Below are 56,952 nucleotides of genomic sequence, written 5' to 3' on the forward strand. Positions count from 1 at the left end.
GATGATCTACGTGATTGTCGATGCTCAGGACTGCGGCTTCGAGATCGAGCCGTCCGAAGCGCGCGATCTTTCGGACGTTGGCGAAAAAATCAAGCGAGCGGCGGCCGAGCAACTACCATCCGTCCACCCCGAGAATCCAGAGATACACACAATCAACCAGACGCTTTTTGCCGGTCCGCTCGCGGTAGTCGACGGGATCAAGACATCCAGGAATGGGGTCATCGTCTCACCAGGCAGACTGGACCGCTCGCCATGCGGGACCGGCACCTGCGCGCGATTGGCGTTGCTGCACGCGCGTGGTGAAATCGCTGCCGGCGAACAATTCATCCATGAGTCGATCATAGGCACGAAATTCGTCGGCGAGATATTCGAGACGTCCAAGGTCGGAGGTCTCGACGCCGTGTCTGTCGCCATCACCGGACGGGCCTGGATCACCGGCTTCCATCAGTTCGTGCTCGACCCGAGCGATCCGTTTCCGAGGGGCTACACACTTTCCGATACCTGGCCCGGAGCCTGACCAATATCCATCATTGTCATTTGCAGGAGTTCAAGATGAACGTGCACGCAGACTTCCACGCCCAAGCCGAAAGGCTGAAATTCGAAACGCGGGCCTTTATCGACGGCGCCTATGTGGCGGCAAAATCGGGGGAGACGTTCGAAACCGTCAATCCTGCCACCGGCAAGCTCCTTGCTAATGTCGCCGCCGGCGGCGCTGCGGACGTCGACCTTGCGGTCAGTGCCGCACGCCGCAGTTTCGAGGCCGGCAGTTGGTCGGGCATGCCGCCGCGGGAGCGCAAGAAAGTCTTGCTGCGCTTTGCCGATCTGATCGAGAAGCACAGCGCCGAACTCGCGCTCATCGAAACGCTCGATTGCGGCAAGCCGATCAACGATTCCCTCAGTGTCGACCTGCCAGACTCCGTCGAGACGCTGCGCTGGCATGCGGAGGCGACGGACAAGATCTACGATCAGATGTCGCCGGCCCCGCGCGACGTCGTGTCGATGATCGTGCGCGAGCCGATCGGCGTCGTCGGGGGCGTCATTCCCTGGAACTTCCCTCTGTTCGTCGCGATGTGGAAGTTGGCGCCCGCCCTGGCGGGAGGAAATTCCCTCGTGCTGAAGCCGGCCGAACAGACGTCTTTGTCGCTGATCAGGCTGGCAGCGCTGGCATCCGAGGCAGGCATTCCGGACGGCGTCTTCAATGTCGTCCCGGGTCTGGGGCCGACTGCCGGCCAGGCTATCGGCCTGCACCGGGATATCGACTGCGTGAGCTTCACGGGCTCTGGCGAGGTCGGTCGGCTCTTCCTGAAATATTCCGCCGATTCCAACATGAAGAGGATCATCCTCGAGTGCGGCGGCAAGAGCCCGGCAATCGTCATGAGCGACGTCAAGAACTTCGCCCCGATCGTCGAAAATGTCGCGACGGGCATTCTGTTTTGCCAGGGCGAGAACTGCTCTGCCGGCTCCCGCCTCATCGTCCACGAGAGCATCAAGGACCGTCTCCTTGATGAGCTGAAGCCGGTGTTCGAATCCTGGACGGTCGGCGATCCGCTCGAGCGCTCGACGCGCATCGGCGCGATGATCGAGGAGGATCATCTCGCCAAGGTCTTGTCCTACATCGAGACCGGACGCAGTGAAGGCGCCAAAGTAGCATTGGGCGGAAATCGCGTGCTGGCCGAAACAGGTGGTAGCTTCGTTGAGCCGACGATCTTTGACGGCGTCTCCAACACCATGAAGATTGCCCGTGAAGAGATCTTCGGGCCTGTCCTGTCGGTGATCTCGTTCAAGGACGAGGCCGAAGCTGTTCGCATCGCGAACGACACCAACTACGGCCTTGCTGCGTCCCTCTACACCGACGATCTCAACACGGCGCATCGCGTCGCCAAGTCGATCCGCGCCGGTACGGTTTCCGTGAACTGCTATTCGGAAGGTGACTTCGCCGTGCCCTTCGGTGGCTACAAGGAATCCGGCTTCGGCGGCAAGGACAAGGGCCTTGCTGCGCACGACCAATACACTGAGACCAAGGCCGTCTGGATCCAGCTGCGTTGACGGCACGCGGTGGCCCGGCCCCTCTTGGCCGGCCACCAGCCCTTCGCGGATCGGTGCGTCCATGGGCTTGCAGGCGCCCTGTTGGTTTTGAGGGAAGTCAATGACATCCGTTGCAGTGCTTAGGGAAGAACGGCTGAGCGCCCAGCGTTTGACCGCGTCCGGCAGACCGCGGCGAACCGCTAATCCGTTTTCCGGCATCGGCCCTATCACCGATCTCGCCCTTGACGAGATCGGCGCGCGCCTGCTTCGTCTCGAGTTCGACGGCGGGCTCCATTTCGGCTTCCCGAAGACGACCCAGATGGCGTTCGGGCTAGGCGGTGGCCACAGGACCTTCCAGCAGGGCGCCTTCTGATGGCCAGGCAAGCCTCACTCCGCAAGCTCAGTGTTGCCTCCCAACGGGACGGGGACCTGCTGCCCACCTTTGAGTTTTTCCGCAAACTAGCGGATGCGGCTGCTGCGGAGATTATGCCGACGTTTCGCAACAGGTTGGCCGTCGAAGCCGAGGTCAAACCCGGCCTGCAACACGATCCGGTCACGGAGGCCGACCGCAATGCTGAAAGGGCCATCCGCGACATCATTTCGGGCGAGTATCCGATGCACGCGATATTGGGCGAGGCGTTCAGCCCGTCGGGATCCGGGCCTCTCAAATGGGTGATCGACCCGATCAACGGGATGAAACCCTACCTGTGCGGGCTTCCGGTCTGGGGAACCCTGATAGGCTTCACCGTCGATGGCCGCTCCGTATTGGGAATGATGAACCAGCCCCATACCGGGGAGTGCTTCTGGTCCGATGGCACGAAATCGATCTGTCATTCAGCCCATGGCGAGACCGTCTTGAGGACGAGCGGCACCCAACGTCTTTCCGATGTGATATGCCACACGAATTCTCCAGAACCGTTCGCTCGCCGTCCGGGTCGAGGGTTTGCCCGGCTGGCGTCGTCGGTCAAATTCACCCGCTACGGCGGCGAATGCTACGCGTTCGCCATGCTCGCCGCCGGTCAGATCGACCTTTGCGTCGAGCTCGCCCTGACGGCCTATGACGTCGTTGCGCTTATTCCGCTCATCGAGGCCGCCGGTGGTGTCGTCACTCGCTTCGACGGCGGTCGCCCGGAGCGGGGCGGCAACGTTCTGGCCTCGGCAAACGCCATCCTGCATGAGGCTGCGCTGCGGATGCTCAACGACATCTGAACCCCTGCCGAGACATCTTGAATGGACAGCAAGAACGAGATCGAGCGAAAGGACGAGGATAACGCTGCCGAACGACGAGCCCGTTTCTGGGGCTGGTTTTGGATGGCGGTCGCGACAGCGGCCATGTACCTTCTGGTCTGGGTAACCCGTTGAAGAGAAGAGTCGCCGCCCACCGTTGACGCCTCAATCCAATCACGCATTCGCGCTTTGCGTGTGTCAAAGGGCGCGTAATTGCTTCCATGTCTCGGCCTCGATGGCGATGCCGCGCTCGGCCGCCAATTTGCGGGCGGCGAGCCTGCGTTCACCTGGAAGGCGCGTCTGCCCGGCTTCGGCTATCGCCTCGACCAATTCCTCGATCCGCCCTGTGAACATTCCCAGGCTACCATTTCCTTTCGTCGGGTCGATCAGGATAATCGTTTGACCGGTATGAGCGGAGTCCGCCCCCGGATAGGCCGACGAATTGACTTGATGGGAGAAGTTGCTGCCAGTCAGCGCACCGCCAAGGATGTCGATCATCATGGCGATGGAGGAACCCTTGTGTCCGCCGAAAGGCAGCAGCGCGCGCCCGTCAAGTATGGCCTGCGGGCTGCTGGTTGGCAGCCCCGAGGCGTCGAGGCCTATCCCTTCGGGAAGGACCTTGTTTTCACGCGCTGCAGCCTTCACTTCGCCATGAGCCATCGCTGCCGTCGCTTGGTCGAACAGGAGAACCTGTCCATCGGCGCGCGGTACGGCGAAGGCCATCGGATTGGTTCCGTAGAGCCGCTTGTGACCGCCATGAGGGACGACATAAGTGACGCTGTTGACGACACTGAGGGCGATCAGTCCCGCCTCCGCGAATGGCTCGACATCCAGCCAGAGCGGACCGTTATGATGGGCATTGCCGATGGCGAGCACACAGGCGCCGGCCGACCGCGTCTTGTCGATGGCTTGTGGCATGGCCGCCTCCAGCGCCGGTCTGGCATAGCCATTGCCGGCGTCGGCGCGAAGGAAGGCGGCTCCAGCGTCTTGGATTTGTGGAATGGCGCGGCCGTCGACGAAGCCGCTCTTCAGATTGCTCACATAGCCCGCCATCCGGAACAAGCCATGGCTTCGCGAGCCGTCGCGTTCGGCGCTCGCGCAGTTCGCCGCCAGCACTCGGGCGACGCTGTCGGACGTTCCGTTGCGCACGAAGATAGTTTCCAGCATGCCGATGAGCTCGGGCAGGCTGCAATAGATGGCTGGCTCATGCGACAACGATGGGGCCATGACAAATCACGCATTTCAACAAAGCAACGCGCCTCCCTGCGTGACTCGCCTATCGGGGCCGCCAACGGCTGCATAGCAATGCCCGTTGGCGGCAGAGTGCCTTGCGTAGGCTGGGGGCGGGCCTGTGCTTCAGCACTCAACGCCATGGCACGTGCTATTCGTTGACGTAACGCCGCGCACAGCCATGGCCTAGTGAAATCAAGACTTCATGCTCGATCGTTCCGCAAGCCTTCGCCAGATCGTGATCACGAACATGGGGGCCGAGGATTTCGACCGGACTGCCTGGTACTAGCGCCCAGTCGGGGACCCCCGATACGTCGACGGTCAGCAGATCCATGGAAACGCGTCCGACAACCTGGGCGGCAAAACCCGCAACGGACACGGGTGCGCGGCTTGAGCCGGCCCGGGAATAGCCGTTCGCGTATCCGATCGCGACCGTCGCGATCTTGGCTTGCTCGGTCAGGCGGTAGGTCGAGCTGTAGCCGACAGGGGCACCGCGCTTCATCGTCTTGACCTGAATGATCGGCGCGACGACGCGAGCTGGCTGCAACATGGGATTTGGGCGCCCTGTCAGCGGGTTTATCCCGAATGTCGCCTTGCCGGGCCGGACCATGTCGAACGCGTGGTCCGCGCCCAGATAGGTGCCAGCCGAATTGGCCAGCGACATTTTCGCGATGGGAAGCCCGCTCACCGCGCTCAGGAAAGCCCCGCGCTGGAATTCGCACCTGTCGAAATCGAGGTCGTCGGCTGCCGAAAGGTGCGACATGTAGAGGATAGGCGGGATACGCGACAGCAGCGGCAAGTTCTGGCGAAGCCACGCGACATCATCGGCCAGCAGTCCGAGCCGGTTCATTCCCGTGTCGAAATGGATAATCGAGGCAAGAGGACGCTCCACCCCGACGGCAACCTTTTCCCATTCCTCGATCTGATTGCGACTGTTGAGGACGGGTACCAGGTTGGCGCCGACGAATGCCCCTCTTTCCTCGGGCAGGAAGCCGCCGAGCACGCAAATCTCTGCTTCTTGAAGAGCAGCTCGGAGCGCCACGCCGTCATTGGCCGTTGCCACGAAAAACGTCCTGGCGCCTGCTTGCCTCAGTGCCAGCGCGCTCGGGATCATGCCATGGCCGTAGGCGTCGCCCTTCACGACGGCAGCGCAATCGGCTCCGCCCGCCATGGCGCTCAGTCGCCTGTAATTTTCCCGCACTGCCTCTAGGTCGACGATCATCTCAGCCTGATTGATCAGACCCTGAATTCCGCCTTGAAAGGACGAGGGATGACTTCCGATCGTATCGAGATGCACTCACGCCTCCAGGTTTGTTCTAGTAAACGTTTACACGTCTCAAAGGCTACCGCGCCAAATTTGGTTGGTGCGTACCGCAGCTCGTGCGTTTGCCAAGGCGTGCCACCGGTCTTGCGTCTACTAAGGGCAATCGCGTTCGACGGGGCACGTCACCGGATCGAAGCGCGCTTGGATTTAGTTCAGCAGGATCGACAGATAATGCTCCGCCGCCTTGGACTGCGCCTGGGCGATCATGCCGCACTGAACACATTGGTCGGCAAGTATCGCCATCGCCGTCGGGCTAAGCTCTGCAAACATAAAAAGCGCGAGAAGAGCGGTGCAAAACTTCGCTAGCTGCAGGAACACATTGCGCGTTTGATTGTGATGGTGCATGGCGCGCCCTTGAGGTTTTTCCACTAAATGCCTCTCGATCATGAGCCGACCGGTGCCGACAATGTCGCTTGGACAGTGTAAACGTTTACAAATTCGTGTCAATGAGTCTGGGACGATATAGGGTCGGCTCGATCAAACATGCCTTTGCCTTAGAGGCGACAGCCACTTGCTCAAGAACCGCCAGCGATGGAGAGGAATTTCCACAATTCAGAAGCGACTGGCGACGCGGACGAAAGCCGTTCCGGTAAGCAGGAACAACACGGCCAGCAACAAGTAGATATTGGACAAGGCGGTTGCCTCGGCGAGGATCCCGAAGCTGGGCGCTGTGGCCAGGGCAACTATGTAGCCCGTCGCGAAGACCACCACTATGTTTGATGCGTCGCCGCGTCGCCCCGCCATGCTCAACAGTGTGGGAAAAATATTCGATACGCCGATGCCCAACAGGACAAACCCGAACAGCGCCACAGGCACGATCTTGGCGAAGGCGACAATCGAGAGACCGACGATCACCAAGCCTGTCGAGATTGCAAGAAGTTGTTTCTCGCCCACGACCGTTCTGACGCGATCGCCAGCCAGCCGACAGATTGCCATGGAACTGGCGAACGCCGCATAGCCTAGTCCCGAGAAGCTGAAATCAAGCGCAAAATGGCCAGTGAGGTAGAGGGGGCTCCAGTCACGGACCGCTGCGTCTGTCGACATGCACACGCCGGCAAGCAGGCCCGCGACAACCAGCAGCCACATTGGGCTGATTGGCCGAGCGCCCGTAGCGCCCTCACTTGGCCTTGCGGCAAGAAGCTTGCTCTGGTTTGCCACGAAGAGAAGCGAGAGTAATAGCGCAGCTATCAGCGCGCCCATCGAACTCCCCGCAAATTTGACAAGCAGGCCTCCCGAGGCAGCACCTGTAAGCCCGCCAAGGCTCCACATGGCGTGGAACGTGGACATTAGGGCTTTTTGGGATAAGCGCTCTGCCTCGACCGCCTGCGCGTTCATGGCGACATCCATGAAATTGCCGGCAAGCCCCAGCATCAGCAGCACCAAGGGGAACAAGGTTGGGACATTCGTGAACGAGGCCAGCACGACTGTCGCCAAGAGAAGGGGCGCCGACACTCGAACCACTTGTTTGCTGCCGAAACGCGTGATGAGAGACCGGCTCGCCAGCATGGCGAAGAGTGAGCCCACGACAATCATGAACAGCGACCAGCCGAATTGACTGTCTGGTATCGAGAGACGCGCCTTGATTGTCGGCACAAGGGAGGACCAGGTGCCGAAGATGCAGCCATGCAGGAAGAAGATGGAGAAAATAGCCGTGCGGCTCTTGCGGTGGTCTATTGAGGGCCAGGCAGGTTGATCTGCGAAGCGCTTCGGAATTTCTAACACGGTTTGGTTCTCCAGTGACGCCTCGCGCCTCGGTCAATGCGACCCGACGGGATGCCGGGCTCGGCCAACGCGTTCCGACTGCCCGCCTCGTCTACGAAGGTGGACTTTGGATACACGCTGAGAACGCCTGCATGCATCATGTGCTGGTCCGCTCAGCGCACCTATATTTACATCGGGGTGGCCACATCACGATTTCGCAGCTAGAGCTTTGCATGCGCGATCTGAAGCGCGGGAAACGTCAGTCCGAGAATTTAGGCTCGAGGGATGTCGCGAGACATCGTGCCGCCTTCAACGGCAATGCGAGCATGGCGAAATGCACCTCCACCCAGATCGGTCCGTAATGGAAATAGTTGGTTTCGCGCGTTTCTGATGCGCCCCGAAATGATCTGACTTCTTCGTTAGGGCGAACCCTCCGATCAATCTCGCCATGACTCTGACTCATAGACGCTTTCCCGGACTGCCGTTGCTCAAGCCGGTCATTTCGGCAATCTAGGCACCTCACAGAGTATCGGAGCATTCAGGAAGTATGCGCGAAGCTGATTTGAACTTCGATTTCATCGTCGTAGGCGGCGGGTCGGCGGGGTGCGTGCTGGCCAGCAGATTGAGTGCCGACCCAGCCAACCGGGTTCTACTGCTCGAGGCAGGCAACAGCGGTCGCGATCCGAGCTACGATCTGCCGTTCATCGCGGGCAAGCTGTTCGAGTTCGAACGCAACAACTGGGCTTTCCGGAGTCAGCCGCAGAAAAATCTGAATGGCAGAAGCATGTACTTTCCCCGCGGCAAGATGCTGGGTGGATCGTTCATCTTCAACGGCGCCCAGTACATTCGAGGCAACAGATCGGATTTCGATCATTGGCGTCAGCTCGGCAACGCCGGTTGGTCCTACGACGACGTGCTGCCCTATTTCACGAAGAGCGAGAGTTACGAGGGCGGCGAGAGTGCCTACCACAATGACTGCGGCGGCCTGCCGGTGGGCAAGCCACCGACCGTCTCGCCGTTGACGGCCCCCTATCTGGAGGCCTGCAGGCAGGCGGGATATCGCCTCAACGACGATTTCAACGGGCCCGAGCAGGAAGGCTTTGGTATTTATGATTTCAACATCCGCGGCGGGCGCCGTGTCACCACGGCCAAGGCGTTCCTGCGGCCGGCGATGAAGCGGCCCAATCTGCGGGTCATTGTCAACGCGCTTGTCTCCCGAATTGTCATCGACGAGGCGCGCGCCTCGGGCGTCGAGTTCTTCGAGAACGGCGGGATCCGGCGAGCGTCCGCCACGCGCGAGATTGTCCTGTCGGCTGGTTCGTTCAACTCGCCGAAATTGCTGATGCTGTCGGGCCTCGGCGACGCGGAGGATCTGCAATCGCACGGGATAGCTGTGGTCAACGACCTCAGGGGCGTCGGCAAGAATCTCCAGGATCATGTCAATGCATCGGTCGCCTATGAGGCCACACAACCGGTTTCACTTGCCAGGACATTGCGCTGGCACACGCTAACGGCAGAAATGATCAATGCGCTGGTTTTCCGCCGCGGACAGATCACGCGCAGCCCGTTGGAAGCCGGCGGGTTTTTCAACATCAAGAAGGATGCCGTGGCGCCGGAATGCCAAGCGGTGTTCATCCCCTATTACCCCGGACAGGGGTTGAAGGTGTGGATGCCTTGGGCGGACCGGATGGCCGGACATTCTTTCGTGGTGCATGTCTGGCCCAACAGGCCGGAGAGCCGAGGGATGCTGACGCTTAAGTCGTCAGATCCCCGGGAGGCTCCCATCTTCGATCCGCACTTTCTCACGTCGGAAAACGATCTTGCGCTCACCCGCGATGCGATACGCGCCACCCGCAGGATCCTTCAGCAGGAAGCCTTGGCGCCCTACCGTGGCACGGAACTGGCGCCCGGCGCGGATATCCGTTCGGATGAAGAGCTCGACAGCTATATTCGCACAACGTGCGGCATCGGCCATCACACATGCGGCACGGCCAAGATGGGGCACGACGCGATGGCGGTCGTCGATGATCAGTTGAAGGTCCATGGCGTCGACGGCCTCAGGGTGGCCGATGCCTCGATCATGCCGACAATGGTGAGCGGCAACACCAATGCCGCCACGATCATGATTGCGGAGAAAGCGGCCTCGATGCTATTGCGCGGAAATTAGCGCTCCTGCCTGACTTCGTCGGCAATGGTCCGATCCGGCCTTTCATTTCCCGCCTTTGGCGCCGAGATGGGAGGCTTTCGGCTTTCCCCAGGAAGCCCGCAAGCCGCACATCAACCTCGACGCATATCGCTTGCCCATGAGTTGAAGTCATGGAGAAATGCGTGCAGCCCTATTGGCGGCCGCCATTACTCTCAATAGCGTCATAGCCACCATGAGCAGAGTTCATGGAAAGACAGTGCAAGAGGAGCAGCCAAGCTCGCACATTCGTACCTGTCGGGTTTGGCGGCACAGCCGATCAGCTCCACGCAACTTCAGGGGAGATTGGAACACATGAAACTATCGCTTAAGGGGCTGCTGCTTTCAGGCGTCGCGGCGCTTGCCAGCAGCGGCGCGCTCGCCAAGGACCTCAGTGGCCCCATCTACTTGCTGGTCAACAACGTCACGACTTCGCGCATTGCACAGTTCGATATACCAAACATCACGAAAGCCCTGGAAAAGCAGGCGCCCGGTAGCAAGCTGGTCGTGCTGAATGCGAACGACGACATGCAGCAGCAGGTCTCGCAGACAGACGCCGCGCTGGCCAGCGGCGCTGCCGGCATCGTCCTGATCGCCGTCGATCCCCTGCGTTCGGCCAGCATTCTTGCCAAGGCGGCAGGTGATGGCGTCCCGGTTGTGACCTATGCACACGATCCAGGCGAGGGCCCGGTCGCCTATCACGTATCCGTGCCGTTCGCTGATATCGGCGAGGCGCAGGCCAAGTACCTGGTCGAACATCTGCCGCAACACAGGCCGGTGCGCCTGGCATACATGCTCGGCGATCCGAAGTTCGCCTTCTACACCGAGCAGATGAAAGGTTTCGACCGTTACATCGCTCCGCTTGTGGCGGACGGCACCATCCAGATTGTCTGCCGGGCCGACGCGCTGCTTTACCTCGCGGCCAACGCGCAGAAGAACATGGAGCAATGCCTGACCCAAACCAACAACGAGGTCGACGGAGCCGTGGTGATGAACGACGACACCGGCGGCGGCGTGATCGCCGCCCTGACCGGCCAAGGTCTGGTTGGCAAAGTCGAGCTGTTCGGAGGCTACGATGCCACACTCGAAGGCGTCCAGCGTGTTCTGGCCGGATGGCAGGCGGCCGACATGTCGCCACCCTATGCGGGGATGGCGGACGCCGCCGTGACGTTGGTTCTGGCTGCTGCCCGTGGCGAGCAGCCGCCTTCCGGTTTGGTCAATGGCACCTGGGACAACAAGTTCGTCAAGGGTGGTGTTCCGGCTCACCTGGCCCCAAACGTTTTTATCACCGCCGACAACGTTCAGAAAACCGTGGTCGATGCCGGGCTTTACACCAAGCAGCAGCTCTGCACCGGCATTGCGGCCAAGTCCGATTTCTGCACCAAATAGAGCGTCAGGCGCTGCCGTCCCACGCGGTAGCGCCTTGTCGGCTTGTCTTGAAGGCATGCGATGACCAGATCAGATCCACCCATTCTCGAAATCCGCAATGTTTCAAAACACTTCGGCGCCATATCCGCGCTGACAGATGTGTCATTCAGTGTTTGGCCAGGCGAAGTCGTTGCACTGGTGGGCGACAATGGCGCCGGCAAATCGACGCTGGTCAAGATCATCTCCGGCATCCAGTCTCCCAGCGAGGGCGAGATTTTCTGTGCCGGCCTCGGCGTCGCGCTGCGATCGCCGCACGACGCGGGCCATGCCGGCATCCAGACCGTCTACCAGGACCTGGCGCTGTGCGATAATCTCGACACCGTTCAGAACCTCTTCCTCGGGCGTGAGCTGCACAATCCTTGGTACCTCGGCCGGCGTCTCCAGCGCGGCGCAATGGAAGCGCGAGCTAGAGAGATTCTGGCCAGCCTCGACGTCAAGATCCGCGACGTCAGCAACCCCATAAGTTCGCTCTCCGGCGGTCAGCGCCAGTCGGTCGCCATCTGCCGCTCCATCCTCAGTGACCCCAGGATCGTCTTGCTCGATGAGCCGACAGCGGCATTGGGCGTCGCCCAGCGCAAGCAGGTTCTGGCGTTGATCGACCGGTTGCGAGGGCAGGGGCGCGCCGTCGTGGTGGTGTCTCACGACCTAGGCGACGTCCAGCAGGTCGCCGACCGTGTTGTCGTGCTTCGGCTTGGCAGGAAAGTCGCCGAAGTCTCTCGTGGTGGCTACACCCGCGAGGATCTTATCGGAGCGATAACCGGCGTGATGGACGCCGCCACTCTCGCATCCACCCGCGATTTCAGGGGGGATCTCCATGTCTAGCGCTGCCGATAGTCCTATCGTCGCCAGTCCCAAGACAAGTGTGCGGCACGTCATGAACACGCAGTACATCCTCGAAGCGCTCGCTGGAAAATGGCGCATGGTGCCGGTGCTCATCGTGCTTGCCGTCATCTGGGCCTACTTCTACTCGGCCAATCCGCTGTTCCTGAGCCCACGCAATCTCTCGAACCTGTCGCTGCAGATCGTCGTCACCGGCACGCTGGCTCTCGGTCTGATGTTCGTGCTGGTGATCGGAGAAATCGATCTGTCGGTCGCGGCCGTTGGTGCGGTTTCGGCCGCGATCGCCGCGGGTCTGGCGGTGAACTCGGGTGTGGATGCGACGCTCGCCATCGCCCTCGGTCTGCTGACAGGAGGTCTGATCGGAGGCGTTCAAGGTGTAATCGTCACGATCTTTCGAGCGCCGGCATTCATCGTGACATTGGGCGTGTCCATGGTCCTGCAGGGCGTGTTGCTCGATTTGCTGCCGCCAGGTTCGAATCTGATCTCGCTGGTCGGCCAGCCGATGGGCACGATCTTCTCCCTCTACATGCCGCCGCTGGCGAGCTATGCCATCCTAGTCGGCGTTGTTGTCATCTTCGCCATTCTGTGCCTCCAGACCCACGTGACACGGGTCTCGCGTTCGATTGTCTCCAACCTGGGAACCAGCGTCATCGTACGGGTCGTCCTGCTTGCGGTCGTTGGCGCGGCAACCGTGCGGGTGTTCGACGCCTATCGGGGCGTGCCGGTCATGGTCGCATTCCTGCTCTGCATGCTGGGCGTCTTCGCCTATATCACGACGCAGACGCGTTTCGGCCTCCATCTATTCGCCGTCGGCGCCAATGCAGAGGCCGTCCGCCGCTCGGGCATCTCGGTGAACAGGCTCAAGATCACCGCGTTTGTGCTGACGGGCATGTTCGCGGCACTTGCGGGCATGATGGCGGCAGGCCGCGTCCTCGGCGTGTCACCGGACTCGGCGGATACCACCTTGCTGCTTGAAGCGATTGCCGCTGCCGTGATCGGTGGCGTCAGCCTGTTTGGCGGACGCGGATCCGTCTGGGCAGCTCTCACCGGTGCGCTGGTGATGGGCAGTGTTTCGAATGGCATGCTGCTTATCAATGCAACGACCCAGACGCGGCTCGAGGTGCAGGGCGCTATTCTGGTGCTGGCGGTTGTTCTCGATGCACTGTTGAGTCGGCGCGCGACGCGCCGATAAAGCATCCGGGCGGAAAATCGTGAAACGGGTTCCGCCCGGAATTGCGTCAAGACAACGAGACGACGTTTTGGCCAGCGAAGAAATGGACCTTCGCTGACTGGCTCACTTCACGAAAATGCGCGCCGTCTGTTCTACGGTGCGTTTTGCCTCGGCGCGCAACCATGAACGCATTTTCTGAACGGCGACTTTGCTGCGTTTGGTGCGCGGATAAATCAGGAAGTAGCTCCACGGCGAGCGGACCGGCACGTCGTGCAGCGGCACAAATCGGCCCGACGTCAATTCCTCCAGCACCATGAACGGCGGCATCAGGATTGTGCCCAGGCCTGCCAGAGCTGCCTCGATTCCCATCTGATATTGCTCGAAGACAGGGCCGGCGGTCGGGTTGGGGTGTGACATGCCGATCTCTCGAAACCATTCCCGCCAGGCCGTCGGGCGGTGCGAATGCTGGATCAGCCGCATACCCAAGAGCGCGCTCGGATCTGCCTTGCCGCCAACGATGAGGTCGGGGCGGCACACGGGAATGAGAACCTCGTCCATCAGGAATTCGGACTGCGAGTCCGGCCAAGCGTCGGTGCCATAATGGATGGCGGCGTCGACATCGCTGGCTTCGAACGAAAACTGGCCGATGCTTGCCGTGACGGTCAGCTCGATAGTGGGATTGGCGTTTAGAAACCTGCCGATGCGCGGGGCGAGCCACCGACTTCCAAGGCTGGGCAAGGTGGCGATATGCAGCCGCTCCGAACCACTCTGGAAAGTGCTGAGCCTCAATGTGGCAGCGCCCAGATTGGACAGGATCTCGGTGGCCTCGGTGAGATAGAGGGCACCGGGCTCCGTAAGCACCAGGCCATGGCCGGTGCGTTCGAAGAGCAGGGCGCCCGTCGCATCTTCGATCGACCGGACGGCGCGACTGACGCCACTTTGCGTGATCTCTAGTTCATCGGCGGCCCGGGAGAAGTTGCGATATTGCGCCGACAGCACGAAGGCGCGAAGCGCGGCTATCGTCGGCAGGTTGCTTTCCCGCTCGACGGCGTCGCGATGGGCCGGTTTGCGTCCGCCGGCGCTGCTCTCGGGCACGACATCATCTCCATGACTTTGTGTCATGAAGATACAACTGCCGACTCCTTGTCAATCGCGCCCGCACTTCGCAAAACTGCGGCCAAGAGAATGCGGAAAAGGCCTTTGCTGACAGTCGATCGAGGTGGGCCGGCTTTGAATTCCATCGTTATAGAACAATCCCCGGCGGCGCCCCTACGATGACTAGCAGTCATGACATACCGATTGTCGACGCCCATCACCACATTTGGGATCTGGCCAATCATCGCTACCCCTGGCTCGATCCCGACATGCCTTCGATCGTTGGGGACACGACGGCCATACGTCAAAGCTATGATCCGGTCGCGTATCGATCGGACACCAGCGCATTCAATGTCGTTGCGACAGTCCATCTGGATGGCGGGTTTGATCCGTCGAACCCGGTCGGTGAAACGCGCATGGTTCATGCCGCGTTCGAAAAGCACGGTTTTCCCAACGCGATTGTCGGGAGCGTACGGCTCGATGCAACCGACCTGGCCGACACAATTGACGGTCATCTCAAGGCCTCGCACCTGTTTCGCGGCATCCGCCACATCGTAGCCTGGCACGAAATCCCGCGGCTGAGTTATGCCGATCGGCCTGACTTTTTGACAGATGCGTCATGGGTGGCGGGGTATCGCAGCCTCGCGGCGCACGAACTGTCGTGCGACATGCAGATCTATCCGTCACAGATGGCTGATGCGGCTGAACTTGCCGCGTCCACGCCCGACATCCCGATGATCCTCAATCAGGCGGGCATGCCAGACGGTCTGGTCACCGGCGATTTCGAGCCTTGGCGGCGTGGCATTCGCCTGATGGCGCAAAGCCCGAATGTCGCGCTCAAGATCTCCGGCTTCGGCATGCTGCGCCCCGACTGGACCCTGGCCGATGTGCGCCCGCTGATCGAAGAGGCCATCGAGGTGTTCGGCACCGATCGGGTGATGTTCGGCTCGAACTTCCCCGTGGACAAGCTGTTCGGTGATTTTGCCCGAAGCTTCGATGTCTTCCTCGCAGCGACCCACGCGCTTTCGCACGCCGACCGCATCAAGGTCTTTGCCGCCAATGCGGTCCGCATCTACCGGATCGGTTCCGTCTCTCATCATTCGAAGTCATAGGATTGCCATGCCGTCGCTGCTCTTGAAAAACTGCGCCATTCTCGACGTTGATGCCGGCGCGTTGCTTGGCGAGCGCGATGTTCTGATCTCGGACGGCCGCATCGCCGAGATTGGCGACAACCCGATCAAAGCAAGCCACGATCGGGAGATCGACCTGCGCGGCAAGGTGCTGATGCCGGGGCTGTGCGATGCCCATGTCCACGCAATCGTGCCGATCAACAGCTTCGCGCAACTGACGCGCTGGTCACCCTTCTACACGGCGATCCGGGCCATGCCGATCCTCGAGGGCATGCTGCAGCGCGGCTTCACCACCGTGCGCGACGCCGGCGGCGCGGATTTCGGCATCGCCCGCGCGGTTGCCGAGAAACTGATCCCCGGACCGCGTATCCTCTACAGCGGCAAGGCGCTATCCCAGACCGGCGGTCACGGCGACATGAGAGGCCCCGGCGAAACCGAATTCGACAGCCATTATTATGTTCCCAGCCTTGGCCGGATAGTCGACGGTGTCAGCGAGATCCGCAAGGCAGCGCGCGACGAGATCCGCCGTGGCGCCCACCAGATCAAGCTGATGGTGGGCGGCGGTATTGCGTCCTACACCGACCCGGTGACGTTTGCGCAATTTTCGGGAGAGGAGATTCGTGCCGCCGTCGAGGAGGCGGAAAACGCTGAGCGCTACGTGATGGCGCATGCCTATACCGATCGCTGCATCCATCATGCCGTGTCGAATGGCGTCCGGTCGGTGGAACACGGCAACTTCCTTGAGGACGAGACCGCCAAGCTGATGGTCGAGCGTGACGCCTTCCTGGTCCCGACGCTTTCGGCCTACATCACCATGTGGGAAGAAGGGCTCGAAATCGGCATGCCGGCCGAACTGCACGCCAAGATCAAATACGTCCTGGACGTCGGCTCCAGGTCGCTCGAAATTGCTCAGCGACGCGGGGTGAAGATGGTTTATGGCACCGATCTGATCGGTCCGTTGCATCGGCACCAGTCGCTGGAATTCTCGATCCGCAGCGAGGTCCTGCCTGCCATAGATGTCATCCGCTCGGCAACCAGCACCGCGGCCGAACTGTTCAACATGACCGCCGAGATCGGTCGTGTTGCTGTCGGACTACGAGCCGACCTGCTGGTGGTCGACGGCAACCCCCTCGACGATCTGTCACTGCTGCAGGATCGGGCCAAGCTCAGGATGATCCTGAAGGACGGCGACATCCATAAGCACGATTTGTGAGATCGTAGGCCTGGCTCGCCTGATTAGAGCAACGCCATGCCGAGCAAGACTGGGGAACCCACGATAATCTTCCGGCACAGCCTCCGCTGTGCAGTGGAGATGACCCAAGATGCGCGTGGCAAGGATGAAAGACATCCCGCCAAAAACCTGAATTCGAAGCTGCTACTCGGAAAGACAAGCTTACAAAGTCAGCGAGCCGTCATCTCTGGAACCGGTAGCGTAGCCGTCCTCGATTTTGGCGGTCAACAGAGGCAATTCGTGGCCGAGGAAATCGAGAAAGGCGCGGACGGCCGGCACAAGGCCGCGCCTTGAGGGGAATATGGCGTGTAGCTGATGCGCCGGCAAAGCATGGTCGGGCAGCAGCCGGACCAGCCGGCCCTTGCGGACGGCATCTCCGCAGAGGTTACGTGGCAATTGAGCGATGCCCATTCCCGCAAGAGCTGCCTGGCCCAGCATATGGATATCATCGGTGGCGAGCGCCGGGACATATTCGATGTCGGTTGCCCGGCCGTCCGGCGTGGTAAGGTGCCATAGATTCCGTTCGCCTCTCACGCCAGCCGGACCCAGTCCTTTTTGCAGGTGCATGGACTTGGGCGCGTCGAAGGGCCCGTGGGATGAGACGTATTCAGGACCCGCCACGAGCCACTGCTCGCTGATCCCCAACCGCCTGATCATCAACTGGGAATCCTCGATGGCCGAGCGGACTCGCAATGCGACGTCGCAGCCTTCTCCGATAGGATCGACCCGGCGGTTTGTCAGATCGAGTTCCAGCCTCACGGCCGGGTGATCCCGCATGAATTTCCATAATACGGGCGCGACGAAAACGTGAGCGAGTCCCACCGGGCAACTTACCCGCAGGCGGCCCGCCGGCGCCTCACCCGCTTGCTCGGCGATCTCGAAAGCCATGCGGGCGGCATCGATCATTTCATTGCAGTGCTTGAGGAATTCCCGCCCCACGGAAGTGAGATTGACTGAGCGGGTCGATCGCTGCAGCAGCCGAACGCCGAGACGGGCCTCCAGGGCTGCTATGCGTCGGCTGACGCGCGACTTGGGAATGCCGAGCGCAAGCGCCGCCGACGAAAAGCTGCCGTGACGCGCGATGGCTGCAAACATGGTCAGTTCGTTGAGGTCATCCACGGTAAGCTCCGGCTCTCGATTGTCTCGTCAGTAGAACAATCTGTGCCATTTAGCTTACTGGCGCAACACCGGTGCGCCGGCATAGCTATGGCTCAACACTTCAACGGAGCCAAATGCCATGCAAATTCTTCATCTCGACTCAAGCATCCAGGGCGCGGCGTCCGCTTCCCGGACGCTGACGAAAGCTGTGGTAGCGAACCTGCTCGATCAACATCCCGGCGCGGCGGTGACCTATCACGATCTGGTGGAAGAGGCGGTCCCCCATCTCGATGGACCGATCGGGGCAGGTTTTCGCCCGCTCGCCTTCAACGCTTCGGATGAGACGACACGCCGTGAACACGCCAGGTCTGACGTGCTTGTCGGAGAATTGATGGCAAGCGATGTGATTGTCGTCGGGGCTCCTATGTACAATTTCTCCGTGGCCAGCCAACTCAAGGCGTGGCTCGATCGCGTCATCCAGCCCGGCAAGACCTTCCGCTATACCGAAAATGGCCCGATCGGCCTTGCCGGCGGCAAGAAGGTGGTGATCGTTTCGACGCGCGGAGGTTCTTATCTTTCCGGCCCGCTGACCTCCATGGATTTCCAGGAGAGCTACCTCAGAACGGCTTTTGGCTTCATGGGCATCAAGGACCTCGATTTCATCCGGGCGGAGAACATGTCGCGCGGCGACGATGCCCGCGCCAACTCCATGAACAGTGCTCTTCAGGCCGTTTCCCCGCTGGTTGCCAGCATGGCAGCTTGATTTCGCGGGCCTGCAGCGCCCGCTTTCAGGGCTGACGCCCGTGCCGCGCCTCGGTTGGCTTCCGACGGGCAACGTCCGAACTTTCATTCGACACAACCAACTTATCGAAACCCTAACTGGCGGGCGAAGCAACGCCGCCAGAAAACGCGGAGCTATGTCCATGTTCATTCTCGACAGACGAAATCTTCTGGCGCTCGGTTCGGCCGGCGCGGCAACGGCAATGGCAAGTAGACTTTCTCGTGCCGCTGCCGCCGATACCAAGGTGTTCACAGCCGATGAAGCCGGCGTGATGGTCGATAGCACGGTGATTGTCGGCGAGAAATCCGCCGTCGTCATCGACGCCCAGTTTACGGTCGCCAATGCCAAAGCGCTCGCCGACGTCATCCAGGCTACGGGGAGGAAAGTCGAGACCATCCTGGTCACCCACTACCATCCAGACCATTTGCTCGGCCTGTCAGTGCTGCTGGAGCGTTTCCCGGAAGCGAAGCCCCTGACCCATCCGAAGGTCCTTGAGATGATCAACAAGGCGTCCGCTCCGACACTCAAGGTGTTGAGCGAACATGCGCCGCAGGGCGTCTTCACCGACAAGCTCATCGTGCCCGACGTCTTGACCCGCGACCATCTGCTGCTGGAGGGCGAGCGCATCGACATTCTGGACCCGATGCATGGCGACACGGAGTTCGTAACGCCGGTTCACATACCTTCCCTGAACACCCTCATTGCAGCGGATGTCGGGTACACCGATACGCATCTCTGGTTGGAGGAAAACATAACTCCCGACCAGATCGGCAAGTGGCGCGAGAGCACCACGAAGCTGGAGGCGATCGGCGCAAAAACGGTCATTCCTGGACATAGAAAGCCGGAAAGCCGTTCGGACAATTCCATATTCGCCTATACGAGAGCCTATCTCGACAGCTGGGAAAAGGCCTTGCTGACGAGCAAATCGACCGATGAACTGAAGGCGGTGCTTGTCAAAGAGCATCCCGATGCAGGGTTCGCCTTTGCGCTTGAGCGTTCGGTCGCTGCGATCTACGGAAAATAGCGTGTCTCAAACCTGCACCGAGCGGCCAGTCCTGGCCGCTTCGCGTGCGGCCACGGCAAATTTCAAGGATTTCAAGCCGTCGCGACCCGTCACCGTTGGCGACCCATTGCCAGCCATCGCTGCGTTGAAGTCGCTGACGACTTTGTCGTAGGCGTTGACATGGTCGATCTGCTCTTCGACCTGTTCGCCATTCCTGCGCACGAACACGCGTCCACCACCACGCTGGAGCAGAACGTCGTCCGCAAACACCGAAGCCTTCGTGCCAAAAAGCTCAACCGTCGTTCTAGCGTGATCGATGGCAAAGCTCTCGGTGATCTGAACAATCGTCCCGGTCTTCATTCGGGCGACGATCGCAACCGTGTCCTCGACTTCCTTCGACGTTATTCCATTGTTGGCGGTCATCGCGACGACCTCCTGCGCTTCCGTACCCAGGATGTAGTGCAAAAGGTCTGCGTCATGCACGGTAAGGTCGAAGAACACGCCGGCTCCGGCGGTCACGGAATCGGTTCTCCAGCCGCGATTGGCGACCGGAAGCAGCACACCGAACGTCATGCGGGCCGCGACCAGCGTACCCAATTCCCCATTCTTCACCAGATCGCGGAGCCTGATATGGGTCGCCATGTTCCGCAGGTGGTGGTTGATGCCCAAAACGCGATTGTGCGTTTCGGCGGCCGCAATCATGGCTTCGGCCTCGGCGACTGTCATTGCCATCGGCTTTTCCCCGAGCACATGTTTGCCAGCCAGGATTGCCGCAATCGCATCGGGGGCATGCTTTTCATTGGTGTTGCTTATGTAGACGGCATCGACATCCGAGCGAAGCAGCGCTTCGATGGTATCGTAGACCTGAGGAATGCCGTTTCGCTCGGCGTAGGCGTGTCCACGGGCCGTGTCGGAGGAGAAGACGGCGGCGACCTCGCTGTTCGGATCGCCGTTGATAGCTGGTATCAGCCATTCCTCGGCAATCCGGCTGGCGCCGATCAATCCCCATTTGTAAATTTTGCTCATCGATTTCTTCCTACTGGAACTCATGGTCATAGAGGGAGGATCTTATCCAAGCTGACACCGGGAGGGCGTTCTCCGGACTGCAGAATGGAGAGAAAACTCCGGTCGCGGTCAGCTGATCCGGCTACCGGTTTGCTTGTCGAAGGCGATCAGCTTCGTTGTGTTCAGGCGTAGTCGGGTCGGGCCAAGTCCAATGATCGAACCTGCACGCAGCCGCGCCGTCAGCTCGGCGCCGGCGAATTTGAAGATGATGACGTCGTCTGAACCAGTGGGCTCGATCAACTCGATGACGACGTCGATATCGAGATCGTTCTCACCTGCGCTTCCCGAGACGTTGGAGAAATTCTCGGGGCGGATGCCAAAGGTGCAGGCAGGGGCCGCTGTCGAAAGATGCGTGACCAACGCTGCAGGCAGGGGGATCACATCCGGCGCGTCGCCAAACCTTGCCGTCAGGCTGCTACCGGTCTTGACCACGCTGCCATCGATCAGGTTTATGCGCGGCGCGCCGATAAAGGTGGCGACGAATGTGTTGGCCGGCCTGTCATAGACCTCGTTAGGCGTCCCGACCTGCTGCAGCGCGCCTTTGTCCAGAATTGCAATGCGCGTTGCCAGCGTCATCGCTTCGATCTGGTCGTGGGTGACGTAGACGGTGGTCTTGCCCATCCGCTGATGAAGCTTCTTCAATTCCGTGCGCATCTCCACCCGCAGCAGCGCGTCGAGATTGGAAAGAGGTTCATCGAACAGGAAGATGCTGGGTTCGCGGACAAGGGCGCGCCCGATGGCAACGCGCTGACGTTGTCCGCCCGACAACTGCGACGGTTTGCGGTCCAGCAGGTGCTCGATTTGCAAAAGCTTGGCGACACCCTGCACGGCATCCGCACGTTTCGCGCTGGAGACTTTCCGCATTTCCAGCGGGAACGAGATGTTCTGGCGCACAGTCATTGATGGATAGAGCGCATAGGACTGAAACACCATTGCGATGTCGCGGTGCTGGCATGGCAAATCGTTGATCACCCTACCATTCAGTTTGATCTCGCCCGAGGTCACTCCATGAAGGCCTGCTATCGCATGCAGCAATGTGGACTTGCCACAGCCGGAAGGGCCAAGCAGGACGAGAAACTCGCCGGAATCTATTTCCAGGTTGATGTTCTTCAGCACCGCGAGGTTCGGGCCGTAGAATTTGTTGATCTGGTTGAGGGCGAGGGATGACATCGACGTACCTTGTGTAAGGGCAACTGGCCTTGTGAACGGGTGGCAACGACAAAACATAGGCTTCGCGCTCCGCTTCGAGCACGGTTCGGGTATGGCAGCCGATTGGACCAGAATTCGAGGGTGACGCTTGCGGCCGAGAGCGGGATTAGCTGTCAGGCCCTCCCATCTTGTTGATCAGAACGGTCGGTCCGGATCTCTTCCAGTCGAGAACGGCATCGAAGCCCAGCAATCTGCGCCGGGACAAGGTCAAATGGTTGAACATCGCCTCGTAAGCCAGAAGCGGCTCCTTGGCTGCGATAGCATCGACGATCGGTGCGTGCTCGACGCGAACCACCTCCAGCCGGGTCTGGGTCGCTGTGGTCGCGAACTGACCAATCAACCGCATGCCGAAAACGATCTGCTTGTGCAGCATGGACATTGTGCTGGCGTACATGGAGTTCTGTGAGGCCTGCGCGACAGCGATATGAAAATCCAGGTCGAGATCGCCAAAGGCCTCATCGCTCATGCCTTCCTCGAAAGCATTGTGTGCCGCGATGATCACATCCATGTCTTCGTCACGGCGGCGCAGGGCGGCCACGGCCGCCGCGTCGCATTCGATGGTGAGCCGGAACTCGAATGCATGGATGAGATCGGCGATGTTCTCGATGGGGCGGAAACCCTTTGCAGGCGCTTCGGAGCCGTTGAGGACGTAGCTGCCTGAACCACGCTTCGAGTTGATGATGCCGTCATTGCGCAGCCGGATAAGGGCTTCGCGTACCACCGGCCGGGACACTCCATGCTGCTCGGCAAGCTCCATCTCGGTGGGGATACGCGTCCCTTCGGACCATTGCCCGCTGTCGACGAGTTGCCTCATCGTCTCGTAGAGCTTTTCCGAAAGTTTGGTCCTTTGGGCGTAAGCCATTCCAGTGCCTCATTACATATTTGTAAATCTACACGTCATTTGTCAGATTTCAAGCTTGATTTGCGCTTAAAAGTCAGACATTGTCATTTTGTTCGATGCTGAGCTCGGTGTGAGTCCTCCCTCTGCACCAGCTTGCAGGAAACCGCCCGCCGGCACGCATTGCCAGAGGCCTCGCCTGGAGAATCTGCGTTTGGCACAGCATTTGTGCAGGGCGCGGGGCACCGGGCTGTGCACGATGCCGGGCAATCCTGAGCCGGGACCAGGCAATGGCCGGCGGGCGAATTCGTCCTGCCTCAACGGCAACGTCTGTTCGAGGCGCATACGGCCAACCTGAGGACTTTCCCTGATGAAGCTGCCGCAATCGCTGTATGACGAGGTATTTGGGACGACTCCGCACTGGATTTATCATGCGTGGCTGATGTTCACGATCTGGATCGTGCTGGTGCCGGCCGTCCTGCTGCTGACGCGTTTTGGCAAACCGGCGCCGTCGCTGATCGGCATCCCGAAAGGAAGCCCTAAGCTCGGTCGTAAGCTGTTCTGGTTCACCATGCACCGGGTCGGCTTGTCGGTGCTTGCCATGGCCAGCGTTGTCGCTGGGGCTATCGCCATTGCCGCCAGTGGAGGTTTCAGCGCCACGCTTCATTCGGTGTTCGGCATCGCGACAGTGGTCTTTGGCGTAATGCAGATCGTCAGCGCCTGGTTCCGCGGCTCGCACGGCGTCCGTAATCCGGCAGGTTCAGCCACTAATGAGCCTCCTGTTCCGCACGGCGATCACTATGAGATGACGGCACGACGGCGCTGGTTTGAAGCCTATCACAAGACGGCCGGCTGGCTGACGGTTGCCTGCGCGTTGGGCGCCGTCGCCACTGGGCTTTCACAATTTTGGGTGCCTGGCGTAGGGGTAGTTCTGGCGCTTCTTGCCGTGCTCTACGCACTGATCGCTGTCGTCCTTGAGGCGCGCGGTTATCGCCACGACACCTACATGTCGAATTTTGGCACGGGCGCGCATCACCCATTCAATGAGAAAAGAATAGAAGAAATGTCTCGCAGATAGCCCTGGCTATCGCCGTTTGCTGGTTTGGTCAGCACGACTTGCCGGCTTTGGAATATGAAACGAAAGGCTTGCCCCGCTTTTCAGTTGTCGAGCTGGTTGATGCGATCAGCCTCAATTCTGGTGCCGTCGCGTTCCCCGACCGGGCCATATCCACCACCGCCAGGCGTCTGGACAACGAGCGTATCGCCAGCTGGGACGAGTTGCTTGCCTTTGCCGCGCAGCCGCGGTCCCGATTTCAGCCCAACATAGCCGGCGCCGCCCTCCGCGCCGCCAAACCGTCCTTGCGCCGTATGCTCGATGCGATCAAGTGCGGCATAGATATAGAACGGATGGTTGTCGCGATGGCCGATCTCGATGATCTGGCCGAGCCCGCCCCGGAAGCGGCCCTGTCCGCCGCTTCCCGGGCGCAGTTCCTTGCGCCAGAAGACCAGCGGCGTCATGGTCTCCAATATCTCGATCGGCACGCCCGAAACGCCGCTCGGAAAGGCGGTGGCGTTGAGCCCGTCGTCATTGGAGCGGGCGCCGGTTCCTCCCGTCTGGACGGACAGTGCCGAGAATCTCGGAGTCTGCCCGATGCCTTGGGTCAGACAGGCATCATGCGCGTCCTCGAGGATGAGATTCCAGAGCGAGGATGCACCCTCGGCCAGCACCTTGTCAGGTACGACCTGAGCCAGGCAGCCGTAGACGACGTCGGGAAGCATCTGGCCGATCACATGCCGTGACGAGACCGGGGCAGGGCGCTGCGCGTTGACGATCGTGTCTTCCGGCGCGGTGACCTCTACCACCGACAGCGACCCCGAATTGTTGGGCACCTGGGGAAAGAGCGCGCAAGCGATCGCGTATGTGGAATAGGCCTGTGCGTAGCTCAACGGCACGTTTATGCCACGTGCCGAAAGGCCTGACGTGCCTGTGAAGTCGACTTGGATCAAATCGCTTGAAATGGTCGTCGTCGCAACCAGGGCAACCGGCTTGTCGTAACCGTCTATCACCATTTCCGCGGTGGTCGTTCCGGTCGGCAGGCCCGCAATCGCAGCAATGGCCGCCTCGCGCGAGCGGCTGACGATCTGGTCGCAGAGCGGTGTGAGATCGCCCAGCGGAAATTCCCCTAACATCTCGCGCAAACGGCCCACCCCGATCGCATTGCAGGCGGCAAGCGACATGAGGTCGCCTTCCATTTCGGCGGGATAGCGCGAATTGCTTCGCGCAAGCGTTATCAGCGTTCCATCGAGCTTGCCTTCGGCGATCATCTTCATGGGAGGAACATAAAAACCCTCCTCGAAGACGTCACGGCCGTCAGGTCCGAAGCCGATGCCGCCCACATCCATGAAGTGGCAGGTGGAAGCGAAGAGTCCCACCATCGACTCGGCAAAAAAAGCTGGCGTGACGGCGACGAAATCATGCAGATGGCCGGTGCCAAGCCATGGATCGTTGGTGATGTAGACGTCGCCATCCTTCATGGACGACGCGGGAAACCGCGCCAGGAAGTGACGAACCGATGCCGCCATGGTGTTGACATGGCCTGGCGTACCGGTCACCGCCTGCGCGATCATCCGCCCATCCGGGTGAAAGAAGCCGGCGGATAGATCTCCGGACTCCCGCACGATTGGGCTGAAGGCTGTGCGCCGCAGCGCCTGGGCCTGTTCTTCGACGACCGCGATCAAGCGATTCCACATGATCTGGAATTCGATCTCGTCGATAGCGGGGATCGGCCGGTCAGTCTGTTGCATGGAAGTCTCCATTATTCCGCGGCCGCCGCAACGCCGATGGCGGTATTGGTGAGTTCAAGATGGCCCAGCCGGTCGACCGCCACTTCAAAATGCGCAGGCACCACCGTGTTGGTCTCGGATTCGGTAATGACAGCGGGGCCGGCGATCGAATGGCCGCTGCCAAGATCGGCACGCAGATAGACCGGCGCCTTGACGGATTTGCCGTCGAAATCGACAAAATCCGTCCAGCCGCTCGGCTTTGGCTTGGCGCTCGGTGGTCGAACTTCCTTCAGCGTCTCGCGCAAGGGCTGGTGCGCCGTCGCGGTGACCGCCCAGGTCAGGATCTCGATTGCGTGGTTCTCCAGGAAGCGTCCAAACACTGCGCTGTAGTGTTCTTCAAAACGCTGGCGCAGCGTGGTGGGATCGATGTTGGCCGATCTATCAAGCGGCAGGTCGACTTCCAGTTCGTGGCCCTGACCGACATAGCGCAGAAATGCCGACGTGCGCATTTCGACGGGGCGCCCGTTTGCCGCCGGCTCGACCACGGAAATGGCTTCGGCGTGCATTTGCAAGATGAGGTCGTGGATGACACCGTCGTTCACGTCGGCAAGACGGCTGTGGCGGCTACGCACGATCTCGTAGGCCAGCGGCGCTTCCAGGAAACCGATGGCTGAGCCAACGCCCGCGCCTATCGGCACGATGACCTTTTCCAGGCCGAGTTTACGGGCAAGCTGGGCCGCATGCATCGGCGCAGCGCCGCCGAACGCGATCATGGCGCGTTTGCGCAGGTCCTTGCCGTGTTCCGCGGCATGGACGCGGCTGGCGTTCGACATGTTTTCTTCGACGATGGCCGCCACGGCCGAGGCAGCGACCACCGATTTTAGGGATAACGGGGAACCGACATGATCGCCCAACGCCTTTTCAGCAAGGTCGCGGCGCAGTCCGACCTTGCCGCCGGCGAAGTTCGTGGCGTCGATGCGGCCAAGAACCAGATCGGCGTCCGTGACCGTGGGGCGATGGCCGCCGCGATTGTAGCACGCCGGACCTGGTTCCGACGACGCACTTTCCGGCCCGACGGTCAGCCGACCAAGGCTGTCGACTTGGGCAATGGAACCGCCGCCGGCGCCGATCTCGACCATTTCGATGACCGGAATGCGAACCGGAAGGCCGCTGCCTCTCAGGAACCGTTCGGTGCGGTCGACCTCGAAGCTGCGGGACTTCAGGGGCGTGCCGTTGTCGATCAGGCAAAGCTTGGCAGTGGTGCCGCCCATGTCGAAGGACACGATCTCCTTCAGACCGCAGTCGCCGGCGATCTTGGAAGCAAGAATGGCGCCGCCGGCCGGGCCTGATTCCACAAGTCGTATCGGGAATGCTGCCGCTTGGTCGACGGTCGTCAGCCCACCACCCGACGTCATCAGCAGCAGGGGAGCGCGCAGCCCACGACGGGCAAGTTCCGTCTTCAGGCGGCCGAGATAGCCGGCCATGATCGGGCGGATATAGGCATTGGCCACGGTGGTTGACGTACGCTCATACTCCCGAACTTCCGGGCAGACTTCGCAGGACAGTGAGAACGTCACGTCCGGTAAGGCGGCCGACAGAACTTCCCGAACCTTGAGCTCATGTGCCGGGTTCGCGTAGGCGTGGATGAACGAGATGGCAACACTTTCGATGCCGGCCGTTTTGAGCGTTTTGCCGAGTTCTGCCACCTGGTCCTCAGGCAACGGTTTCAGCACCGAACCATCGGCGGCGACACGCTCTCCTATGACGAACCGGTGTTTCCTGCCTACAAGGGGTTGAGGCTTCTTGATGAAAATATCGTATTGGTCGTGACGGCTTTCAGAGCCGATCTCGATCGTGTCGCGAAAACCGTCGGTGGTCACAAGGGCTGTGTTCGCCCCGCGCCGTTCGATGATGGCGTTCGTCGCCAGCGTCGTTCCGTGCAGGAACAGATCGAGGTCGGCGAATGACAGCCCTTTCTGCTCCAGGAGATTTTCGACTCCTTCCAGCACCGCTTCCTCGGGTGCCCGTTTCGTCGTCAGCACTTTCGTGGAAGAGCGTTCGCCGGCTATTTCCAGCACGACATCTGTGAAGGTACCGCCGATGTCGACGGACACACGGTTGATTTGCGCGTTCATAGCCTACCTTGGGAATGGAGTTGAAGGTACATTGTCTGACTAATATAGCTATGTCAATCCGGTATCTCCGCTCGCGAGGAAGCCGCCGTGAAAAAGCGATCGCTCTGGAATTTTTATAATATTGCATTGAAAACATTGAGTTTATTTGAAAGCCGCGACGTTTTCAGTCAGATTTTTTTGATTTCGACGGGCGATTTTTCGGTGAATTTCGCATGACAAACAGAATCACAATTGACAAATATGTAAATTCAAATGACTGTTGATGTGACCGGCTCTTGACGCAGTGGCTGGGGCGGGCGGGATAAGGCGCCGGAGATGCGGCTTTGCAATGGGCAGCATTGTCGACGTGCTGGGAGCCGGCGGATAGCGCGCCTATGGAGTTCAGGCCGTGGGACAGCAGGGCCGGAAGGAATTCAGAATTGTTTCGGAAATTGACATGACATTTACGACGACAAGAAATTTCGACAACTGGATAGATGGCAGCTGGCGTCAGGCGTCAGGGCGCGAAATCGAGCGTCGCAATCCAAGCAATGGCGCCTTGGTCTCGCGATTTCGCGATTCTACGGTAGCCGACGTCGACATGGCTGTTTTGTCCGCAAAAACAGCGTTCAGGACGAAATGGGCCGGTGCGACAGGAGCAGAGCGTTCGGCGGTTCTCGCGAGAGCGGCCGATATCATCCGACGTCGTGCGGATGAACTCGCTTTTTTCGAAATGGCCGAAAGCGGCAAGCCCGCAAAGCAGGCCCGCGTCGAAATAGAACGCTCTTCAATGCTTTGGGACTATGCGGCAACGCAAGCGCGCTCCGTCACTGGCGATAGTTTTGGCCAACTCGGCGACTGTTATTTCGCGGCGACGGTGCGTGCGCCGCTCGGTGTCGCTGCCATCATCACGCCTTGGAACTTCCCGTTTCTCATCATCAGCCAGAAATTGCCATTCGCGCTTGCCGCCGGCTGCGCTGCGGTGGTCAAGCCAAGCGAACTGACCAGCGCGACGACTTTGCTGCTCGGCGAAATCCTTCAAGAGGCGGGCCTGCCGGACGGCGTCCTCAACATCGTCGCCGGGTCGGGGGCGACCTGTGGGGATCTGCTACTGCGTCATCCCGACATCGACATGATCTCGTTTACCGGCTCCACCAGAGTGGGCAAGCATGCCATGCGGGTCGGCGCTGACGGCATGAAGAAGGTGTCGTTGGAATTGGGTGGAAAGAACGCGCACATCGTCATGGCGGATGCCGATCTGGACAATGCGCTGGACGCTGCTCTGCACGGAGCATTTCTCAATGCAGGTCAATCCTGCAACCAGGGCAGCAGACTTCTGCTCCAGTCCTCCATCGCGGCGGAATTCATCCGGAAATTCGTCGATTGCGCCGCGCGGGTGACGGTGGGAGATACCCAAGCTGACGGTATGCTGCTCGGACCGATCATCAACAAGGATCAGTACGACAAGATCGTCGATTACATCGCCGTCGGCAAGGCGGAGGGCGCGACACTGGCGCTGAGCGGCACACACCGGGAAGAGAATGGTGGGTATTTCATCCACCCTACGGTCTTCACCGGCGTGCGACCGCATATGCGCATAGCGCGGGAAGAGATTTTTGGTCCGGTCGTATCGATCCTCGAATTCGAGACGCTGGAGGACGCGATCGCTTTGGCAAACGAGTCCGTCTACGGCCTGTCCGCTGGCATCTGGACCGGAAATGTGTCGCACGCGATGAAGGCGGTGCAATCGCTCAACGCTGGCACTGTATGGGTCAACACCTATCTCGATGGCCCGGCCGAGCTTCCTTTCGGCGGCGTGGGCGAAAGCGGCATCGGTCGTGAAGTCGGCAGGCTTGGCGTCGAGGAATTCACAGACATTAAAACAGTCCAGATACGCAGCGGCGGTTATGGCCGTCGCTGGATTGGACAGGCGATTGAGGCCCCCAATGCCTGACACGACGATCAAGCCCGAATATGACTACATCGTTGTCGGCGGCGGTTCAGCCGGCTGTGTGGTCGCCTCCCGCCTGAGCGAGAACCCTCACGTGACGGTGCTGCTGTTGGAAGCCGGCGCCAGGAACGATACACCGCTGGTGCGCTGGCCGGCCGGCTATTCCCGCTTGCAAGGCAACAAGGTGCGCTGGGAATGGTCGACGGTGCCGCAGAAGCACCTCAACAACCGGAAGCTTCTGTTCCCGCAAGGCAAGCTTCTCGGCGGCGGCAGTTCGGTCAACTCGATGGTGTACATCAGAGGCAACCGGAAAGACTACGATTCCTGGCGTGAGCAGGGTAACGACGGCTGGGGCTATGACGATCTGCTGCCCTATTTCCGCCGCTCGGAAGACAATGAGCGCTTTGCCGACGCTTTCCACGGCACCGATGGGCCGATGGGAGTTTCGGACCAGCGCCTGCCGATAGATCTGACCCGGAAATTCGTCCGCGCGGCCCAGGAGGCAGGGTTCGATCACAACCCGGATTTCAATGGGCGTGAGCAGTATGGCGTCGGCTACTATCAGGTGACGCAGCGAGCCGTTCGCCGCAGCAGCACGGCTGCCGCCTTCATTTACCCAAACTTGTCACGGCCAAACCTGACCGTGGTGACGGAAACGCGGGTCACCAGGATTGGCATGGAACATGGCCGGGCACGGTCGGTCACCTATCTCGCACCAGGTTCCAATCGCGCCGCGATTGTTCGGGCGGGCAGTGAGATCATCGTTTCCGCCGGCGCGATCAATTCGCCGAAGTTGCTGCTTCTTTCGGGAATCGGACCAGCTTCGGAACTGCGCCAAACAGGCGTGGATACGGTCGTCGACCTGCCAGGCGTTGGCAAGAACCTCCAGGACCACATGGATGTATATTGCTGCGTCAGCCTGAAGGAGCGCGCGTCTTACAACGGCCATGACCGGGGCCTGATGGCCGCCTGGCACGGCCTGCAGTTCCTGATGTTTGGAACCGGTCCGCTCACCAGCAATGTGTGTGAGGGCGGCGCATTTGTCAGTACAACCGGCGACCATGACTGGCCCGACATCCAGATGCATTTCCTGCCGGCCTATGTAATCGATCACGGCCGCGTGCGCGTTGCCGGGCATGGCATGACATTGAACACCGCCTATCTTCGCCCGGAAAGCCGCGGCCAGGTGACGCTGGCATCGACAGATCCCATGGACGATCCTCTTATTGACCCGGATTTCCTGTCCAATCCGAATGATCTTCGACACAGCATCGAAGGCTTCAAGCTGGCGCGTGAAATCTTGTCGCAGCCAAGTTTCAGCAGACTTTACAAGGCGGAGCATCTGCCCGGCAAAGATGTGCGCTCGGACCAGCAAATCACCGAGTACATAAGGCAATGGTCCAAGACCGATTTCCATCCGGCAGGTACCTGCAAGATGGGAAGCGACGATATGGCAGTCGTCGATAAGGACCTGAAGGTGCGTGGCGTCGACGCCCTGCGGGTCATCGACGCATCGATCATGCCGACGCTTGTCAGCGGCAATACCAACGCCCCCTCCATCATGATCGGAGAGCGCGGCGCGGATGCCATCCTTGGAAGGCGGGAACAGACGACACAGCCGCCGATCGAAATCGGACACGCTGCCCAGGTACTCCGTCAGCATGGATTGAGAGGGTGACTGTGAGCCAAGCCCGCCCCTTGATCCTTCATATGTTTCATACGGCGCCTGCGCTGGTTGCTGTGTTCGACGGACTTGCGAAGGAGCTCGGTGCCGGCATAGCGCTGAAGCACACGGTGCGGGAAGATCTGCTGAAGTCGGCGATCGAGTGCGGCAGTGCCACGCCCGAGATCATAGCCGCGGCCGCCGAAGCCATGCTGGCGGAGTTCCGGCTGGGGACGGATGCCGTGATCTGCACCTGCTCCACGATCGGGGCAGCCGCCGACGTCGCCAACTCGACATCGGACAGGCCTGTGTTGCGCATCGACCGGCCCATGGCTCGCGAAAGCGTCAGGACTGCGAGCCGCATTCTGGTCCTGGCTACGCTCGGCACCACGATTGCCCCCACCGCTGCGCTGATCGAGACGGAAGCCAGGGCCGCAGGACGCAAGCCCGATATCGATTCCGTCGTGCTCGACAGAGCGAGACAGCTTTTTCTGAGCGGCAACATCGATGCTTATCTCCAAGCGGTGGCGGAGGGCATCACCGCAGCCACTCTCGACGCCGACGTGGTTGTGCTGGCACAGGCCTCGATGGCTGCCGCATTGCCCCTCGTCGGCAAGACCGAGGTTCCGATCCTGACCAGTCCCCGCATCGGGTTCATCGCTGCGCTTCGGGATCTCCAGCCCGGCCGCGCATGGGGAGCTTAGACAACATGAAGGCTTCCAATAAAATGATCGACTTGCGCAGCGACACGGTCACCACTCCGACCCCTGAAATGATCGAGGCGATGTCGCGCGCCGAGCTCGGGGATGATTTCTTCCGCGACGATCCGACCGTGCTCGACTTCGAGGCGGAGGTCGCGGATCTGCTTGGCGTCGAAAGTGCGATGCTGGTGATCAGCGGCACGATGGGAAATGTCGTATCAGCCATGGCGCTGGCGCCGCGCGGCACCTCGATCATCCTCGAAGCGGCCGCGCATATCCACATCAAGGAAAGCGGCTGGCCGTCGACGATCGCCGGTCTGACACCACGCCCCGTCCAGGGAATAGGCGGCATGATCTCCCCGACGGCGCTCGCGGACGCCATCGCCGTGGGGCAGTCGCGGCTGAGCGCACCTGCAAGCTTGCTCTGCCTTGAAAACACCCACAATGCGGCCGGCGGCAGGGTCATGAGCCCGGAGGATCTCTCCGTTCTGGCTGGCATCGCCCATGAAAGCGGCCTCAATGTCCATCTCGATGGCGCGCGCATCTTCAATGCCGCCATATCCCTTGGCAGATCGGTCAGCGATTTCGTTCAGCCTGTGGACACGACCACGTTCTGCCTGTGCAAGGGCTTGAGTTGCCCGCTCGGTGCGGTCGTTGCTGCGAGTTCCGAGATCATCGAGCAGACCCGGCGGTGGCGGCAGATTCTTGGTGGTGGCATGCGTCAGGCCGGGGTGATAGCCGCGGCCGGGCGGGTCGCGCTACGCACTATGGTCGATCGCCTCGCGGAAGATCACCAGAACGCAAAACTTCTGGCCACACGATTGAGAGACGCCGGCCTGGATGTCGATCCATCCACCGTCGATACCAACATCGTGTTTGTCAATCTGCCCCAAGCTGACTTCGACGTGGACTACCTGCATTCCGAATTGCTCGAAAGCGGCGTGCGCATCTCGCCGGTGAAGGCAGGGCGCTTGCGCCTCCTGACCCACCGGGAGGTTACGCAACGCGAGGCTCTATTGGCCTCTGACCTCATCGCAAAGTCTTGCGCCGCGGCGCGAGGTCGACAGCCGTCTGACGTGAACAAGGCCGGCGTCGACGCGATTTACTAGAAGCGGGCGTCGCTGCCTTCATTTCACGAATTTTGGTCTCGCGGAGTACCTCATGCTTCTGGGTGTCATCGCCGACGATTTTACCGGCGCGAGCGATATCGCCAACACGATCGCCAAGGGCCTTCCCGGCCAGGGCGGGCTCAAGACGTCCCAGTTTCTCGGCGTTCCGGTGCGAGATGCCAAGCCCGACATCGAGGCCGGCGTCATTTCGCTGAAGACCAGGTCTGTTCCGGCCGAGGAGGCAATCGACCAGTCGTTGGCAGCCCTTGCATGGTTGCGGAAACAGGGATGTGAGCAGTTCGTGTTCAAATACTGCTCGACCTTCGATTCCACGCCGGAGGGCAATATAGGGCCGGTCGCAGAGGCGATCGCAGAGGCGCTTTCGGTCAGGGGCGTCGTCGCCTGTCCTGCGTTCCCGACAGCGGGCAGAACCGTCTATCAGGGCCATCTGTTTGTCGGACGTCGGCTTCTTCATGAATCGGGCATGCAGCATCATCCCCTGAACCCGATGACCGACCCGGACCTGAGGCGTTGGCTCCAGCAGCAGTGCGCAACTCCGGTCGGTCATATCGCCTGGCCTACGGTCAAGGCGGGCAGCGACGCGATCGCGAATGCGCTCAGGGCGTCGGCTGCAAGCGGCGAGGTGCTGGCGATTGTCGACGCCATCGACGATGCGGATTTGCTTGCGATAGGCGCCGCCGTCCGGGACAGCCTGTTTGTAACCGGCGGATCGGGTATCGCTCTCGGCCTGCCCGCCAATTTCATAGCGCAGGAAAAGGCTTCGGGTGCGCTGCCCGAGAAATCGAACGTCGACGGTCCCGAGGCGATCCTTGCCGGCAGTTGCTCCAGTGCGACGCGCGGGCAGATCGACTTCCACCTTCAGTCACATCCCGGCCTCGCGGTGGCGGTCGACGACGTGATGGCCGGGACGATGACCAGGCGTGACATCGTGGCATTCGCCTTGGCAAACATAGGGCGCGAGCCCATTGCCTACTCATCCGCCACGCCGGCCGACGTGGAAGCGGCGCAAGCCCGGTACAGCCGGCAGGCGGTCGCCGATAGACTGGATCGATTGTTTGCCGATGCTGCCCGCGACCTCGTCGATGCCGGGGTTCGGCGGCTGGTCGTCGCTGGCGGTGAAACCTCCGGCGCGGTCGTCAGCGCGCTGGCAGTCGATAGCGTCGCGATTGGCATGGAAATCGATCCAGGCGTGCCTGTACTTTCAGTGGCAGCACCGGTTCCCATGGCACTTGCGCTGAAATCCGGCAACTTCGGATCGCTCGACTTCTTTTCCAAGGCACTTCAACGAATGGCGGGACGATGACTAGCGAAGAACAGGTTCGGGCCAGCATTGTCAGGCTGGCAAAGTCGCTTTTCGACCGCGGTTTTTCCGTCGGGTCGGCGGGGAACATTTCCTGTGCGGTGGAAGACGGCATTCTCATCACTCCTACCAATTCCTCCCTAGGATCGCTCAACCCGGACAGGATTTCCAAGATCGGCCGGGATGGGCGCCACATATCCGGTGACAAACCGTCAAAGGAGGTCTTCCTGCATCGCGCCTTTTACGAAAGCCGGCCGTCGACTGGCGCAGTCGTCCATCTCCATTCGACCTACTGCACCGCGCTCTCATGCCTGGCCGACGTCGACCCTGACGATTGCATTCCTCCGCTGACGCCCTACGTCATCATGAGGGTCGGGCAGGTTCCGATTCTTCCCTATGTCAGGCCTGGAGACCAAAAGGCGGGCAAGTTGATCGATGATCTGGGCGGGAGATTTGCCGCGGTCCTGCTCGCCAATCATGGACCTGTCGTCGCGGGCAGGGATCTGGAATCCGCAGTGTTCGCCGCCGAGGAACTCGAAGAGACTGCCAAACTGCTCATCCTGCTGCGATCGATGAAGTTACGCTATCTTACCGACGCCCAGGTCGAGGAACTGGGGACGGTCTTTGGAAAGCCGTAGGGATACGATGGCTGCAGCTCGCGGCTAAGTCAGCCCTGCAAGATCGCGTCCACCCCCTTTTTTGCCAGATCGATGTCTTCCTGCGTGGAAAGGCCGCTGACCGCGACGGCCCCGACCACCTTTCCATCGACAATGACAGGAAGCCCGCCGCCAAAGCCGGTGTAGCGGCTGTCGCCATAGGAGCCCATGTCAAAGCCCGCGCCTGGCGCTCTTGCTGCCTGCCCTACATCCATCGAGGGCCGGCGCTCGCGTGCGGCCGTCCATGCCTTATTGGCTGCGATCAGGATGGATGGATAGGGTGCGCCATCGAGGCGAGACAGGGCGATCAATTCGCCCTGTTGATCCACCACGGCGATGACTGCGCATTTTCCATCGGCCAGGATTGAATCAGCGATAACCCTGATCGCGCGCTCCGCGTCGGCGTGGCCCAGTGTAGGAATGGTCAGCATGATGCGGTCACCCAGATTCAGGTCTGTTCTATCGAAATCGTTCGCCCTGTCGCTGCCGATTCGGCAACCGCCTTTGCCAGCTTCAGGCTCCAGACGCCATCGTCGCCAGACGAGGAGGGCTTGCCCCTGTTTTGGATGGCCGCGATGAAATCGGAGATGCCCCTGTCATAGGTCACTTTCAGTTCCAGTGGAATTTCGCGGTCGCCGTCCTTCGTGCGCAGGATCACGCGGCCGCCGGGTGCTTGGGACATGACGTCGATACCCAGGATGCTGCCCTCGCTGCCATGCACTTCGACGCCACGCGGTCCGTGACCGACAACAAAGCTGTCATGGCATTGAACCAGGATGTTGCCTGGAAATTCCCAGACCGACATCACGCTGTCCTCGATACGTTTCGAGCCTGTTCCGGAGGTCGCGGCGATGGCCGATATCCTGATCGGGTTGGCGTTAAGGTAAAAACGAAGAAGGTCGCCATTGTGAACGGTAATGTCATAGATCACGCCGCCGCCGGCAGCCTTGTCGTGCAGCCGCCAGGTCTTCAGGCTGTCTGGAAGTTCCCCGGCGTGGAAGACGCGGATCGAATTCACCTTTCCGATCGCGCCCTGGTCGATCAGGCTCTTGATGGCGCGGTGGCTCTCCATGTTCCGAAGATGGTGGTTGGTCGCCAGAACGACGCCCTTGTTTCGGGCCGCATCGACGATCTTCTGGGCGTCCGCGATCTCCAGTGCCAAGGGTTTCTCGCACAGCACGTGCTTGCCGGCCTCGATTGCGGCCAAGGCGTCCGGCACGTGCCGGTCGTTGGTCGTGCTTATATAGACGGCGGTAATTTCAGGGTCCGCAAGCATGGATTCGACTGACGCATAGCTGGCGGCAATAGCCTTGTCGCTGGCGAAGGCCTTGGCTCTGTCCGAATCCGAACTGACGATCGCCTTTACCTTCCCGGACGGATGTTTGCGGATGGAATCCACCATCCACTCGCGTGCGATCGTGCTTGCGCCGATCAGACCCCAGACAACGGTATCGACCATCCTGTTTCCTTCCCTGTTGGTTTCCGCGGACGCTCAGCTCAGTGTCGCGGCACGATTGCGCAATTGTCTGACATCATGCTAGTTTGTCAACAAGCCTTGTAGAAAGGCAGGCGGGCTGAGGAAATCAATATTTTCTGAATTATCTCATAAATTCAGCATTTTAACGGGATTTTGGCTCTGTAGCCCTCCGAAAATTTGCGGCTGAGGCCATTTTAGTGAGCCATAATTGTTGACAGATATGTAATATATAAACATGATGGTCAGACATTTGTTGCCAACTGGAGGGTGCGGCTCGCGGGTGCAATGCGAGCACATTGACCGAGCCGATAGAAGTCAGGCCAGAACGGGAAACGTCCCGATCAAGCAATGCCTGTGTCGACGAAACACAATGTCGTCGGCTGCAGGCTTTGAATTGATGATCGAGATCGAAAATTGTCAGAAAACTAAACAGGGGAATTCAGATGATCACACGTAGTCTTGTCATTGCTTCCATCATGTTGTCGGCATCGTCAACGATGTCGTTTGCCGGGGGAGAAAACGTTGAAGTCATGCACTACTGGACCAGCGGCAGTGAGGCGGCAGGTCTGGACGTTTTGAAACAGCTGCTCGAAAAGCGTGGCGTCACATGGGCGGATTCTCCGGTTGCCGGGGGCACCGGAATGAACATGGTACAGGTCCTTCGTGCGCGCATCGCATCCGATACCGCGCCTTCGGCTGCGCAGATGCACGCACAGCAGGTTCAGGCCTGGGCTGCCGAGGGCGTGCTCACCGATCTCAGCGATCTGGCCAAAAAAGAGGACTGGGCCAAGATTATCGCTCCGGAACTGGTGCCGCTTATATCGTACAACGGCAAGACCGTCGCCGTGCCGGTCAATGTCCATCGGTCGAACTGGCTCTGGTACAACAAGAAGGTGTTCGACAAGGCCGGCGTCCAGCCGCCGACCACCTGGGACGAATTCAATCAGGTCTCCGAAAAGCTGCTGGCCGCGGGTGTGACGCCACTGGCCCTTGGCGGTCAGCCCTGGCAGGAAGCTGATCTGTTCGAGAACGTTGTGCTTGGCCTGGGCGGTCCTGACTTCTACCGCAAGGCGCTGATCGAGCAGGATCAGGACGCGATCAAGAGCGAAACGATGGTCAAGGTGTTCGACCAGCTTCGCGTCATGAACAAATTCGTCGACAAGAACTACCCCGGCCGCGACTGGAACCTGGCGACCCAGATGGTGATCAAGGGCGAAGCCGGCATGCAGATTATGGGCGACTGGGCAAAGGGCGAATTGTCGCTCGCCAAGATGGAGCCGAATGTCGACTATGGCTGTTCGCCGGCGCCCGGCACCAAGGGCAATTACGTCTGGCTTACCGACAATTTCGGTTTCTTCACGACGAAGGACGAAAACCGCGTCAAGGGCCAGATGGAGATGGCGTCCGCCATTCTCGACAAGGATTTCCAGGAGGCCTTCAACATCAAGAAAGGGTCGATCCCGTCGCGTGTGGACGTTTCGATGGACAAGTTCGATTTCTGCGGCAAGGCGGCTTATGCCGATCGCGCCGAAGCGCAGAAGACCAACACGTCGCTTCCGTCGCTTACGCACAATGCTGCGACAGGAGCTACCAAGACCGGCGTCTTCCTCGACGTGGTCTCGACCTTCTTCGAAACGCCCACGATGACCTCTCAGCAGGCCATCGATCAACTCGTGGCCGGGTTGAAGTCGGCCGAGTAGCAGCAATCGAGCCGAAGCAACGCCCCCGAACCGGAGTTTCGGAGGCGTTGCCTCAACTACTTCGCATATCGCGCCGCAACCGCCCCTCGCCGCATGCAGGGGCCGTTATCCGGAGCATGCAGAAAGGCCATACTGTGGCGATGAGTTTTCCCGATGCAGGCGCTTTCGCCGACCGTAGCGCGCCAAAGTCCGATCTTCGGCTGTGGCTGGCCAAGAACGCCTCTCAACTGGCGCTCGCTCCGTCGGTGGTCATCGTGCTGGTTGTCATCTACGGCTTCATGGTCTGGACCGGCGTGATCTCGCTTACTGCTTCCAAAATGCTGCCGAACTACAGCTTTGTCGGATTAGCCCAGTACGGTCGTCTCTGGTCAAATCCGATATGGCAGATCGCCGTGTCCAACATCTTTATATTTGGCTTTCTGTTCATTGGTTTCTCGACGGCAATCGGTCTCGCTCTGGCGATCCTGATCGACCAGAAGATCCGCGCGGAAGGCTTCCTCAGGACCGTCTATCTCTACCCGATGGCGCTGTCCTTCATCGTCACCGGGACGGCGTGGAAGTGGATCCTCAATCCGGGTCTCGGATTGGAGCGTATGCTCCATTTATGGGGCTGGGAAAGCTTCAGGTTCGACTGGCTGGTCAACACCGAATACGCGATTTACACCTTGGTCATCGCCGGCGTGTGGCAGTCTTCGGGCTTTGTAATGGCCCTGTTCCTGGCGGCGTTGCGGGGCATCGATGAGGATCTCGTCAAAGCTGCAAGGCTCGACGGGGCAGGGGCGAGGGAAATCTATCGGCGCATCATCATACCTCAGCTTGGGCCGACCTTCATGACCGTCGGCGTCATCCTGATGCAACAGGCCGTAAAGAGCTTCGACCTCGTCGTCGCCCTGACGTCAGGCGGCCCCGGAAACAGCACCAATCTGCCAGCAACCTTCATGTACACCCAGACCTTCGGGCGCGATCAGATGGCGGTGGGTGCGGCCAGCGCCATCATGATCCTCATGACGGTGGCTGCGATCGTCGTTCCCTATCTTTATATCGACATCAGGAACAACCGCAATGAGCGCTGATGCCATCATCCTGCAGCGAGGCGCGTCGCATCAAGTCGCCCGCATCTTTATCTATGTTTGCCTTATCCTCTTCGCAGCCGTGTATCTTATGCCGCTGCTGGTCGTGGTCCTGACTTCCGTGAAGGACCTTGACGATATCCGCAACGGATCGATCCTTTCGCTTCCGCGGCGTGTTACCTTTGAGCCTTGGCGCCAGGCGTGGTCCGAGGCTTGCATAGGATTGCGCTGCGCCGGCCTCAGGGATTTCTTCATCAACTCCGTGGTGATGATCGTGCCCTCCGTCGCGATTTCCACGGCGGTTGGGGCGATCAATGGCTACGCACTGACACAGTGGAAATTCCGCGGTGCGGATCTGATTTTCGCGATCCTGCTGTTCGGCGTGTTCATTCCATTCCAGATCATCCTGATTCCAATGGCGCGGACCCTGGGCGCTATCGGCGTCGCCAACACCATGGCCGGACTCATAGTGGTCCATGTGGTTTACGGCATTCCGTTCACCACGTTGTTCTTCCGGAATTTTTTCCTGTCGCTGCCGTCGGATCTGGTTAAGGCGGCTCGGGTTGACGGCGCCGGTTTCTACCAGACTCTTTGGCGCATCATCCTGCCGATTTCGGTTCCCTGTTTCGTCGTGTCGATCATCTGGCAGTTCACCAACATCTGGAACGATTTCATCTTCGGCACGACCTTTACGTCGGGCGAAAATGTTCCGGTCACCGTGGCGCTAAACAATGTCGTGAACACGACGACGGGCGTCAAAGCCTACAATGTCGATATGGCTTCGGTGATCATGACCGCGCTGCCCACTCTGGCGATATATGTGTTCGCTGGCAGGTATTTCCTGCGAGGTCTGATGGCCGGTTCGATCAAGGGATAACGAAGGGACTGGTCGGCGCTGCTATTCGTGGCCCGCAGATCAATTCCTTCTTTGGGGAACAACACCAACGGGGAGATTTCTAGGAAGGACCAGCAGCCGGTGTTTCCCTGACTGTTTTATCAAAGCCAGGCACGGAGCCTGAAAACCATCACTGAACTGGAGCCCGTGTGAGGCCTCGCATCAAGCTACGCGACCTACAGCAACGTCTTTTGTATGAGACCAAAGTGCAGGCGATAGCGACGCGCTTGGTAGACAAATGGGGTTCTGCGAAGGCTCAGGCGCGTGCCCAGGCGGTGGCGCGACGCTCTGCGGGAACGCGAGCGAAAGTCGCCTGGGATATCGCTATGTCGGTCAGAGACTGCAATCGCCTGGATATTTACTATCACTGACAGGGGGGCGATTAAACTCGTCAATCGGCGCTCCGCCCCTCGCTGACCCAGGTTCCAATTGTCGAATCGTGCAAGACATCCTCCGAGCCTACCAAAAGTATTGCGCTTGCGATCTGAAAATGCGCTACTTAGGGCGGTGACGGTACTTTTCGGGATGGCTTTGGTACGCAGTCGAGTGCCGTAGGGTGAGAAAAATCGCCCGATTGGTCCCGATAGTTGGTGAAACTTCCAAATATTTTTTGCGGCAATTTTCCTTTTAAAATCAAAAGCGTAACTTTTTGACGGGCCATGCGTCGGGTTTCTTGCTTCGCAAGCAAGAAAAAACCAAGCTAGATCAATGGCCTAGCCGGGTTACAAACAATCGAGTGGGAATAGGGGTTAGGCGGCAATAGCGTGGTTTGCCGAACCATTTCCGGCGCGATCGCCTCTTTCGCTGTTTGGTTTAGATAGACCCCTTTCGATCTCCTGGCAAAACACAGGATTGATCTGAACGAAGTTGGGAACGATTGTAAGTGCAGTCGGCGCGTCGGAGAGTTGCGGCGTGCAACGGCGTGCAAATAGGCGGGTTCCTTTGCGCTCAGAGACCGTCGTTCAAGGGCAGCTTAGTCCCTGGGCACTTGGTTAGGCTGACCAAAATCGTCACCCTCTACGCTTGGCCATGATCCTGTTCCATCAGCATTATGTGGCCCGATTCGCCTCCGGATTTCGCACGCTAGTCCTTCTTGCAAATGATCACGCGGATGGCTGCTTCGACTGACGTATTTCTGGCGGTTTCAGTCAGCGGGCGTTCGCCGTGCGCCCTTCATTGGTTCGTGTCTGTGACTGTAATGCAGCGCGGTCCTTCCAAGCGAGAACCACCATTCAGACTGGCAACGGCGGGCGTCCTTCATTTGCTTGATCTCAAGCTGGAAATTATCACGGACACTTCAAAAAATTGACACGGTTCCCGGTCGAGCGGGAGCAGCACGCCATGACCCGGCATGGAATGGTCGAGCCTTCAGCCGCAGGCGCTTCGCCTCCGGCAACGGACCCGCGCGCCCACGGTGACTATCGATGTCGACAGGGCCACACCCAACCGCATCTCGGGTCGGCAATACCGCGCGGAGGCGCAACGAAGCGGCCTGTCCGCATCCACCCCTGCGCTTCCAAGCGGCGGTCGCGCCATCGCCGACATCAGCCGCAGATCGAAATCCCCATAGCCATCGACTTGTGGCCCGCGGGTTCCTTCCTCGGGGACTTTCGTACGCCTGCCGGCGCCCGAAACTCTTCCCGTAAGCAGACTTGCGGCTTCGAGGCTCGGAATGTCAGAAACGGACGTTCAGGCATCCCGCGTCTATCGACGCGGCTTGACCTATTTCTCGAAGCGGGTCATCACCCGTGGAACCGCTTGAGCTCGGCGAGGCCGCATTCGACGGGATGATGCCAGGTAACACGGGAGCGCTGGCAGTCCGTATCGCACGATATGTCCAGGGCCGGTCAAGAGTATCGAGGAGGCAATGTATCGCCTGCTTTATGCCACCGAATGGTTGCACGGTTGGTCGACGGCAAACCGATTCTGAATCAACCGGAAGCGTTTCCCTTGGGGTAAAAGCCCGTCACACTGTTGAGGACGTGGTCAGTGTTCGCAGGTGCCAAAACTGCCGGAGCAAAGGATGCAAGCGCGCCAGCATAGGGTTTCGCCAAGGGATAGGCATATGCCCCCCGTTTTGACGTGCTTAACCCTTGCGCCACTAGCGCCTCGGCCTGTTTCACCGCAGCCGCCACGCCGTCGATCACGGGCACGCCGTATTCGCGGCGCAGCTCATCCATAAGGTCGGCCATGCCGGCGCAGCCGAGTACGATCGCCTCAGCGCGATCCTCAGAGAGTGCGCGGGCGATCTCGCTCCTGAGTTTTGATTTTGCGTCCGATGCTGGATCCTCAAGCGACAGTACCGGAATGTCGGCCGCGCGCGCCTTCGCCTTGCTTTGCATCCCGTAGCGCTGCACCAGCGCTTCTAGCGGTACCCGGGAGCGATCCATGGTTGTCACCACGGTAAAACGCTGGGCGATGAAAGCTGCGGTCACCAAGGCGGCTTCGCAGATGCCGATAACGGGAATGGTGGCGAGTGCTCGTGCAGCATCAAGGCCGGTATCGTCGAAACAGGCGATCACCGCAGCGTCAGCCCCATTGCGCTCGCCGCCTGCGATTTCATCAAGCAGACCCGGTACCGCCAGTGCCTCGTCGTAATAACCTTCGATCGAAGCTGGGCCCATGCCGGATGTGGCGGCGAGTATCTCAGTCGAGCTCGCCGCCACCGCGGATGCAGCCCTGGCGATCGTCGCGGTCATGCTGGCGGTTGTGTTGGGATTGACGATGAGAATACGCAAGGCGTTACCTCACTTCCATGCGGCGATGATCCCGACTGCTTTGATCCTGCTCAACGCGCATCGCGCTAGAGGGTCGCATGATGGCAGCGCACCAACGTGCCGCCGACAGGGCGGGATTCGGGTGCGTCAGTCCGGCAGGTATCGGTGGCCAGCGGACAGCGCGGATTGTAGGCGCAGCCAGGCGGCGGATCGATCGGGCTCGGCAGGTCGACTGTCGCCGGCACGCGATCGCGGTTTGGGCGATCTAGATTGGGCACGGTATCGAGCAGGAAGCGCGTATAGGGATGTTGCGGCCGTTCGAAGATTTCATCGGTTGCGGCTTCCTCCACGATCCGGCCGAGATACATGACGGCGACACGATCCGACACGTGCCTCACGGCCGCCAGATTGTGGCTGATGAACAAATAGGTGAGGCCGAGTTCACGCTGCAGGTCTTTGAGCAGATTGAGGATCTGCGCCTGCACCGACACATCGAGAGCCGAGGTCGGCTCGTCACAGACCAGAAACTCCGGTTCGGCAGCCAATGCCCGGGCGATAGAGATGCGCTGGCGCTGGCCACCGGAGAATTCGTGCGGATAGCGGTTGGAATCCTGACCGGAAAGGCCGACCGTCTCCAGCAATTGTCTGACGCGTGTCTGCGTCTCCGCGCCCGAGGGGCGCAAACCCATTTGTTTGATTGGCTCGGCGATGATGGCGCCGACGCGCCAACGCGGATTGAGGCTGGCGAAGGGGTCCTGGAAGATCATCTGGGTGCGCACCAAACCATCGCGACCGCTGCCGTTCGCAAACGAAAGCCTGCCGCGCGTCGGCTGATACAGTCCGACCACCAGGCGCGCCAATGTCGATTTCCCACAGCCGGATTCGCCGACGATCGAAAACGTGGTGCCGCGCGGGATCACAAAACTCAGGCCGTCGACCGCCTTGAGCGTGCGTTGCGGCTTGCGCATCACCGTGCGGTCGAACCAGGAGGGCGAGACATTGAAGAAGCAAGCGACGTCGTCGACCCGCAGCGTCGGCTTGGTGAGCGCGTTTGTCATGCCGCCTCCACGGCATTGCCGGCGGCAAGGGTCCAACACGCAGCCATACCGGAAACGTTTTTCTGCAAGGGCGGCAGAGCGGTACGGCAGCGCGTATCCGCCAGAACGCAGCGCGGATGGAAAGCACAGCCGGGCGGCATGGAATTCAGACGCGGCATCGCGCCGTCAATCTGGACGAGACGCTCGTGACGCGTCACCAGGCTCGGGATCGAGCCGATCAATCCGCGCGTGTAGGGATGTTGCGGCCGGCGGATGATGTCATCGACCGGCCCGATTTCGACGATGCGCCCGGCATACATTACCGCCACGCGGTCGGCGGTTTCCGCGATCACGCCCATGTCGTGGGTAACCAGCATCACGGCGGTTCCCCTGTCGCGGCAGATGCGTTTCAGCAGCGCGGTGATCTGTGCCTGGATCGAAAGCGTCGGAATATCGATGCAATAGCCAGGTCCACTCGCACATATGGCCGGGATCCAGCCTTTCGGATTGGAGTTTTGGGCCTCTTTCCCAAGCCGGCCCGAAGAATTCACACAAGGGACCCGCGCCCCGATTGTAAAACTGTTCGAGGAACAGCGTATAGAGCCCGTCCAGGCGGCGGCGATGCGAAGCGTCCCGCGTTTTCGTTGCAAGCACCAGGCAGGCTTCGAACAGATGCATATGTGGATTTTGCCGCCGGGGCAACGTCCCATGCTCGTCCTCGGCCCAGCCGCCCGCCGGATCGGCGAGAGTGGTGTCGATGGCCGTGAGCAAAATTTCGATCTGCTTGCGATAGGCGATGCGGTCCGTGGCTGCGAAAAGGGCGGCGAGCGCTAATAGCACGCAGGCATTGTCGTAAAGGTCGCGGGTCTCGTCCACAGCCGAGCGGGCGACGCGATCAATCGTTCTGGCATAACCCGGCCGAGAGCCGCCGATCCAGGCCGCAGAATGAAGATTGGCGGCATCGCGCCGCGGGGCTGGACGTCGTTCGATCCTGGGCCGCCAACAGACACCTGGACAATCTTAGGCAGATGTCGTGACAGCGCAGATTTTGGCTGTGGGTTGCGTCGAACCGGCCGACCCCGCTCTCTCGCCTTTTTTGCGGTGGATCAAAGCGTGCGCGATCCAGCGCTACTACTGATGTCACGAACAGCAGTTATCGCAAGTCCTTAGGTGCCGGTGGCCGGTTGACCGTGAACCAAACAGCGCGGGAAGCGTTTGTGTCCATTCACTGCAGATCGATGGCACAGGCGCATGTCGCGGTACGGCGAGATGCACCAAGAGGCAATGGAGCCAGACATGACCCAACACACCTCTCTCGCCCAATCGAGCCAGCCTTCCGAGCATGAATTGCAGGACATCGATGCCTATTGGCGCGCTGCCAACTATCTGACGATTGGCCAGATCTACCTGCTCGACAATCCGCTGCTGCGCGAGCCGTTGCGGCTGGAGCACGTCAAGCCGCGTCTCCTCGGCCACTGGGGAACGTCGCCCGGCTTAAGCTTCATCTATGCGCACCTCAATCGCGCGATCCGGCTCAGGGACGCGAATGTCATCTATGTCTGCGGCCCCGGCCATGGCGGCCCGGCAATGGTGGCGAATACCTATCTGGAGGGCACCTACAGCGAGCTCAATCCCGACATCGCAATGGACGAGCAGGGGATGCGCAAGCTGTTCCGGCAGTTTTCGTTTCCCGGCGGTATCCCGAGCCATGCAGCACCAGATGTGCCCGGCTCGATCCATGAGGGCGGCGAGTTGGGCTATTCGCTCTCGCATGCCTATGGCGCGGCTTTCGACAATCCGGATCTTGTGGTCGCCTGTATCGTCGGTGACGGCGAGGCTGAAACCGGACCACTGGCAGCCGCGTGGCATTCCAACAAATTCCTCAACCCTGCGCGCGACGGGGCGGTGCTGCCGATCCTGCATCTGAACGGCTACAAGATCGCCAATCCAACCATTCTGGCTCGCATTCCCGAAGACGAATTGCGCGCGCTGTTTGCTGGCTACGGCTATGAGCCGCTGTTCGTGGAAGGCGACGAGCCGGCTCTGATGCATGAGCGGATGGCGAGCGTTCTCGACGATGCGTTTGATCAGATCCAGGCTATCCAGCATGCCGCACGCAACGGACCTGCGGCGACCGCGTCACGACCAAAATGGCCGATGATCGTGTTGCGCAGCCCCAAGGGCTGGACCGGCCCGAAAGAGGTCGACGGCCTGAAGACCGAGGGCTTCTGGCGCTCGCATCAGGTTCCCTTGTCAGGCCTTGCGGAAAACCCCGCGCATCTCAAGCTGCTCGAGGAATGGCTGAAAAGCTACCGGCCCGAGGAGCTGTTCGACGCTGCCGGCGCTCCTGTCGCCGCGATCCGTGCCACGGCACCCCAGGCAACGAAACGAATGAGTGCAAACCCGCACGCCAATGGCGGCCTGCTGCGCAGGTCTCTCGAACTGCCCGGGTTGCATGACCACGCCATTGCGCTCGAGCGCCCCGGCGCCATCAAGGCCGAGTCGACGCGGGCCATGGGCAGTTTCTTGCGAGATGTCATGCAGTTGAACGAGGCTTCGAAGAACTTCCGGATCGTCGGCCCTGACGAGACTGCCTCGAACCGCCTTCAGGACGTGTTTGAGGTGACCGAACGTGGCTGGATGGAAAAGATCCTGCGCGAAGACGTTCATCTGGGACGCGATGGCCGGGTTCTCGAAATCCTCTCTGAGCACACCTGCCAAGGTTGGCTGGAAGGCTACCTGCTTACCGGGCGCCATGGCCTGTTTTCCTGCTACGAGGCGTTTATCCACATCGTCGATTCCATGTTCAACCAGCATGCGAAATGGCTCGATGCCTGCCGCGATATCCCATGGCGGCGGCCGGTCGCATCACTGAACTATCTGCTGTCGAGCCATGTCTGGCATCAGGAACACAACGGTTTCAGCCATCAGGATCCCGGATTCATCGACGTCGCCCTCAACAAGAAGGCGGACATCGTGCGCGTCTACCTGCCACCGGACGCCAACACTTTGCTGTGCGTGACCGACCATGTGCTGCAGACCTGGAACCGCATCAACATCATCGTCGCCGGCAAGCCGCCATCTTGGCAGTGGCTGTCGATGGACAAGGCAATCGTTCACTGCAGGGCGGGGATCGGCGTCTGGGACTGGGCGTCAACGGACGATGGAGCTGAGCCCGACGTCGTGATGGCTTGCGCTGGCGACGTCCCGACCCTCGAAACGCTGGCCGCAGTGCAGATCCTTAGGCAACAGGCTCCTGATCTCAGGATCAGGGTGGTCAATGTTGTCGACCTGATGACCCTTCAGCCTAAGGAATATCATCCGCACGGCCTGTCGGACCGCGAGTTCGATTCGCTGTTCACCGCCGACAAGCCGGTGATCTTCGCCTATCACGGCTATCCCTGGACCATCCATCGCCTGACCTATCGACGCACCAACCACGACAACATCCATGTGCGCGGCTACAATGAGGAGGGCACGACCACGACGCCCTTCGACATGACGGTGCTGAACGGCCTTGACCGCTTTCATATCGTCCAAAGCGTCGTAGATTGGGTTCCACGACTGAAGAGCATGCGGGTCGGGGTTAAGCAGGCGATGGACAGCAAGCTGCTTGAACATCGAGCCTATATTCGCGCCCAAGGGCAGGATATGCCGGAAATCCTTGAGTGGAAGTGGGAACAGGATGCCGATGCGGGGCCGAGGCGTCCAGATTGAGCGGATGCCCGTTCGCAAGCGCAAGGAAACGGCAACATATAGGATGGCTTCATGACCGATGCGATCCTTGTCCTGAACGGCGGTTCTTCGAGCCTGAAGTTCGCCGTTTTCGAGCGACGCGGTGAGCTCCCGCTGCTGCTGCGCGGCAATGTCTCCTCTCTCGGTCAACAACCGCGGCTGCGAGTCGAGGCTGCGGCCGGCAGGTCAAAGATCGACAAGAGCTTGGGCGAAGCTCCGATCGGTATGGGCAAGGCGTTCGCGGCGGTTGCATTCGTGCTCGCCGAAAACGATCTCCTGCGCCGCATCGACAGGGTAGGACACAGGATCGTTCACGGTGGGCGTGACTTCACCGAAGCGATGCTGCTCGACGAACGCACGCTCAAAGCACTGCGCCTGCTAGAGCCGCTGGCGCCCATCCACCAGCGGATCAATCTCGAGATTGTCGCGCTGGCCGCTGAAATCTTGCCGCAGGCCCTCCAGGTCGGTTGCTTTGACACGGCGTTTCATTCGACCAGACCGGAGCTCGCCAAAATCTACGGGCTGCCGTGCGCGATGACTGACGCGGGCATCGTTTCCTACGGCTTTCATGGGCTGTCCTACAGTCACATCGCTGCGAAGCTGCGTGACCGATACGGCGCGCACGCCGGCGGTCGGGCGATCGTTGCCCATCTCGGCAGTGGCGCCAGCCTGTGCGCGATGGCCGCCGGACGAAGCATCGCCACGACGATGGGGTTTTCGACGCTCGACGGCCTGGTGATGAGCACGCGCTGTGGCGCGCTCGACCCGGGGATTATCCTTCACTTGCTGCAGGAACGGCGACTGTCTGGAGACGAAATGGTCACGCTTCTCTACGAGCAATCGGGCCTGCTCGGAGTGTCTGGAATATCGGGTGATATGCGGACGTTGATCGCCTCGGACGATCCCGCCGCCGCCGAGGCTGTCGCGCTCTTCGTTTATCGGATCGGACGTGAGATTGGATCGCTGGCCGCTGCCATGGGAGGACTGGACACGCTGGTGTTCACGGCTGGCATCGGCGAAAACGCGCCGTTGGTCCGGGAGAGGATTTGCGGTGCCGCTGCCTGGCTTGGAGTCGATCTCGACGAGAAGCGAAACCGAGAGGGCGAGGAACTGGCCAGCAACGCGACTTCCCGCGTCGATGTCCTTGTCATTCCTGCGGATGAAGAATGCGCTGTGGCCGCGGAGATGCTCGTCTTTTGACCTGCCGCGCCCACAACGGCCCGCAAGGGGCCAAGGCAGCTAAGCGGCTGATCGCGCCCCCAGCTCCCGTCGAACCAGGACCAGCGTCGCATCGTCGGGATCGGTCGTGACGGTGAAGCCCATGTCGCGCTCGACCTCGATCGCGGCACGGTTCTCGCGGCTCTCGATCGACTCGATCGCTTCCAGGCCGAGGTCTTCGGCATAGTTCGCGATATAAGCGAGCAACTCCCAACCAACGCCCAGATGCTTGCGATCCGCACGAATGCAGATCGCGACCTCACCGTTTCGATCGGCGGCATCGCTTGCCAGCGTTGCAACCGCGATCAGCATTCCGTCGGTGGAGAAGGCTAGAAAATTATGGATGTGGGCGTCGTCTGAACGCGTCATCGCGACCAGCCGTTCATGCGAGACCTCCTTCACCGCGCCGAGAAAGCGAAAGCGCAGGTCGTCCGGGGTCACATGGGTGAAGAACTCGGCCAGCGTTGGCTCATCCTCAGGGTACGCGCGGCGCACTTCGAAGCGAAATCCGGTGTGGGTGGTAAGTGTATGGTGCATGACAACAGGGTCCTGATCTGAGGCTGACGTTACGCTGTCTGCTTGGGAGGGCTCATACGCCCATGGTCTGCAACACATCCTGCTTGAGGATTTCGACGCTGCGCAGGTTGAGCAGGCGGATCACGCCCTTATCCTTCAGCCGGGTGAAAACCCGCGACACGGTCTCGATAGTGAGTCCGAGATAGTCGCCGATGTCCATGCGCGACATCGGCAGCTCCACCTGCCGCAATCCACCTTGCCGCTCCATCATGTCGACCAGGAAGGCGGCGACACGTTCGATGGCGTTCTGACGACCGAGGACAAGGAGGTGCTCCTGCGCCCTCGTCAGGCCCTTGAGTGCCAGGGGAAGCAACTGATGGGACATGTCCGCTCCAGCGCTGAAGCGGAAGGCGCGTACCCCGGTGGCATTGATCGCTTCGGCGAAGAAATGATGCGTCGTGTCGCCTTCGAAGCCGAACGTCTCTCCGGCGAGGTGGAAGGCGCTAATCTGCCGGCGGCCGTCCGCGAGCAGGCGATAGATGCGTACGGCGCCGAATTCGACCTGGTAGAAAGCGCCAGCCTTCTCGCCTTGAGCATAAATCTCCGAACCGGCGGGAAAGAAGCTGACCGGCTGTTGCGTTTCCGAGTCGAGGGCCACTGGCAGGCTTGGCTGAGCAGAATGCGACGGCAATGAAATTCTGGAGGCGGTGTAAGCGTGCATGGCTGTTGTCCAGGTTGTTTCGCGACACAGCAATCGCGCGAATCCGCGGGTCGCGAAATTCGGTTTTGTCCCTACGGGAAACTACCTAGGCACGCGCCGGCCCGCTCATGTCCAGAGCAGATTCGATGCGCCGGCTTGGCCGGAGGGTGTCGCCTCTTCCGGCCCTGTCTCCATTGTCAGCCTGTTGTCAGCTTGGCCGCGCTAGGCCGGCGCTGCGACCGGAAATGATTCTTCAAAACCATCGGCTGCGGGGTCGCCGCACGCGATCAGGAGCAATTCTAACATGCAGTTTTTCAAGTCCGGACTGGTCTTGGTCCTCTTGACGGCGTCGGTGCCAGCCTTCGCCAACACGACCGTCAACGTAAAGCTTTGGGACAAGGACGGTGCCGTGAACCCGGACGCCAAGATGGGGATGGGCATGCCGGCAAACATGAGCATGGCGACGATGGCCATCAAGCTGGACAAGACCGTCGTACCCGCGGGCGAGGTTACCTTCAAAGTCAGCAATACGTCCAAGGACACGGTTCACGAAATGATCGTCGTGCCGGCCGCGGATGCGAAAAAGACCGCATTGCCGTATGTGAAAAATGAAAATCGCGTCAACGAGGATGCGGCCGGCCATCTCGGCGAGGTTTCCGAACTCGATCCAGGCAAAACCGGATCGCTGACCCTGGACCTCAAGCCGGGCAGCTATGCCGTTTTTTGCAATATCCCCGGTCATTTCATGAATGGAATGTGGGCAACGATCCTGGTCAAGTAGACGGTGATCCAACGCTGCAACCCGCCCGCCAAAAGGCGCGGCGGGTTGCTGTTCATTGCTTCCCCGATCGAGACCGCTACCGCTTGCGCCCGATTGATGATTGGCCGATCGTCAAGCGATGTCCGCCGGTTCGGCGCTGCGTTTTCGTCCGGTGATCATGGCTCGGACCAGGTTTTCGCGGTGGCGAAAGCTTGCCAGGGCGACACCGCCAATATGAAGCAAGACGAGGAGCAACAGGCCGTGCGCCGCCAGGCTATGTGCGGCTTCGACCCAGGGCACACCGAAATAGGCGTCGGTCGTCATCAGCCAGCCGGTAAGAGCGGTTGAAGCCATCGCCGCGATCAAGACGATCACCATCGCGCCGCCAGCCGGATTGTGGCCGATATATCGGGCCTCGCGGCCGCTCAGTATTGCCGAGAGATAACGCGCGACAGTCGCCGGATCACGCACGAATTGGGAGAACCGCGCATAGCGGGTACCAAGAACACCCCACAGAAGCCTTATGCCGATGAGGGCGGCGGCGGCGTATCCGGCCCAGTGGTGGATACCCTCCGAGGAATGGGAGGTGAGCCAGGCCGTGACGAAGCTGAGCACCAATGCCCAATGGAAACTCCGCACGGCCCGATCCCAGACGCGCACCATCGGCGGCGATGGGTGCGCGCCTGCTGCTGCCGGAACGTTCTGATCAATTTTCGCCGGCTTCGGCATTGTCGAGCTTTTCAAGGGTCTCGGCATTGTAGGCCAGATTGACCTTTTTGCCCGCCTTGTCGACCGCGTAGACCTCATAGCAGCCCTTCTCGACCTTGATCTGCCGCACGGTGAGGCCTTCGCCAGTCAATTGTGCTTCCAGTGTTGCCTTGGGCTTGAATTGCGATTTTGGGGCGGTGCTGCAGCTGCCGCCGGCGGCGAGCGCCGGTCCCGCGATCATGCCTGCCAAAGCGGTGAAAACGAGTGTGCGATACATGATGACTCCATTCGGAAGGTTGGGCGCCGATGTTGCGCCCGCAGGTGGATCTTCGATCGTCCAGACGGCGATTCTCACCGCCATTGGAGCGAAATAATCAATTCAAGCTGACAACTGGCTGACAATTGTATCATCGGCACCGATCGGGGCCGCGCTGATCAATTTGATCTGGCGCAAGGACGGCGGGTGACGTCGTGAGCAGGATGACGGCCGGATGTAGAGCACTTCTGCTGCCCACCCGGAAAGAGGATCGCCATGAAAACCGTATTGAGGAAAGCAACATTTGGGCTTGCTGCTGCAATGCTCATGGCTAGCCATGCCGGCGTCGTCCAGGCTGCTTCGCTTGTCAAAGTCTCGCTCTGGGACAAGGGCGCGAGCACGGAGATGCCGATGGGTCTTGCGTATGCAGCGCCGGGCCTCGATCTCGCCAAGGCGACCATGGGCATCAAGGCTTTGCCAAGTGTGGCAAAGGCCGGAGAGGTCACATTCAATGTGAAGAATGACTCCAAGGACACCGTCCACGAAATGATCGTGATGCACCTTGCCGATCCCGGCAAGCCGCTTCCTTACCTTGAAGCCGAGAACCGCGTCGACGAAGACAAGGCTGGCGACAAGGGCGAAGTTTCGGAGCTTGATCCGGGAAAATCAGGCACGTTGACCGTCGAGCTGAAGGCTGGAAAATACCTGCTTATCTGCAACGTGCCAGGTCACTATGGAGCCGGCATGTGGGCCGAATTCACCGTCGAGCCATAGATAATGAAGCAGGCAGCCGCCTGGCCGGAACCTGTGACTGCCGCAGTTTTCGAAAGCCTGCCGGGATCGCCGGCCTTGTCGGTTTGGCCGCGCCACGGCGGAGGCTGGGCAGTCACGGCATTTGTTTTTCCGGGGCAACATGGAGCACGTCATGAGAGCGATGGTGCTCGAAAACATCGGCGTGCCATTGAAGCTGGTCGACAGGCCTGATCCCATAGCGAGACCCGGTGAGATCAGGTTGAGGATCGAGGCATGCGCTGTCTGCCGGACCGATCTGCATGTCATTGATGGCGATCTGCGTCATCCAAAACTGCCGCTCGTTCCGGGTCACGAAATCGTCGGCACTATCGATTCCGTCGGCAAGGGCGTGGCGCGTTCCAGGATCGGGCGCAGGGTTGGCGTGCCTTGGCTTGGGCACACTTGCGGGCATTGTCCCTACTGTGTCGCGGAGAATGAAAATCTCTGCGATCAGCCAGATTTCACGGGTTATACACGCGATGGCGGCTTCGCCAGCCATGTCATTGCCGACGCGCAATTCGCCTTCGATCTGGACACGGATGCCGACCCCGTATCGCAGGCGCCGTTGCTTTGCGCTGGCCTGATCGGCTGGCGATGCCTGAAGAAGGCCGGTGACGGCAAGCGGCTCGGGATCTACGGCTTCGGTGCCGCTGCACATATCGTTGCGCAGATCGCAATCTGGCAGGGTCGTGACATCTTCGCTTTCACCCGGCCCGGCGACAGTGAAGCACGGGAATTCGCCCGCTCGCTCGGCGCGACGTGGGCGGGCGGGTCGGAGGAGCTTCCGCCCAGGCAGCTCGATGCCGCGATCATCTTCGCTCCTGTGGGTGACCTGGTGCCGATCGCACTTGGTGCCGTGCGCAAGGGCGGCCGGGTGGTTTGCGGCGGCATCCACATGAGCGACATTCCGGCGATGGCCTACGAGTTGCTCTGGGAAGAGCGTGAACTGGTGTCGGTTGCAAACCTGACGCGCCGCGACGCCGAAGAGTTCTTTCCCATTGCCAGGCGCGCTCGGGTGCACACGTACACCAAGGTCTACCCGCTGGAACAGGCCAATCAGGCATTGGACGATGTGAGGCAAGGCAGATTGAGCGGCGCCGCCGTCCTGGTGCCGTGATCGGCATTCAACGAGCGTTATGTGGGAGCGTTATCTGGCCCGTCCACCCAGTTCGCGCATATGCCGGATCCACTTCGCACGGGTCGCATCGCTGGCTCCAGCGACCATGCCGAACAAGGTCTCGCGTACCGGACTGATGCCGACAAATTGCAGAATGCTTCGCTTCAGGCCGGCGATGCCGTGTCCGAGGAACCATAGCCGATACACGACGGAAGGCATGCCCATCGTCACCAGGACGCGCGCCGAGCGGCCACGAAGCAATGTCTTGGTGAAGCCGCCGCCCTTGTCCGGATAGGCAAAGGCCGTTCCCGGCCGCATGACCTGTTCCAGAAATGCCTTGAGTATGGCCGGCATGGTTCCAAGCCACAGCGGAAAGACAAAGACGACATGCTCAGCCCACACGATCGCCTCGGCTGCTTCTTTCAACTCATCGGGAACCGCACCATGCTCGAACTCCTGCATCGTCCGAAGCATCGGAAAATCGATTGCCCCCAGATCGACCCGGCGGACACCATGCCCTGCCTTTCCCGCGCCCTCGCCATAGGCGTCGGCAAGACCGCGGCAGAGCCGATCCGGGGACGGGTCTGGATGGCCGACCACTATCAGGATGCGTCGCGACATGGTCTACTCCCAGGGAGCCAGGCGTTGCCGCGTCATGGCCGCTCGACCCTTGCCACCTGGTAGGTGTGCATGGTGCCGTTGCGCTCGATCGACACATATTCACCGGTCACGAACCGTTCGTCGCCGAGATGAAAGCCGATTTCGTCATCGCGGTCGCCTTCGGCGTAGTCGAAATACCACTGCCCGCCGGGCTTGCGTCTCAGCCGGCCGATCAGATCCTCCTCGCCAGTCCGAAAGCGGCGAACTCGACATGAGGCCCTGTGCGATTTCCATTCTTCGGCATCGATACGCCCTTCGCCGTTCAGCGGAGCCAGCACGTCGTAACCCTCTTCACGATCTCCTTCCGGGTGATCCTTCTCGCGGGCTAGCAGCAGCCGGACATGGCGGAATTTCGGGGTAAGGTCCTTCAAACTGGTCATGGCGAACTCCTTTTAAGGAGTTCCATAGAGCCGTAGCTGGGCCTGCCCCTTGATCCGCATCAAAGATGGCTCAAGAACCGCGCTTCTATCCCGGGCCAGGCAACAACATGGCGCCATAGCCGGCGGTCGCAGCGGTCAGGGTTGCGCCGGCCAGCGGCACCCAGAACCTGATCGGACCGGCAAATACCGCCAGTGACAGGCGGCCGATCGCATTTGCCGCCAGTGCCGCCAGCACAGCCTGACCGACAGTCTCGACGGGGACCGAATACTTGACCAGCCGCAAGGCACTGAGCACCGAGACGTCGACATCGAACGTGCCTGCCAGCGCTGAGGTAACCAGCAAGCCGCGGCTGCCGAATTGAGCTGCCAATCCAGCGCTTGCGGTCGCGACAAGCGCGAAGAGCAGCGCGAACAGCAACAGCGGACCCAGCTCGAATGGATTGCGCGCAATAGCGCTGCGTTCCTCATTCCCGCTGTCGCGAGTCATCAGCAATGCGCCGCAGACAGCGAAGGCGAGCGCGGCTGCCATCGCCGCTATAGCGACCGAAGCGAACACGCCTGGCTCTATGATCAGAATCACGGCGCAGACGCGGAGCACCGAAACCATTGCAGCCAGGGATGCCGCCCCGGCGAGCGGCAGTGGATTGCCGCCCGACGCGGCATTGCGGGCAAGCGCCAAGGTCACCGCTGTGGAAGAGACGATCGCACCGACGAGCGAACTGACCAGCAGCCCACGCGTATTTCCCAGAATGCGAACAGCCACGTAGCCGGCGAACGATATCGAGGCCATCAGCACCGTCAGGAACCAAACTTCCCAAGGATTGAAACCGCCCCACGGGTCCATCGTCCGGTTTGGCAACAGGGGTAAGACGATCGCCGTCATCACTGCCAGGATCAGCGCCGAACGCAGTTCGACCCAGGTCAGTCGCTTCAAAAGACCGTGCAGGACTTCTCGGCTGGCCAGGATTGCCGCCAGTGCCGCCCCGCCCGCAGCAGCAGCCCGATAATCGCCGGCTACGGAAAGCGCGCCAAGGGCGAAAACGCCCAGGCCTGCGATCACGCTCGTGACGCTGAAATCCTCGTCATGGGCAGCCTCACGCGCCTTGTACCAGGCAAAGATTGCCGCAAAGGCGATGAAGCCTCCGACGAGCACCGATACGGAGCCTAGTGCACTGGCCAGCGCCGCGAGCACGCCACCAAGCAGCCCGGATATGCCGAATGTCCGGATGCCAGCTGTGCGACTGCGGTCGGGCGCATCCCGCTCTTGCCAACCACGCTCCAAGCCGACAAGGAGACCTATTGCGAGGGCCAGTCCAAGCCGGGCGATGAGCGGATCCATTGGCGCGACGACTTCAGGCGGTCACCGTCGGCAGGCGGTCGCGAACCCACCTGACGATCTGGCCTGCCGTCATTGCGCCAGATGTGCGCGCGAGTTCGCGTCCGCCATGGAACAGAATCATGGTCGGGATGCCGCGAATGCCGAGCCTTGCCGCGACAGATTGCTCATTTTCGGAATTGAGTTTGATCAGGCGAACATGTGGCTCCAGTTCGATTGCCGCCGCTTCATAGGCCGGCGCCATCATCTTGCAGGGGCCGCACCAAGGTGCCCAGATGTCGACGACAACGGGAATACTGCTTCGCGTAATCTGGTGATCGAACGTCTTGGCGTCGACGTCCGGGGGGTGACCTGAAAACAGTCTGGTCCGGCACTTTCCACATTTTGCCTCACTGGCATTTCGTGACGGCGGCAGGCGATTGACTCCGCCGCATTTGCTGCAAACCACCAGATTTTGCTGTGCCATGGCCATTCACCGAACTTGTTCTCGACCACTATGCGCGCCACAGATGTCCATCGCCAAGGGTCCGCAAAGCGTTCAGGATAACCGCCACGTCAATCCCTTCCTGAAGTAGCGCTCCGGCAACGGGCGTGATCTGCCCCATGGCCGCTGCGATCATTGCCAGCCCCGACAGCGCCAGTCCGGCAATGATGCTTTGCAAGGCGATCGATCGCGTTCGCCGTGCAATCCGGACGGCATCGGCGACAGGCAGCAGCCTGTCGGTCAGCACGATGACGTCCGCCGCCTCGGAAGAGGCCGTCGCCCCACGCGCGCCCATGGCGACGCCGACCGTCGCGGCGGCAAGAGCGGGTGCATCGTTGATGCCGTCGCCGACCATCATCGTCGGCGCCAAGGCTTTCTCGGCTGTGACCGTCGCGACTTTTTCGGCAGGGGTCGCATCGGCGACCAGGGCGTCGAGGTCGAGCCGGGCGGAGATGCGCTTGGCCGCCACGCCGTCGTCGCCTGTGAGCATGATCATGCGATCAATGCCAGCGGAGCG

At 60.5% G+C, this 56,952-nt stretch carries 53 protein-coding genes and 1 pseudogene (2 of these 54 only partly in view); 29 read left to right on the plus strand and 25 right to left on the minus strand.

From position 1 onward, the window contains the following. From EN845_RS07680 to EN845_RS36625, 5 genes are all read left to right on the plus strand, one after another. Window positions 1–517 carry the 3' portion of a proline racemase family protein gene (locus EN845_RS07680; protein ID WP_127870977.1) on the plus strand. The gene continues 515 nt to the left of window position 1, outside the view, so 517 of the gene's 1,032 nt are visible here — the last part of the coding sequence; its start codon lies beyond the left edge, outside the window; it ends in the stop codon at window positions 515–517. A gap of 35 nt (window positions 518–552) precedes the next feature. Continuing rightward, a complete protein-coding gene (locus EN845_RS07685) occupies window positions 553–2,046 on the plus strand; it encodes an aldehyde dehydrogenase (protein WP_127870978.1) in 1,494 nt (497 codons plus the stop codon). A 100-nt stretch (window positions 2,047–2,146) separates the two neighbouring features. Beyond that, window positions 2,147–2,398: a hypothetical protein gene (locus tag EN845_RS07690; RefSeq protein WP_127870979.1), complete on the plus strand. Its 252-nt coding sequence runs from the start codon at window positions 2,147–2,149 to the stop codon at window positions 2,396–2,398. Then, complete coding sequence (locus EN845_RS07695; protein ID WP_127870980.1) at window positions 2,398–3,234, plus strand: inositol monophosphatase family protein; 837 nt, start codon at window positions 2,398–2,400, stop codon at window positions 3,232–3,234. The genes EN845_RS07690 and EN845_RS07695 overlap by 1 nt, the downstream gene beginning before the upstream one ends. Window positions 3,235–3,255: 21 nt before the next feature. After that, the gene (locus EN845_RS36625; RefSeq protein WP_281015743.1) at window positions 3,256–3,387 is read left to right on the plus strand and encodes a hypothetical protein; all 132 of its coding nucleotides are present in this window, start codon (window positions 3,256–3,258) and stop codon (window positions 3,385–3,387) included. Window positions 3,388–3,450: 63 nt separating this feature from the next. On the opposite strand, the gene EN845_RS07700 is transcribed toward EN845_RS36625, so the two are convergent. From EN845_RS07700 to EN845_RS07715, 4 genes are all read right to left on the minus strand, one after another. Continuing rightward, a complete protein-coding gene (locus EN845_RS07700; protein ID WP_127870981.1) occupies window positions 3,451–4,479 on the minus strand; it encodes an Ldh family oxidoreductase in 1,029 nt (342 codons plus the stop codon). A 154-nt stretch (window positions 4,480–4,633) separates the two neighbouring features. Then, complete coding sequence (gene alr / locus EN845_RS07705) at window positions 4,634–5,779, minus strand: alanine racemase (protein WP_127870982.1); 1,146 nt, start codon at window positions 5,777–5,779, stop codon at window positions 4,634–4,636. 174 nt (window positions 5,780–5,953) lie between these two features. Continuing rightward, on the minus strand, window positions 5,954–6,193 hold the full coding sequence (locus tag EN845_RS07710) for a hypothetical protein (RefSeq protein WP_127870983.1): 240 nt from the start codon (window positions 6,191–6,193) through the stop codon (window positions 5,954–5,956). A gap of 165 nt (window positions 6,194–6,358) precedes the next feature. Further along, window positions 6,359–7,528: an MFS transporter gene (locus tag EN845_RS07715; RefSeq protein WP_167531284.1), complete on the minus strand. Its 1,170-nt coding sequence runs from the start codon at window positions 7,526–7,528 to the stop codon at window positions 6,359–6,361. A 526-nt stretch (window positions 7,529–8,054) separates the two neighbouring features. Here EN845_RS07715 and EN845_RS07720 point away from each other — a divergent pair. The 4 genes from EN845_RS07720 to EN845_RS07735 all read left to right on the plus strand — a co-directional run bounded on the left by EN845_RS07720 (window position 8,055) and on the right by EN845_RS07735 (window position 13,149). Then, window positions 8,055–9,674, plus strand: a complete 1,620-nt coding sequence (locus EN845_RS07720; RefSeq protein WP_127870985.1) for a GMC family oxidoreductase N-terminal domain-containing protein — start codon at window positions 8,055–8,057, stop codon at window positions 9,672–9,674. 330 nt (window positions 9,675–10,004) lie between these two features. Next, window positions 10,005–11,078, plus strand: coding sequence for a substrate-binding domain-containing protein (locus EN845_RS07725; protein WP_135907068.1), 1,074 nt, complete (start codon window positions 10,005–10,007; stop codon window positions 11,076–11,078). A 60-nt stretch (window positions 11,079–11,138) separates the two neighbouring features. Then, entirely contained in the window at window positions 11,139–11,939 is an 801-nt protein-coding gene (locus tag EN845_RS07730; RefSeq protein WP_127870987.1) for an ATP-binding cassette domain-containing protein, read from the plus strand. 97 nt (window positions 11,940–12,036) lie between these two features. After that, window positions 12,037–13,149, plus strand: coding sequence for an ABC transporter permease (locus EN845_RS07735; protein ID WP_210235521.1), 1,113 nt, complete (start codon window positions 12,037–12,039; stop codon window positions 13,147–13,149). 102 nt (window positions 13,150–13,251) lie between these two features. Here the strand turns inward: EN845_RS07735 and EN845_RS07740 are convergent, their stop codons facing one another. After that, window positions 13,252–14,223, minus strand: a complete 972-nt coding sequence (locus EN845_RS07740; protein WP_167531285.1) for a LysR substrate-binding domain-containing protein — start codon at window positions 14,221–14,223, stop codon at window positions 13,252–13,254. Window positions 14,224–14,402: 179 nt separating this feature from the next. Here EN845_RS07740 and EN845_RS07745 point away from each other — a divergent pair, with 179 nt between their 5' ends. Together EN845_RS07745 and EN845_RS07750 are read left to right on the plus strand one after the other, a co-directional pair. Continuing rightward, window positions 14,403–15,335 (plus strand): amidohydrolase family protein, encoded by a 933-nt coding sequence (locus tag EN845_RS07745; protein WP_127870989.1) that lies wholly within the window; start codon window positions 14,403–14,405, stop codon window positions 15,333–15,335. A 7-nt stretch (window positions 15,336–15,342) separates the two neighbouring features. Further along, a complete protein-coding gene (locus EN845_RS07750) occupies window positions 15,343–16,566 on the plus strand; it encodes an amidohydrolase family protein (protein WP_127870990.1) in 1,224 nt (407 codons plus the stop codon). A gap of 180 nt (window positions 16,567–16,746) precedes the next feature. Here EN845_RS07750 and EN845_RS07755 read toward each other — a convergent pair whose 3' ends face one another. Further along, the gene (locus tag EN845_RS07755; RefSeq protein WP_127870991.1) at window positions 16,747–17,703 is read right to left on the minus strand and encodes a LysR family transcriptional regulator; all 957 of its coding nucleotides are present in this window, start codon (window positions 17,701–17,703) and stop codon (window positions 16,747–16,749) included. A gap of 118 nt (window positions 17,704–17,821) precedes the next feature. Between EN845_RS07755 and EN845_RS07760 the strand changes: the two genes are divergently transcribed. Both EN845_RS07760 and EN845_RS07765 read left to right on the plus strand, forming a co-directional pair. Beyond that, window positions 17,822–18,445, plus strand: a complete 624-nt coding sequence (locus EN845_RS07760; RefSeq protein WP_127870992.1) for an FMN-dependent NADH-azoreductase — start codon at window positions 17,822–17,824, stop codon at window positions 18,443–18,445. Next, window positions 18,426–19,487 (plus strand): MBL fold metallo-hydrolase, encoded by a 1,062-nt coding sequence (locus tag EN845_RS07765; protein WP_245511671.1) that lies wholly within the window; start codon window positions 18,426–18,428, stop codon window positions 19,485–19,487. The genes EN845_RS07760 and EN845_RS07765 overlap by 20 nt, the downstream gene beginning before the upstream one ends. A 6-nt stretch (window positions 19,488–19,493) precedes the next feature. Here EN845_RS07765 and EN845_RS07770 read toward each other — a convergent pair whose 3' ends face one another. From EN845_RS07770 to EN845_RS07780, 3 genes are all read right to left on the minus strand, one after another. Further along, complete coding sequence (locus EN845_RS07770; protein ID WP_189587419.1) at window positions 19,494–20,468, minus strand: Gfo/Idh/MocA family oxidoreductase; 975 nt, start codon at window positions 20,466–20,468, stop codon at window positions 19,494–19,496. Window positions 20,469–20,600: 132 nt separating this feature from the next. Further along, window positions 20,601–21,701: an ABC transporter ATP-binding protein gene (locus EN845_RS07775; RefSeq protein ID WP_127870994.1), complete on the minus strand. Its 1,101-nt coding sequence runs from the start codon at window positions 21,699–21,701 to the stop codon at window positions 20,601–20,603. Window positions 21,702–21,846: 145 nt separating this feature from the next. Further along, window positions 21,847–22,602, minus strand: a complete 756-nt coding sequence (locus EN845_RS07780) for a FadR/GntR family transcriptional regulator (RefSeq protein ID WP_127870995.1) — start codon at window positions 22,600–22,602, stop codon at window positions 21,847–21,849. A gap of 346 nt (window positions 22,603–22,948) precedes the next feature. Here EN845_RS07780 and EN845_RS07785 point away from each other — a divergent pair, with 346 nt between their 5' ends. After that, on the plus strand, window positions 22,949–23,656 hold the full coding sequence (locus EN845_RS07785) for a hypothetical protein (RefSeq protein ID WP_127870996.1): 708 nt from the start codon (window positions 22,949–22,951) through the stop codon (window positions 23,654–23,656). Window positions 23,657–23,736: 80 nt separating this feature from the next. On the opposite strand, the gene EN845_RS07790 is transcribed toward EN845_RS07785, so the two are convergent. Further along, window positions 23,737–25,383, minus strand: a complete 1,647-nt coding sequence (locus EN845_RS07790; protein WP_127870997.1) for a hydantoinase B/oxoprolinase family protein — start codon at window positions 25,381–25,383, stop codon at window positions 23,737–23,739. A gap of 11 nt (window positions 25,384–25,394) precedes the next feature. Further along, entirely contained in the window at window positions 25,395–27,497 is a 2,103-nt protein-coding gene (locus EN845_RS07795; RefSeq protein ID WP_127870998.1) for a hydantoinase/oxoprolinase family protein, read from the minus strand. A 436-nt stretch (window positions 27,498–27,933) separates the two neighbouring features. Here EN845_RS07795 and EN845_RS07800 point away from each other — a divergent pair, with 436 nt between their 5' ends. Genes EN845_RS07800 through otnC form a run of 6 tightly spaced genes read left to right on the plus strand, consistent with a single transcriptional unit; the run spans window position 27,934 to window position 34,859 of the window. Next, window positions 27,934–29,430 (plus strand): aldehyde dehydrogenase family protein, encoded by a 1,497-nt coding sequence (locus EN845_RS07800; protein WP_127870999.1) that lies wholly within the window; start codon window positions 27,934–27,936, stop codon window positions 29,428–29,430. Next, window positions 29,423–31,105 (plus strand): GMC family oxidoreductase N-terminal domain-containing protein, encoded by a 1,683-nt coding sequence (locus EN845_RS07805; RefSeq protein ID WP_127871000.1) that lies wholly within the window; start codon window positions 29,423–29,425, stop codon window positions 31,103–31,105. The genes EN845_RS07800 and EN845_RS07805 overlap by 8 nt, the downstream gene beginning before the upstream one ends. A 32-nt stretch (window positions 31,106–31,137) precedes the next feature. After that, on the plus strand, window positions 31,138–31,794 hold the full coding sequence (locus EN845_RS07810) for an aspartate/glutamate racemase family protein (protein ID WP_210235357.1): 657 nt from the start codon (window positions 31,138–31,140) through the stop codon (window positions 31,792–31,794). 5 nt (window positions 31,795–31,799) lie between these two features. After that, window positions 31,800–32,900 (plus strand): GntG family PLP-dependent aldolase, encoded by a 1,101-nt coding sequence (locus tag EN845_RS07815; RefSeq protein ID WP_167531286.1) that lies wholly within the window; start codon window positions 31,800–31,802, stop codon window positions 32,898–32,900. 52 nt (window positions 32,901–32,952) lie between these two features. Continuing rightward, window positions 32,953–34,224, plus strand: a complete 1,272-nt coding sequence (gene otnK, locus EN845_RS07820; protein ID WP_127871002.1) for a 3-oxo-tetronate kinase — start codon at window positions 32,953–32,955, stop codon at window positions 34,222–34,224. Beyond that, window positions 34,221–34,859, plus strand: a complete 639-nt coding sequence (gene otnC / locus EN845_RS07825; RefSeq protein ID WP_127871003.1) for a 3-oxo-tetronate 4-phosphate decarboxylase — start codon at window positions 34,221–34,223, stop codon at window positions 34,857–34,859. The genes otnK and otnC overlap by 4 nt, the downstream gene beginning before the upstream one ends. 29 nt (window positions 34,860–34,888) lie before the next feature. On the opposite strand, the gene EN845_RS07830 is transcribed toward otnC, so the two are convergent. Further along, complete coding sequence (locus EN845_RS07830; RefSeq protein ID WP_127871004.1) at window positions 34,889–35,308, minus strand: heme-binding protein; 420 nt, start codon at window positions 35,306–35,308, stop codon at window positions 34,889–34,891. A gap of 17 nt (window positions 35,309–35,325) precedes the next feature. Next, entirely contained in the window at window positions 35,326–36,336 is a 1,011-nt protein-coding gene (locus EN845_RS07835) for a Gfo/Idh/MocA family oxidoreductase (protein WP_127871005.1), read from the minus strand. Window positions 36,337–36,797: 461 nt separating this feature from the next. On the opposite strand from EN845_RS07835, the gene EN845_RS07840 reads away from it, so the two are divergent. The 3 genes from EN845_RS07840 to EN845_RS07850 all read left to right on the plus strand — a co-directional run bounded on the left by EN845_RS07840 (window position 36,798) and on the right by EN845_RS07850 (window position 40,001). Further along, window positions 36,798–38,054, plus strand: coding sequence for an ABC transporter substrate-binding protein (locus EN845_RS07840; RefSeq protein WP_210235358.1), 1,257 nt, complete (start codon window positions 36,798–36,800; stop codon window positions 38,052–38,054). A gap of 116 nt (window positions 38,055–38,170) precedes the next feature. Continuing rightward, window positions 38,171–39,127, plus strand: coding sequence for a sugar ABC transporter permease (locus tag EN845_RS07845; RefSeq protein ID WP_245511672.1), 957 nt, complete (start codon window positions 38,171–38,173; stop codon window positions 39,125–39,127). After that, window positions 39,117–40,001: a carbohydrate ABC transporter permease gene (locus EN845_RS07850; RefSeq protein ID WP_127871006.1), complete on the plus strand. Its 885-nt coding sequence runs from the start codon at window positions 39,117–39,119 to the stop codon at window positions 39,999–40,001. Before EN845_RS07845 ends, EN845_RS07850 begins: the two co-directional genes overlap by 11 nt. Before the next feature lie 1,949 nt (window positions 40,002–41,950). Here the strand turns inward: EN845_RS07850 and EN845_RS07860 are convergent. From EN845_RS07860 to EN845_RS36060, 3 genes and pseudogenes are all read right to left on the minus strand, one after another. Next, a complete protein-coding gene (locus tag EN845_RS07860; protein WP_127871007.1) occupies window positions 41,951–42,757 on the minus strand; it encodes an aspartate/glutamate racemase family protein in 807 nt (268 codons plus the stop codon). A 65-nt stretch (window positions 42,758–42,822) separates the two neighbouring features. After that, window positions 42,823–43,794, minus strand: a complete 972-nt coding sequence (locus EN845_RS07865) for an oligopeptide/dipeptide ABC transporter ATP-binding protein (RefSeq protein ID WP_127871008.1) — start codon at window positions 43,792–43,794, stop codon at window positions 42,823–42,825. A gap of 83 nt (window positions 43,795–43,877) precedes the next feature. Beyond that, window positions 43,878–44,231, minus strand: a pseudogene (locus EN845_RS36060) (oligopeptide/dipeptide ABC transporter ATP-binding protein); the annotation flags it as partial. A gap of 25 nt (window positions 44,232–44,256) precedes the next feature. Here EN845_RS36060 and EN845_RS36065 point away from each other — a divergent pair. The 3 genes from EN845_RS36065 (at window position 44,257) to EN845_RS07880 (ending at window position 48,708) form a co-directional block, all read left to right on the plus strand. Further along, the gene (locus EN845_RS36065) at window positions 44,257–44,607 is read left to right on the plus strand and encodes a hypothetical protein (protein ID WP_245511684.1); all 351 of its coding nucleotides are present in this window, start codon (window positions 44,257–44,259) and stop codon (window positions 44,605–44,607) included. 462 nt (window positions 44,608–45,069) lie between these two features. Continuing rightward, complete coding sequence (locus EN845_RS07875; RefSeq protein WP_127871010.1) at window positions 45,070–47,490, plus strand: phosphoketolase family protein; 2,421 nt, start codon at window positions 45,070–45,072, stop codon at window positions 47,488–47,490. A 51-nt stretch (window positions 47,491–47,541) separates the two neighbouring features. Further along, window positions 47,542–48,708: an acetate/propionate family kinase gene (locus EN845_RS07880; protein ID WP_127871011.1), complete on the plus strand. Its 1,167-nt coding sequence runs from the start codon at window positions 47,542–47,544 to the stop codon at window positions 48,706–48,708. Window positions 48,709–48,747: 39 nt separating this feature from the next. On the opposite strand, the gene EN845_RS07885 is transcribed toward EN845_RS07880, so the two are convergent. Next, window positions 48,748–49,263: a GNAT family N-acetyltransferase gene (locus tag EN845_RS07885; RefSeq protein WP_127277196.1), complete on the minus strand. Its 516-nt coding sequence runs from the start codon at window positions 49,261–49,263 to the stop codon at window positions 48,748–48,750. Between the two features lie 52 nt (window positions 49,264–49,315). Further along, the gene (locus tag EN845_RS07890; RefSeq protein WP_127277193.1) at window positions 49,316–49,963 is read right to left on the minus strand and encodes a helix-turn-helix domain-containing protein; all 648 of its coding nucleotides are present in this window, start codon (window positions 49,961–49,963) and stop codon (window positions 49,316–49,318) included. A 331-nt stretch (window positions 49,964–50,294) separates the two neighbouring features. Here EN845_RS07890 and EN845_RS07895 point away from each other — a divergent pair, with 331 nt between their 5' ends. Beyond that, window positions 50,295–50,723, plus strand: a complete 429-nt coding sequence (locus tag EN845_RS07895; protein WP_245464307.1) for a plastocyanin/azurin family copper-binding protein — start codon at window positions 50,295–50,297, stop codon at window positions 50,721–50,723. Between the two features lie 111 nt (window positions 50,724–50,834). Here the strand turns inward: EN845_RS07895 and EN845_RS07900 are convergent, their stop codons facing one another. Then, window positions 50,835–51,365 (minus strand): cytochrome b/b6 domain-containing protein, encoded by a 531-nt coding sequence (locus EN845_RS07900; protein WP_127277208.1) that lies wholly within the window; start codon window positions 51,363–51,365, stop codon window positions 50,835–50,837. A 43-nt stretch (window positions 51,366–51,408) separates the two neighbouring features. Next, window positions 51,409–51,687 carry a PepSY domain-containing protein gene (locus tag EN845_RS07905; RefSeq protein ID WP_167531287.1) on the minus strand — a complete coding sequence of 93 codons (279 nt, stop codon included), beginning with the start codon at window positions 51,685–51,687 and terminating at the stop codon, window positions 51,409–51,411. A gap of 390 nt (window positions 51,688–52,077) precedes the next feature. On the opposite strand from EN845_RS07905, the gene EN845_RS07910 reads away from it, so the two are divergent. Continuing rightward, window positions 52,078–52,440 carry a sulfocyanin-like copper-binding protein gene (locus EN845_RS07910; RefSeq protein ID WP_245511673.1) on the plus strand — a complete coding sequence of 121 codons (363 nt, stop codon included), beginning with the start codon at window positions 52,078–52,080 and terminating at the stop codon, window positions 52,438–52,440. Between the two features lie 151 nt (window positions 52,441–52,591). Beyond that, complete coding sequence (locus EN845_RS07915) at window positions 52,592–53,575, plus strand: zinc-dependent alcohol dehydrogenase family protein (RefSeq protein ID WP_127871014.1); 984 nt, start codon at window positions 52,592–52,594, stop codon at window positions 53,573–53,575. A 30-nt stretch (window positions 53,576–53,605) separates the two neighbouring features. Here the strand turns inward: EN845_RS07915 and EN845_RS07920 are convergent, their stop codons facing one another. The 5 genes from EN845_RS07920 to EN845_RS07940 form a co-directional block, all read right to left on the minus strand. Beyond that, a complete protein-coding gene (locus tag EN845_RS07920) occupies window positions 53,606–54,196 on the minus strand; it encodes an NAD(P)H-dependent oxidoreductase (protein ID WP_127871015.1) in 591 nt (196 codons plus the stop codon). A 32-nt stretch (window positions 54,197–54,228) separates the two neighbouring features. Then, window positions 54,229–54,615 (minus strand): hypothetical protein, encoded by a 387-nt coding sequence (locus EN845_RS07925; RefSeq protein WP_127871016.1) that lies wholly within the window; start codon window positions 54,613–54,615, stop codon window positions 54,229–54,231. A gap of 85 nt (window positions 54,616–54,700) precedes the next feature. Further along, window positions 54,701–55,954, minus strand: coding sequence for an MgtC/SapB family protein (locus tag EN845_RS07930; RefSeq protein WP_127871017.1), 1,254 nt, complete (start codon window positions 55,952–55,954; stop codon window positions 54,701–54,703). Window positions 55,955–55,967: 13 nt separating this feature from the next. Beyond that, a complete protein-coding gene (trxC, locus tag EN845_RS07935) occupies window positions 55,968–56,417 on the minus strand; it encodes a thioredoxin TrxC (protein WP_127871018.1) in 450 nt (149 codons plus the stop codon). A 28-nt stretch (window positions 56,418–56,445) separates the two neighbouring features. Further along, on the minus strand, window positions 56,446–56,952 hold the end of the coding sequence (locus tag EN845_RS07940) for a heavy metal translocating P-type ATPase (protein ID WP_127871019.1). Its footprint extends 1,347 nt past the window's final position; only the last 507 of its 1,854 coding nucleotides appear in the window; the start codon falls outside the window, past its right edge; its stop codon occupies window positions 56,446–56,448.

Source organism: Mesorhizobium sp. M8A.F.Ca.ET.202.01.1.1 (genome assembly GCF_004791595.1).
GTDB lineage: Bacteria > Pseudomonadota > Alphaproteobacteria > Rhizobiales > Rhizobiaceae > Mesorhizobium.

What these genes read in the sequence shown, in the direction of transcription:
- EN845_RS07695 (WP_127870980.1), top strand. Translation starts at nt 2,398, where the DNA reads ATGGCCAGGCAAGCCTCACTCCGCAAGCTCAGTGTTGCCTCCCAACGG.
- EN845_RS36625 (WP_281015743.1), top strand. Translation starts at nt 3,256, where the DNA reads ATGGACAGCAAGAACGAGATCGAGCGAAAGGACGAGGATAACGCTGCC.
- EN845_RS07900 (WP_127277208.1), bottom strand. Translation starts at nt 51,365, where the DNA reads ATGGTGCGCGTCTGGGATCGGGCCGTGCGGAGTTTCCATTGGGCATTG.
- EN845_RS07815 (WP_167531286.1), top strand. Translation starts at nt 31,800, where the DNA reads ATGAAGGCTTCCAATAAAATGATCGACTTGCGCAGCGACACGGTCACC.
- EN845_RS07700 (WP_127870981.1), bottom strand. Translation starts at nt 4,479, where the DNA reads ATGGCCCCATCGTTGTCGCATGAGCCAGCCATCTATTGCAGCCTGCCC.
- EN845_RS07875 (WP_127871010.1), top strand. Translation starts at nt 45,070, where the DNA reads ATGACCCAACACACCTCTCTCGCCCAATCGAGCCAGCCTTCCGAGCAT.
- EN845_RS07690 (WP_127870979.1), top strand. Translation starts at nt 2,147, where the DNA reads ATGACATCCGTTGCAGTGCTTAGGGAAGAACGGCTGAGCGCCCAGCGT.
- EN845_RS07800 (WP_127870999.1), top strand. Translation starts at nt 27,934, where the DNA reads ATGACATTTACGACGACAAGAAATTTCGACAACTGGATAGATGGCAGC.
- EN845_RS07910 (WP_245511673.1), top strand. Translation starts at nt 52,078, where the DNA reads ATGGGTCTTGCGTATGCAGCGCCGGGCCTCGATCTCGCCAAGGCGACC.
- EN845_RS07685 (WP_127870978.1), top strand. Translation starts at nt 553, where the DNA reads ATGAACGTGCACGCAGACTTCCACGCCCAAGCCGAAAGGCTGAAATTC.
- EN845_RS07720 (WP_127870985.1), top strand. Translation starts at nt 8,055, where the DNA reads ATGCGCGAAGCTGATTTGAACTTCGATTTCATCGTCGTAGGCGGCGGG.
- EN845_RS07865 (WP_127871008.1), bottom strand. Translation starts at nt 43,794, where the DNA reads ATGACAAACGCGCTCACCAAGCCGACGCTGCGGGTCGACGACGTCGCT.
- EN845_RS07830 (WP_127871004.1), bottom strand. Translation starts at nt 35,308, where the DNA reads ATGCTGACCATTCCTACACTGGGCCACGCCGACGCGGAGCGCGCGATC.
- EN845_RS07750 (WP_127870990.1), top strand. Translation starts at nt 15,343, where the DNA reads ATGCCGTCGCTGCTCTTGAAAAACTGCGCCATTCTCGACGTTGATGCC.
- EN845_RS07920 (WP_127871015.1), bottom strand. Translation starts at nt 54,196, where the DNA reads ATGTCGCGACGCATCCTGATAGTGGTCGGCCATCCAGACCCGTCCCCG.
- otnK (WP_127871002.1), top strand. Translation starts at nt 32,953, where the DNA reads ATGCTTCTGGGTGTCATCGCCGACGATTTTACCGGCGCGAGCGATATC.
- EN845_RS07845 (WP_245511672.1), top strand. Translation starts at nt 38,171, where the DNA reads ATGCAGAAAGGCCATACTGTGGCGATGAGTTTTCCCGATGCAGGCGCT.
- EN845_RS07840 (WP_210235358.1), top strand. Translation starts at nt 36,798, where the DNA reads ATGATCACACGTAGTCTTGTCATTGCTTCCATCATGTTGTCGGCATCG.
- EN845_RS07805 (WP_127871000.1), top strand. Translation starts at nt 29,423, where the DNA reads ATGCCTGACACGACGATCAAGCCCGAATATGACTACATCGTTGTCGGC.
- EN845_RS07795 (WP_127870998.1), bottom strand. Translation starts at nt 27,497, where the DNA reads ATGAACGCGCAAATCAACCGTGTGTCCGTCGACATCGGCGGTACCTTC.
- EN845_RS07905 (WP_167531287.1), bottom strand. Translation starts at nt 51,687, where the DNA reads ATGTATCGCACACTCGTTTTCACCGCTTTGGCAGGCATGATCGCGGGA.
- EN845_RS07915 (WP_127871014.1), top strand. Translation starts at nt 52,592, where the DNA reads ATGAGAGCGATGGTGCTCGAAAACATCGGCGTGCCATTGAAGCTGGTC.
- EN845_RS07745 (WP_127870989.1), top strand. Translation starts at nt 14,403, where the DNA reads ATGACTAGCAGTCATGACATACCGATTGTCGACGCCCATCACCACATT.
- otnC (WP_127871003.1), top strand. Translation starts at nt 34,221, where the DNA reads ATGACTAGCGAAGAACAGGTTCGGGCCAGCATTGTCAGGCTGGCAAAG.
- EN845_RS07850 (WP_127871006.1), top strand. Translation starts at nt 39,117, where the DNA reads ATGAGCGCTGATGCCATCATCCTGCAGCGAGGCGCGTCGCATCAAGTC.
- EN845_RS07780 (WP_127870995.1), bottom strand. Translation starts at nt 22,602, where the DNA reads ATGGCTTACGCCCAAAGGACCAAACTTTCGGAAAAGCTCTACGAGACG.
- EN845_RS07790 (WP_127870997.1), bottom strand. Translation starts at nt 25,383, where the DNA reads ATGCAACAGACTGACCGGCCGATCCCCGCTATCGACGAGATCGAATTC.
- EN845_RS07930 (WP_127871017.1), bottom strand. Translation starts at nt 55,954, where the DNA reads ATGGATCCGCTCATCGCCCGGCTTGGACTGGCCCTCGCAATAGGTCTC.
- EN845_RS07735 (WP_210235521.1), top strand. Translation starts at nt 12,037, where the DNA reads ATGGTGCCGGTGCTCATCGTGCTTGCCGTCATCTGGGCCTACTTCTAC.
- EN845_RS07785 (WP_127870996.1), top strand. Translation starts at nt 22,949, where the DNA reads ATGAAGCTGCCGCAATCGCTGTATGACGAGGTATTTGGGACGACTCCG.
- EN845_RS36065 (WP_245511684.1), top strand. Translation starts at nt 44,257, where the DNA reads ATGGCCGGGATCCAGCCTTTCGGATTGGAGTTTTGGGCCTCTTTCCCA.
- EN845_RS07810 (WP_210235357.1), top strand. Translation starts at nt 31,138, where the DNA reads ATGTTTCATACGGCGCCTGCGCTGGTTGCTGTGTTCGACGGACTTGCG.
- EN845_RS07760 (WP_127870992.1), top strand. Translation starts at nt 17,822, where the DNA reads ATGCAAATTCTTCATCTCGACTCAAGCATCCAGGGCGCGGCGTCCGCT.
- EN845_RS07835 (WP_127871005.1), bottom strand. Translation starts at nt 36,336, where the DNA reads ATGGTCGATACCGTTGTCTGGGGTCTGATCGGCGCAAGCACGATCGCA.
- trxC (WP_127871018.1), bottom strand. Translation starts at nt 56,417, where the DNA reads ATGGCACAGCAAAATCTGGTGGTTTGCAGCAAATGCGGCGGAGTCAAT.
- EN845_RS07730 (WP_127870987.1), top strand. Translation starts at nt 11,139, where the DNA reads ATGACCAGATCAGATCCACCCATTCTCGAAATCCGCAATGTTTCAAAA.
- EN845_RS07775 (WP_127870994.1), bottom strand. Translation starts at nt 21,701, where the DNA reads ATGTCATCCCTCGCCCTCAACCAGATCAACAAATTCTACGGCCCGAAC.
- EN845_RS07885 (WP_127277196.1), bottom strand. Translation starts at nt 49,263, where the DNA reads ATGCACCATACACTTACCACCCACACCGGATTTCGCTTCGAAGTGCGC.
- EN845_RS07710 (WP_127870983.1), bottom strand. Translation starts at nt 6,193, where the DNA reads ATGATCGAGAGGCATTTAGTGGAAAAACCTCAAGGGCGCGCCATGCAC.
- EN845_RS07880 (WP_127871011.1), top strand. Translation starts at nt 47,542, where the DNA reads ATGACCGATGCGATCCTTGTCCTGAACGGCGGTTCTTCGAGCCTGAAG.
- EN845_RS07925 (WP_127871016.1), bottom strand. Translation starts at nt 54,615, where the DNA reads ATGACCAGTTTGAAGGACCTTACCCCGAAATTCCGCCATGTCCGGCTG.
- EN845_RS07725 (WP_135907068.1), top strand. Translation starts at nt 10,005, where the DNA reads ATGAAACTATCGCTTAAGGGGCTGCTGCTTTCAGGCGTCGCGGCGCTT.
- EN845_RS07890 (WP_127277193.1), bottom strand. Translation starts at nt 49,963, where the DNA reads ATGCACGCTTACACCGCCTCCAGAATTTCATTGCCGTCGCATTCTGCT.